Raw genomic sequence first — 57,671 nt, 5'->3', positions numbered from 1 at the left:
CGCTGGCCCCGACGCCGCGAGGATCCCAGCTCACCAGGTCGTACCGCTCGTGCAGGGTGGAGACCGTGCTCGCGAACGACGGCATCATGGACACCCCGGAGCCGCCCGGACCGCCGAAGTTGAAGAGCAGTGAGCCGATCCGGTTGCCTCCGTCGGCCCGGGACCTGATCAGGGCCAGGCCGATCGTCTCACCGTCCGGCTTCGCCCAGTCCAGCGGTGCCTTCAGCGTGGCGCACTGCCAGTCGCCGCTCGGCGCCGACGCGCCCTTGCAGCGGCCCCAGTCGAGCTTCTGCGAGGTGAGCGAGGAGGGCAGCCCGGACGTCCCGCCTCCGCCGGACGAAGCGCCACCGCAGCCGGCCACCAGCAGCGCGGCGGCGATCGCGGCCGTCCACCGTGGGAAACGTGACATCTGTGCACCCCCTCATCCGCTCCCCGCTCGATGCCGCGGAAAGCAATGAGGCCATCGTAGGCGGGTCGAGGGGAGCTCGCGCCAGCCTGTGGATAACCATCTGACCTGGGGATTTCCGTAATGCGGGTGGGATTTCCGCCTGGGGGGCGGGATTCGGGTGGCTCGGGTGCAGGAGCGGTCGGGAGCAGGAGCGTCGGTCAGGTGCACACGGTGCCGGCCGCGGGGACCTTTCCGTTCAGCAGGTAGCCGTTCACGACGCTCTGCACGCACTTGTTCTTGCTGTCGTAGGCGCCGTGCCCCTGACCTTTGTACGTCAGCTCCACGCCGACGCCCTTGCCCAGCGCCTCCGCCATCCTCTTGGCGCCCTCGTAGGGGGTGGCCGGGTCGCCGGTGTTGCCGATCACGAGGATCGGCGGGGCGCCGGGCGCGCTCACGTTCGGATGGCTGACGGCTCCCGCCACCGGCCAGCCCGTGCAGCTGAGCATGCCCCAGGCCAGGAAGTCGCCGAACACCGGGGAGACGGCCCGGAACTGCGGCAGTTTGGCCTTCACGTCGGCAGGCGTGTACCGCGGCTTCTCGTCAACGCAGTTGATGGCGACGTTCGCGGGGATGAGGTTGCTGTAGTGGCCGTTCTCGTCGCGCCCGTTCATCGCGTCCGAGAGCACCATCAGCACCTCCCCGTCGCCCGCGTAGGCCCGCTGCAGCCCTTCGGTGAGATAGCCCCAGAAGTCCTTGGAGTACAGCGCCTCCGCGATGCCGTTGGTCGCGGCGGTCTGGGTCAGCCGGCGGGGGAAGATCCCGGGGATCGGCTTGGTGTCGAGTCTCTTCAGCAGGGCGACGATCCGGTTCTCGACATCCTGCGGGGTGCGGCCGACCGGGCATCCGGTGCTCTTGGAGGTGCAGTCCCGGGCGTAGTTGTCGAGCGCGAGCTGGAAGCCCTTGGCCTGGGCGAGCGCGCTCTGTTCCGGGTTCTGCGTCGGGTCGACGACCCCGTCCAACACGGCCCCCCCGACCTTCTTGGGGAACAAGTGTGCGTAGACACCGCCGAGTTCGGTGCCGTACGAGATGCCGAAGTAGTGCAGTTTCTTGTCGCCGAGCACCTGGCGCAGCAGGTCCATGTCGCGTGCCGCGTCGGTGGTGCGCACATAGGGCAGCACCCTGCCGGAGTGCTTCTGGCAGGCGTTGTTGAACTGCTTGGTGCTGTTCAGGAAGGCCGTCAGCTCGGTCGCGTTGTCGGGTGTCTCGTCCTGCTGGAAGAAAGCGTCGAGCTGCTGGTCGTCCTCGCACTTCACGCCCGCGCTCCGGCCGACCCCGCGTGGGTCGAAACTCACCAGGTCATAGCGGGTGCGCAGGGTCTCGTAGTCTTGCGCGAAGGCGGGCAGCGCGCTGACACCGGAGCCGCCCGGGCCGCCGAAGTTGAAGACCAGGGAACCGATCCGCTTGCTCGGGGGGCCGCTGGCCTTCACCCTGATCAGCGCGATGTCGATGGTGCCGCTCGTGGGGTCGTCCCAGTTCAGGGGCGCCTTCATGGTCGCGCACTGCCACCGTCCACCGTTCGGCAGCGGCGAGGGGGCGGTGCCGCCGCCCTCCGACGCGGACGGCGCCGGGCAGTTGTTCCAGATCAGCTTCTGACTCGACAGCTCCCCGTCCACGAAGCCGCTGGCGCAGCCCGTCAGAAGGGAGGACACAAGCACGGCGGCGGCGGCCACGGCGGCGGCGCGCTTCGAGAGACGGTTCGGCATGTCCCCATCGTGCGACCGCACGGCCCGGGGCGCTCGGGACGCGGTCCGTGCGGGTGACTCCCGGCCGCCGTCACCGCGTGGCGCCTGTGCCCAAGCTCCGGTGAGTGCGCCCCGGTGTGCCTGCGAGCTCCCACGCGCGCGTGCCGTACGCGGCAGTCCTAGAGCGCGTCCTTGCGCGTCAGATGGTTGAAGAACAGCCATCCGGGCAGCACCGGCAGCCATAGCGTCAGCAGCCGGTACAGCAGCACCGCGGGAGCCGCGACCTCCTTGGGGAGGCCGACCGCGATCAGACCGACCGTCAGGGTCGCCTCGACCGCGCCCACACCGCCCGGGGTCGGGGCGGCCGAGCCGAGGGCGTTGCCGGCGAGGAAGACCACCGCGACGCTGGCCAGGCTCAGCGTGGTCCTCTCCTCGTGCCCGAACGCCCGGATCGAGGCGTCCAGGCACATCACGAAGCACGCGGTCAGCAACAGCATGCCGCCGATGCCCGTGACCAGCTTCTGCGGCCGCTGCAGCACGTCCAGCATGCGCGGGACGACGCCCGCGAACAGCGACCGCACGCGCGTGACGACGAATTTGCGCAGGAACGGCACGGACGTGACCACCAGGACGAGCACCGCGACCGTCAGCAGACCCGCGATGACCGTGCGGGACGGGGACAGGGAGGGCGTCTTCTCGGTGCCCGTGAGATAGCCGAAGGACAGCAGCATCAGGATGTGACAGCCCAGCCCGAACAGCTGCGAGGCGCCCACGCTCGCCACCGCGAGCCCCGGCCGCACCCCCGCGCGCTGGAGGAACCGCGTGTTGAGCGCGACGCCCCCGACCGCGGCGGGCGCCACGATCTTCACGAACGACCCGGCGACCTGCGCGGCCACGGCCCGCAGGAACGGCACCCGCTCCGGCACGAAGCCCAGCAGCGCCATCGCCGCCGCGACGTAGCTCAGTGCGGAGAAGAACACGGCCGCCGCCACCCAGCCCCACTCGGCGTTGGCGAAGAGCGTGCCGAACTGGATGTGGGTGAGCTGCGTCAGCAGGAAGTACGCGCCGATGGCGCCCGCCATGAAGCTGATCAGTGTGCGCGGCCGGACCCGCTCCAGACGGGCCGGCTCCACCGGCGCCTGCGGCCGGATACGCAGCACCTGGTGGCGGATCTGGGTGAGCAGGTCCTCCTCACGGGCTTCCTCCAGCGCCTCGTCGATCGCCCGCTTCTCGGCCCGCTGCTCGGCGCGTACCGCCTTCTTGTCGGGCTTGTCGAGGACGACCCCGGAGCCGTCGTGGGTCTCCTCCCCACGGGCCGCTTTGGCCTGCCGGGACGCCTCGAGGACTGCTTCCCGCTCGCGCTGGGCCCGTTCCCTGGCCAGCCGCCGGAGCGTCGCGCGCGTGGAGCGGGTCAGCGCGATGGGCTGCAGCATGGGCAGACAGTCGGCGACCGCGTCCGGGCCGAGCACGTCGACCGCCGATGCCACCGACCGCTCGGCGCCGACCCGGAGCCCGAGGGTGGTCAGCAGCTGCGCGATGTCCATGCGCAGCACCAGGTCACCGGCCGCGATCTCGCCACCGCGCAGATCCGTGAGGATGACGGTGCCGGAACGATCCACCACGAGGGCGTCACCAGCGAGCCGCCGATGCGCGATGCGCCGCGACTGCAGCGCCCGCACCTGCTGCCAGGTGTCGTGGAGCAGTTCGTCGGTGATCTCCTGGTCGGCCAGCTGGTCCAGGGTGCGGCCGCCGGTGTGCTCGTAGACGAGCATCACGGCGTCGGGGCCGAGCTCGGAGGTCGCGATCAGCTTGGGCGCGTTGGCGCCGGCCGCGATGGCCGCGTAGGCGAGGAGCGCCTCCTGTTCCAGGGCCTGCCGCAGCGACTGCAGGCTGCGCCGGGTGGTGATCCCGCGCAGCGTCAGCCGCCGCCACACGCGGTAGAAGAAACCCTGTGCCTGCTGCTCGCGGTCGACGACGGTGACGTCAAGGGGCGGGCCGTCCTCCAGAGTGACGAAGTAGCGGCGGCCGCGGTCGCCGTTGTCCGCCGTGTCGTGCAGCTCCTCGCGCGCCGCGCTCACGGGGCGGAAGCCGACGGTGCGCAGCCCCGCCATCAGGGTCCGCCCGGTGGGCCGTACGTTCGGCGAGCCCACCGCGTACAGCGTTCCGGCCGCCACGCTCCAGCCGATCAGCACCGTCAGGATGATCGAGAACGGTGTCGTGTAGCCGGTGACCAGCATCGAGAAGGCGTCGAGCAGCAACACCACCCACAGCACGGCACGCCAACGGGGCCTGCGCGACATGCCCACGGCCGTCATATAGGCGATGACGGGCGCGAGATAGCCGTGCACCGGGTCGGTCAGGGCATGGATGTCGCCGGGGGAGGGCTGGGTGAGCGCTTCCTGGATGGAGGGCGGGGCGGCCCGGGCGACCCACAGGTCCGTGGCGAGTGTCACTCCGTGGGCGAGGACGGCCGCGAGGACGCCGTCGGCGATGCGCACCCCGTCCCGCTTGATCAGCCGTTCGATCGCGAAGGCGACCGGTACCAGCAGGATCGCGATGCTCGACGCCAGACCCGCGATCTTGATCAGCAGATCGGGTGCCTGCCCCGTGCCCCTGTTGATGTCCTGCTCGAGCCCCGACGTGGTGCCGTGCGCGAACGCGGCGACCGCGAGCAGCACCACGATCCCGAGCACGCCCACCAGAAGCCGCATCAGGTCCGAGGGACGGTGCACGCGCGCGGGGAGCAGCGGTTCGTCGCCCTCCACTTCGTCGTTGTGGGCGTCGGTGCCCTCCTCGTCCCGCCGCGGTCCCGGATGGGCAGCCGCTGACCGCGGCGTGTCGTCGTCGGGCGCCTGGGCGGGTCCGGGTTCGTCGTCGGGCGCCTGGGCGGGTCCGGGTTCGTCGTCGGGCGCCTGGGCGGGTCCGGGTTCGTCGTCGTGCGCCTTCTCGCCGTGGCTGTCGTGCGCCGTCTCGCGCGTGAGGCCGTCGGCGCGCCTCTCCTTGCTCGCTTCTTCGTTCGCCTCTTCGCCGGCGTGATGGCCCGCGGCGGCGGTGTCAGGGCGCGACGAACCCCCAGGGGTGCCCTCCGCGCCGTCGGGGTGCACGCCCTGTTGCTTCATCGTCTCTTCTTGGTCTCGTATCACCAGTCACCGCCCGCACGATGGTGGCATGCCCACCCGACACACGGGGGCATCAGGGTGCAAATGCGGGGGCGCACAGTCTGCCCGAAGCGCTGCGCCGGGGCGAGGGTCACGCTCGGCCGCTCTCTCATCACATTGTCGGTGGGGTGGGGCAGGATGGGGCGGATGAGCGAGGAGAACCTTGCGGCAGACGCCCTGCCCGAGTACGCGGAACGGGTCCTTGACGTGGCCGAACGCATTCCGCCGGGACGCGTGATGACGTACGGGGATGTCGCCGAGTGGCTGGAGGACGGAGGCCCGCGCCAGGTGGGTCGTGTGATGGCTCTCTACGGCGGAGCGGTCCCCTGGTGGCGCGTCATCCGCGCGGACGGCGCACTGCTCCCGGGCCACGAGTTGGAGGCGCTCGGCCACTACCGGGCGGAGGGCACCCCACTGCGGGAGGCCGGCCGCGCCTCGGAGGGGCATCTGCCGCGGGTCGACATGAGGCGGGCGCGCTGGGACGGCGTCGAACGCGCGGAGGGTCACGTCTGACAGCTTCCGGCATCGGACGGGCCGAATGGGCGCGTGTCGCTCGTACGGGTGAAGTAGGGCACAAGCGTGGCATGCCGTACGTTCGTGGATTGGGCCACCGCAGTGACAGGAGTGACAAGAGGGGCCTGCGGGAGATCCGTGAAGCCCTGCTTCCGCGGACCGGGCGGGCGTAGCGTCGAGGGCGCGCGTTCCCCTCATCCCGCGACCACCGCCCGCCACGCGCGGCAGCCCTGCCGGCCGCCGCCCGACCACCATCCCTCGACGACGGCGTTCCGCGCCTGCAGTGACCAGCACGAGTACGACCACCAGGACCGGCGAACCACGTGAGCTCCTCTTCCTCCACCAGGCGCCTGCCGCACCCCCGGGTGCGGGAGGGGAGCCGTGGCGCTTACCGACTGGTGCGTACCCCGCCCGTCCGGGTGGATCCCCCTCGACTGGACGCGAGCCAGCGCGCGGTGGTTGAGCACGAGTCCGGCCCCCTGCTCGTTCTCGCAGGCCCGGGCACCGGTAAGACCACCACGCTCGTGGAGTCCATCGCCGCCCGAATCGCCCGCGGCGGTGACCCGGACCGCATCCTGGTGCTCACGTTCAGCCGCAAGGCCGCCGTCGACCTGCGTGACCGGATGGCGCTGCGCACCGGCGCGGCGCACGCCCCGCAGGCCACCACGTTCCACTCGTTCTGCTACGCCCTGGTCCGCGCCCACCAGGACAGCGGCCTCTTCGCCGAGCCCCTGCGGCTGCTGTCCGGCCCCGAGCAGGACGTGGCCGTGCGCGAGCTGCTCGCCGGCCAGCCGGATCTGGAGCGCCTCGGCCTCGCACACGTGCGCTGGCCCGACGAACTGCGCGCCTGCCTGACCACGCGTGGCTTCGCCGACGAGGTCCGCGCCGTGCTGGCCCGCAGCCGGGAACTCGGCCTCGGCCCGGACGCCCTGCGCCGCTTCGCCGAGCGGACGGGCCGCCCCGACTGGCAGGCGGCTTCCGCCTTCCTCGCCGAGTACCTGGACGTCCTCGACCTCCAGGGAGTGATCGACTACGCGGAGCTGGTCCACCGCGCGGTCCTGCTGGCCCGCCGCCCCGGCGTCGCCGAGCGCCTGGCCGGCCAGTACGACGCGGTCTACGTCGACGAGTACCAGGACACCGACCCCGCTCAGGTACGGCTCCTACAGGCGCTCGCGGGCGACGGCCGCACCCTGGTGGCCTTCGGCGACCCCGACCAGTCGATCTACGCGTTCCGGGGCGCCGACGTGAACGGCATCCTGGACTTCCCCCACGCCTTCCCGCGCACCGACGGCGCACCCGCGCCCGTCGAGGTCCTCAGGACGTCCCGCCGCTCCGGAGCCGCCCTCCTCGCCGCGACCCGGCTGCTGACCCAGCGCATGCCGCTGACCCGGCTCCCGGCGGAGAAGGTACGCGCCCACCGGGAACTCGCCCCCGTACGGGACGGTGGCCAGGTCGAGGTCTACACGTACCCCACCCCCGGCACGGAACTGGACAACATCGCCGACATCCTGCGCCGGGCACACCTGGAGGACGGCGTTCCATGGGGCGAGATGGCCGTCCTCGTGCGCGCCGGAGCCCGCGCGATCCCGACGGTCCGCCGTGCCCTGACGGCCGCGGGAGTCCCCCTGGACATCGACGGCGACGACCTGCCGCTGCGCCATGAACCGGCGGTGACCCCGCTGCTGACGGCGCTGCGGGCGGTGGCGCGGGCGGAGGCGTCGCGAACAGGATCGGAGGAAGCCCGGCAGGAGGGGGCGGAACCGGAACCCTGGCTGGACACCGAGACCGCGCTCACCCTCCTCGCCTCTCCGCTCGCCGGCATGGACACCGCGGACCTGCGCCGCCTCGGCCGTGCCCTGCGCGAGGAGGAACGGGCGGCCGGCAACCCCGTACCCCCGCCCTCCGACGACCTGCTCGCCCGGGCGCTGGCCGAACCCGAACGCCTGGTGACGCACGACCCGGCGTACGCGCGCGGAGCCCAACGCCTCGGTGCGCTGCTCAGGAAGGCCCGCGAGCGGCTCGCGGACGGCGGCACCGCAGAGGACGCCCTGTGGGTGCTGTGGGACGGCACGCCGTGGCCCAGGCGTCTGGAGAACGCTTCCCGGCGCGGCGGCGCGGCCGGGCGCAACGCCGACCGTGACCTGGATGCCGTGTGCGCCCTGTTCGCGACCGCCGCGCGCGCGGAGGAGCGCACCGGCGGCCGGGGCGCCCTGAACTTCCTGGAGGAGATCGAGGCCCAGGACATAGCCGCCGACACGCTCACCCGCCGCGCCGTGCGTCCTGACGCCGTCCGCTTGATGACCGCACACCGCTCCAAGGGACTGCAGTGGCGTCTGGTCGTCGTCGCCGGTGTCCAGGAGGGCCTGTGGCCCGATCTGCGCCGCCGAGGCTCCCTCCTGGAGGCCGACCGCATCGGCCGTGACGGGCTCGCCGAACCCCTCACCCCGGGCGCGCTGCTCGCCGAGGAGCGCCGCCTGTTCTACGTCGCCTGCACGCGCGCGCGTGAACGGCTGGTCGTCACCGCCGTGAAGGCCCCCGCCGACGACGGCGACCAGCCTTCCCGCTTCCTCGCTGAACTCGGTGTCGAACCCAGGGACGTCACCGGCCGCCCACGCCGTCCCCTGTCCGTCGCCGCCCTGGTCGCCGAACTGCGCGCCACGACCGTCGACCCGCGCGTCTCCGACGCCCTCCGTGCGGCCGCCGCCCGTCGGCTGGCCCGGCTCGCCGCCGTCACCGACGAGGACGGACGGCCCCTGGTGCCGTCCGCCCACCCGTACCGCTGGTGGGGCATGTGGGACCCGACCGAGAGCAAGGTGCCGCTGCGCGACCGCGACCAGCCCGTCGTGCTCTCCGGAAGCGCCCTCGACCAGCTCGCGAACACCTGTGCCCTGCAGTGGTTCCTGGGCCGTGAGGTGAAGGCCGACACGCCGGCGACCGCCGCCCAGGGGTTCGGAAATGTGGTGCACGTCCTCGCCGACGAGGTCGCCTCCGGTCGCACCCCCGCCGACCTGGACGTGCTCATGGAACGCCTGGACTCGGTGTGGAACGCGCTCGCCTTCGACGCGCCGTGGAAGTCCGCCCAGGAGAAGGACAACGCGCGCGCGGCACTCGAACGCTTCCTGAAGTGGCACGTCGACTCGGGTGGCGCCCGTGCCGGGCGCCACCCGGTGGCGAGCGAGCACGACTTCGACGTCACCCTCGAAGCGGGCGACTACCAGGTGCGCATCCGCGGCTCCATGGACCGGGTGGAGTCCGACGGCGAGGGCCGCGCCTACGTGGTCGACTTCAAGACCGGCAAGCAGGCGCCCAGCGCCGCCGAGGTGGACCGTCATCCGCAGCTCGCGGTGTACCAGCTGGCCGTGCGCGAGGGCGCCGTCGACGAGGCGTTCGGCGGCCGGCGTCCCGAGCCGGGCGGCGCGGAACTGGTCCACCTGCGGCAGGGCGCCGTCAGGAAGGACGGCGGTGAGACGCTGCCCAAGGTGCAGGCGCAACACCACCTGGAAGGGGAGTGGGCCGGGGAGCTGCTGGCCACCGCCGCCGGCAAGGTCCTCGACGAGCGTTTCTCGCCGACCACCGGGCAGCACTGCACCCACTGCGCTTTCCGGGCGTCGTGCAGCGCGCGGCCGGAGGGCCGGCAGGTCGTGGACTGACAGCACGGGTGTGACCAGTCGCACCACCCGTGCCGACCAGCGCATCGGCGGGCGCGGCAGGCGGCTGGGCACCCGCTGTCAGTGGCCACCGATAGCCTCTCCGTCGTGCCCGCCTGTATCACTGACCCCGAGCAGCTCAAGGAGCTCCTCGGCATCCCGTTCACCCCGGAGCAGACGGCCTGCATCACCGCGCCGCCCGCCCCGCAGGTGATCGTGGCCGGAGCCGGGTCGGGCAAGACCACGGTGATGGCGGCCCGCGTGGTGTGGCTCGTCGGCACCGGCCAGGTCGCCCCGGAGCAGGTCCTCGGCCTCACCTTCACCAACAAGGCAGCCGGTGAACTCGCCGAGCGTGTCCGCAAGGCGCTGATCAAGGCGGGCGTCACAGACCCGGACGTGATCGACCCGGACAACCCGCCGGGCGAGCCGGTGATCTCCACGTACCACGCCTTCGCGGGCAGGCTCCTCACCGACCACGGCCTGCGCATCGGGCTGGAACCCACAGCACGCCTGCTCGCCGACGCCACCCGCTACCAGCTCGCCGCGCGCGTGCTGCGTGAGGCACCGGGCCCCTATCCGGCGCTGACCCGGTCCTTCCCGGACCTCGTCGGCGACCTCCTCACGCTCGACGCCGAACTGGCCGAGCACCTCGTGACTCCCGAGGACCTGCGCGCTCACGACGCCGAGCTGCTACGCATACTGGAAGGCGTCCGGCTCACCAACGCCGACCTGCGCAAGGTTCCCGAGACGGCCGCCGCCCGCCGGGAACTCGCAGAGCTGGTGATCCGCTACCGGGCGGCCAAGCGTGAGCGGGACCTGCTCGACTTCGGCGACCAGATCGCCCTCTCCGCCCAGCTCGCGGGCCTCCCCGAGGTGGGCCGCATCCTGCGGGACGAGTTCCGCGTGGTCCTGCTCGACGAGTACCAGGACACATCGGTGGCCCAGCGGGTCCTGCTCGCCGGACTGTTCGGCGGCGGCAGCGGCCACCCCGTGACCGCCGTCGGCGACCCCTGCCAGGCCATCTACGGCTGGCGCGGGGCCTCCGTCGCCAACCTCGACGACTTCCCCGAGCACTTCCCCCAAGCCGACGGCCGCCCCGCGACCCGCCAGGCCCTCAGCGAGAACCGCCGCAGCGGCGGCCGCCTCCTTGATCTCGCCAACGGCCTCGCGGCGCCCCTGCGCGCGATGCACGCGGGTGTCGAGGCCCTGCGCCCCGCCCCGGGCGCCGAGCGTGACGGCCTGGTGCGCTGTGCCCTGCTGCGCACCCACTCCGAGGAGATCGACTGGATCGCCGACTCCCTCGCCCACCTGGTGCGCACCGGCACCGCTCCCGGCGAGATCGCCGTCCTGTGCCGCACCGCCACCGACTTCGCGGAGATTCAGGGCGCCCTGGTCGCACGCGACATCCCGGTCGAGGTCGTGGGCCTGTCCGGACTGCTGCACCTGCCCGAGGTCGCCGACCTCGTCGCCGTCTGCGAGGTCCTGCAGGACCCCGGGGCCAACGCCTCCCTGGTCCGCCTCCTCACCGGGCCGCGCTGGCGCATCGGCCCCCGCGACCTCGCGCTCCTGGGCCGGCGTGCCCGTCTTCTCGTGTCGCACGCGCGGGTGGACGGCGACGAGGACCCGGACCGCAGGCTCGCCGCCGCCGTCGAGGGCGTCGACCCGTCAGAGGTGATCTCGCTCGCGGACGCCCTCGACACCTTCCTCGAACTGCCCATGGAGGCCGAGCGGGAGGACGACGGGCTGCCGTTCTCGCCCGACGCGCGCGTACGGTTCGCACGGCTGGCCGCCGAACTGCGCGACCTGCGCCGCTCCCTCGCCGACCCGCTGATGGACGTCCTGCACCGCGTGCTGGCCGTCACCGGACTGGAAGTCGAGCTGTCCGCGTCCCCGCACGCGCTGGCCGCACGCCGCCGCGAGACCCTCTCGAACTTCCTGGACATCGCCGCGTCCTTCGCCGCCAACGAACCGGACGCCAGTCTTCTCGCGTTCCTGGGCTTCCTGCGCACCGCCGCCCAGTACGAGAAGGGCCTGGACAACGCCCTCCCCGGTGGCGAGAACACCGTCAAGGTGCTCACCGCGCACAAGTCCAAGGGGCTGGAGTGGGACGTCGTCGCCGTCCCCGGGCTGGTCAAGGGCACCTTCCCGAGCGCCCAGGGCCGCGAGAAGTGGACCGCCCAGGGCAAGGTGCTGCCGCACGCGCTGCGCGGCGACACCGACACCCTGCCCGAAGTCGAGACCTGGGACTCCCGCGGCCTGAAGGCCTTCCACGAGGCCATGAAGGAGCACCAGCACACCGAGGAGCTGCGCCTCGGCTACGTCACCTTCACCCGTCCCCGCTCCCTGCTGCTCGGCTCCGGCCACTGGTGGGGCCCCGCCCAGAAGCGCCCCCGAGGTCCCTCGGACTTCCTCCAGGCCCTCTACGAGCACTGCGAGGCCGGGTACGGCGAGATCGAGGTGTGGGCCGACCCGCCCGCCGAGGACGAGGAGAACCCGGCGCTCCACGAGGCCGCCACCGACCACGCCTGGCCGCTCCCGCTGGACGAGGCGGCCCTGGCCCGCCGCCGCGCCGCCGCCGCGACCGTACTCGCCCACCTGGAGCAGGTCGCCTCACACGAAGGCGTCCACCCGGCAGCCGACCACGACCCCTCCGTGTATGACGACCCGGAATGGCCGCCACCGCCGGACGACGAGGACCTCTACGACGACTCCGACGGGGAGGAAGCCGCCCACGGCGCGTTGCCGCCCGCCGAGGAGGAAGCCGCCTGGGAGGACCACCCCGAAGAGGACGCCTCCGACTGGGACTCCTGGACGACCCACCATCCCACGTCCCCTTCCGCCGCCCCCCACGCGCGCATAGCCGAGGGCGACGGCACCCCCACCGTCCCGCACGCCCGGCGGCACCCGTCCAAGGCCGCCTTCGCGCTCACCCCGGAGGAGGCCCGCACCGTCGCCTCCTGGGACCGCGATCTGGACGCCCTCACCGGAGAGCTGCTGCGCGCCCGCGCGGCCGTCACGGACGTGCCGCTACCGCCGTCGCTGACCGCCTCCCAGGTGCTGCGCCTGGCCGCCGACCCGGACGGGCTCGCACAGGAACTCGCACGCCCCATGCCCCGCCCCCCGCAACCGGCGGCGCGCCGGGGCACCCGATTCCACGCCTGGGTGGAGGCACGCTTCGAGGAACTGCGGCTGCCCATGCTGGAGCCGGACGAGCTACCCGGCAGCGACGCGGAGATCGCCGACGAGCGCGACCTGGAGGCACTCAAGGACGCCTTCGAACACACCCCGTACGCCCACCGCACCCCGTACCGCGTCGAGGCACCCTTCCAGCTCGCCATCGCCGGCCGCGTGGTGCGCGGCCGCATCGACGCCGTCTACCGCGTGGACGGCGAGGACGGCGAGGACGGCACGCAGTACGAGATCGTCGACTGGAAGACCAGCCGCGCCCGCACCGCCGACCCGCTCCAGCTCGCCCTGTACCGGCTCGCCTGGGCCGAGCAGCAGGGCGTGCCCCTGGACGCCGTCAGGGCCGCGTTCCTGTACGTCCGCAGTGGCGAGGTCGTACGCCCCGAGGGACTCCCGGACCGGGCCGCTCTCGAGCGGCTGTTGCTGGCCGGTCCCGCCGGTGGGGAACCGGCCGACCAGGATGTCGGCGCGGGCCGATAGGCTCGTGACCATGAGCGAGACCCCGGACAGTGCCGTCCGTACGTACATCGACACCCACCGCGCCGCCTTCCTCGACGACCTCGCGGAGTGGCTGCGCATCCCGTCGGTGTCCGCCCAGCCCGAGCGCGCGGCGGACGTGCGGCGCAGTGCCGACTGGCTCGCCACCAAGCTCCGGGAGACCGGCTTCCCCACCGCCGAGGTGTGGCCGACTGCCGGAGCTCCCGCAGTCTTCGCCGAGTGGCCCTGCGACGACCCGCAGGCACCCACGGTCCTCGTCTACGGCCACCACGACGTCCAGCCCGCCGCCCGCGAGGACGGCTGGGACAGCGACCCCTTCGAACCGGTGATCCGCGACGGCTGCCTGTACGCGCGCGGGGCCGCCGACGACAAGGGCCAGGTGTTCTTCCACACACTCGGCGTCCGCGCCCACCTCGCCGCCACCGGGCGCACCGCCCCGGCCGTCCACCTGAAGCTGCTGATCGAGGGGGAGGAGGAATCCGGCTCCCCGAACTTCCGCACCCTCGTCGAACAGCACGCCGAGCGGCTCATCTCCGACACGGTGATCGTCTCGGACACCGGCATGTGGTCCGCGGACACCCCCACCGTCTGCACCGGCATGCGTGGCCTCGCCGAATGCGAGATCACGGTGTACGGACCCGAGCAGGACATCCACTCCGGGTCCTTCGGCGGCGCCGTCCCCAACCCGGCCACCGCGGCAGGCCGCATGGTCGCCGCCCTGCACGACGAGCACGCGCGCGTGGCGATACCGGGCTTCTACGACGGCGTCGTCGACCTCGCCGACCGCGAACGCGAACTGTTCGCCGAACTGCCCTTCGACGAGGAGGAGTGGCTGCGTACCGCCCGGTCGAGTGCCACGTACGGCGAGGCGGGGCACACCACGCTTGAGCGCATCTGGGCCCGCCCCACCGCCGAGGTCAACGGCATCGGCGGCGGCTATCAGGGCCCCGGCAGCAAGACGATCGTCCCGTCCTCCGCCATGGTCAAGCTCTCCTTCCGGCTGGTCGCGGGGCAGGACCCCGACCACATCGAGAAGGTGGTGCGCGCCTGGGCGGCGGATGCGCTGCCCGCCGGGATCCGGCACGAGATCACGTTCGGCTCGGCCACCCGCCCCTGCCTGACACCCCTCGACCACCCCGCCCTGCAGTCCGTCGTACGCGCCATGGGCCGCGCCTTCCAGCAGCCCGTCCGCTTCACCCGCGAGGGCGGATCCGGACCCGCCGCCGACCTCCAGGAGGTCCTCGGCGCACCCGTCCTGTTCCTCGGTATCTCCATCCCCTCCGACGGCTGGCACGCCCCGAACGAGAAGGTGGAACTCGATCTGCTCCTCAAAGGCGTCGAAACCGCCGCATACCTGTGGGACGACCTGGGGAAGAACCGGCGCGATGTCGACTGACGAAGGCGCGGGGCACAGGGTCGCCCGGGCGGACCGCCCGGCGCGGCACACTGGAAGGGCCGCCCCGCCCGCCTGACCCGGTCCCCGCCCGACCTACGCCTCGCTGAACCGCCCGCCGAAACCACCGTTGCACCGGGGGAGTTGGAAGCACTCGTGACCACCTGGACCGACCACACCGCCGACCGGCCCATCTCGCTCACCGCGCCGAGCGGCATCGACCGGGCCGCCCACCACCGGCTCGACGAGGCATGGCTCGCCGCGGCATGGAGCCACCCCTCGACTCGTTGCTTCGTGGTCTCCGGCGGCCAGGCCCTCATCGACGAGACGCCGGACGGCCGGACCGAACTCGTCATGACCCCCTCCTTCGAGGCGCCGCTCACCGAGGCCCACCGCTACTTCCTGGGCACCGACGCGGACGGCGTCAGCTACTTCGCCCTCCAGAAGGACGCACTTCCCGGCCGTATGGACCAGTCGGCGCGCCCGGCCGGCCTGCGCGAGGCCGGACTGCTGCTGTCGCCACGCGATGCGGGCCTGATGGTGCACGCGGTCGCCCTGGAGAACTGGCAGCGCCTGCACCGCTTCTGCTCACGCTGCGGTGAGCGCACCGTCATCGCGGCCGCCGGTCACATTCGCCGATGCCCCGCCTGTGGCGCCGAGCACTACCCGCGCACCGACCCGGCTGTGATCATGGCGGTCACGGACGACGACGATCGCATCCTGCTCGGCCGCCAGGTGCACTGGCCCGAGGGCCGCTTCTCGACCCTCGCCGGCTTCGTCGAACCGGGGGAGTCCATCGAGCAGTCGGTGCGGCGCGAGGTGTTCGAAGAGGTCGGCATCACCATCGGCGAGGTCCAGTACATCGCCAGTCAGCCCTGGCCCTTCCCGTCCAGCCTGATGCTCGGCTTCCTCGCGCACGCCACCACGACCGACATCGACGTCGACGGGGACGAGATCCACGAGGCCCGCTGGTTCTCCCGGGAGGAGCTGCACTCCGCGTTCGAGACCGGAGAGGTCCTGCCGCCGTACGGCATCTCCATCGCGGCGCGTCTGATCGAGCTCTGGTACGGCAAGCCGCTGCCGACGCGGAGCGTCTGACCTGGTGCCGGCGCGCACGAACGACCCGTACTGGAACCACAACGTCCACTACCACCCCGCTGTCCTCGCCGCTGTCCCCGACGACTGCGGCGCGGCTCTGGACGTCGGCTGCGGCGACGGCCTGCTCGCCCGGAAGCTCGCGTCGAGGGTGGGATCCGTCACGGGCGTGGACCGCTCGCCGGACATGATCCGGCTGGCGCGCCGGGACGTGCCCCCGAACGTCACGTTCCGCGAATCGGACTACCTCGATGACGCCTCCCTGCCGGAAGGCGGATACGACTTTGTCAGCGCGGTCGCCGTCGTCCACCACACGGTCTTCGAGGAGGCGGTGGGGCGCCTGGTGCGGCTCACGGCGCCCGGCGGCCGACTGATGATCGTCGGGCTGGCATACAACCGGACGTCCCTGGACTGGGCGATCAGCGGCTGCGGCGTGCCGGCGAGCCGGCTTCACGCGCTGTTGCGGGGAGGCAAGCGCGGCCCGGCCGGCATGCCGATCGAGGACTCGACCATGCACTGGGGCGAGGTCCGCATGGCCGCCCGGCACCTGCTGCCCGGCTGCCGGTTCCGGCGCCGGCTCCTGTGGCGGTACACGCTGATATGGGACAAACCACAAGAAGGCGGTCCCTGAGGCCCCTCAGGGACCGCCTTACGTGCAGGGAGAGACGCTGCGGCCGTTACGCGCCGATCTTCTGCTTGACCTGCGCCAGAGACGGGTTCGTCAGCGTCGTGCCGTCCGCAAACAGCACGGTCGGAACCGTCTGGTTTCCGCCGTTCGCCTTCTCCACGAACGCGGCCGACTCCGGGTCCTGCTCGATGTTGATCTCGTTGTACCCGATGCCCTCACGGTCCAGCTGGCTCTTCAGTCGGCGGCAGTAGCCACACCACGAAGTGCTGTACATCGTCACAGTGCCCGACATGTCGGTCGCGCTCCTTTACGGCTAGGGTGCGTGGTCGCTGAGACGGCAACGTTTGTGAAGGTTCCACCATTCCCCGCCCCCACCGACGTGACGCCTGCCGCATTAGTACGACCGCAGCCGTCCCCCTGTGGACAACCGCCCGCACCCGCCTCCGCCGACCTGGCAGCATGGCGGGGTGACAGCAGCAAGGCATTCCACCCTCTTCTCCCGGGTTCCCGGCAGTACCTCGTACTCGGCTCCGCCGAGCGGGGCGGACGCCGTGCTCGAGGGGCTCGACCCCGAGCAGCGCGAGGTGGCGACCGCCCTGCACGGCCCGGTGTGTGTGCTGGCAGGCGCCGGCACCGGCAAGACACGGGCCATCACGCACCGCATCGCCTACGGAGTCCGGGCCGGCATCCTCCAGCCCTCCAGCGTGCTCGCTGTCACTTTCACCAACCGCGCCGCGGGCGAGATGCGCGGGCGCCTCCGACAGCTCGGCGCCGCCGGCGTCCAGGCCCGCACCTTCCATTCCGCCGCCCTGCGCCAGCTCCAGTACTTCTGGCCGAAAGCGATCGGCGGCAGCCTCCCGAAGATCGTCGACCGCAAGGTCCAACTCGTCGCGGACGCGGCCGCCGCCTGCCGCATCCGCCTCGACCGCAACGAGCTACGGGACGTCACGGCGGAAATCGAATGGTCCAAGGTCACCCAGACCGTCCCCGCCGACTACGCCGCCGCGGCCGCCAAGACCGGCCGCGAAGCGCCCCGTGACCCCGCCGAGATCGCCCAGCTCTATGCCGCCTACGAAGACCTCAAGCGGGAGCGCGGCGTCATCGACTTCGAGGACGTCCTCCTCCTCACCGTCGGCATCCTCCAGGACCGGCATGACATCGCGGAGGAGGTCCGTGCGCAGTACCAGCACTTCGTCGTCGACGAGTACCAGGACGTCAGCCCGTTGCAGCAGCGTCTGCTGGAGTTGTGGCTCGGCGACCGCGACAATCTGTGCGTGGTCGGCGACGCCAGCCAGACGATCTACTCCTTCACCGGCGCCACGCCCGACCACCTGCTCGACTTCCGTATCCGGTACCCGGGAGCCACGGTCGTCAAGCTGGTCCGGGACTACCGCTCCACCCCGCAGGTCGTCCACCTCGCCAACGGCCTGCTCGCCCAGGCCCGGGGCCGTGCCGCCGAGCACCGCCTCGAACTCGTCTCGCAGCGCGACCCCGGCCCCGAACCCGTCTACACCGAGTACGCCGACGAGCCCGCCGAGGCGGAGGGCGCCGCCCGCCGCATCCGCGACCTTCTCGCCGAGGGTGTGCCCGCTTCCGAGATCGCCATCCTGTTCCGCACCAACTCCCAGTCCGAGATCTACGAACAGGCCCTCGCGGACGCCGGAGTGCCCTATCAGCTCCGCGGCGCCGAACGGTTCTTCGACCGTCCCGAGGTGCGGAAGGCGGGCGTCGCCCTGCGCGGCGCGGCCCGCTTCGGTGCGAACGACTCCCTCCTCGACGACGCCGTCGACCTGCCCTCCCAGGTGCGTGCCGTCCTTGCGGGCGAAGGGTGGACATCCGTGCCGCCCGCGGGCTCCGGAGCCGTCAGAGAGCGGTGGGAGTCGCTGGCCGCGCTTGTGAATCTGGCCCAGGACTTCGCCGCGGCCAAACCCGACGCCACGCTCGGCGACCTGGTGGCGGAACTCGACGAGCGGGCGAACGCCCAGCACGCCCCGACCGTGCAGGGCGTCACCCTCGCCTCCCTGCACTCCGCCAAGGGTCTGGAATGGGACGCCGTCTTCGTGGTCGGGGTCGCCGAGGGCATGATGCCCATCACCTACGCGAGGACCGACGAGCAGATCGAGGAGGAGCGCCGCCTCCTCTACGTCGGCGTCACCCGCGCGAGGGAACGCCTCCACCTCTCCTGGTCCCTGTCCCGCTCACCGGGTGGCCGCCCCGTCCGACGGCCGAGCCGCTTCCTCGACGGACTGCGTTCGGGCTCCTCCGGCACCACCGGCCGTACCTCCATCGGGGGCGCCGGAGGCATCGAACGAGGCGTCAGAGCCTTCAGCACGGCCGCCACGGCCCTCACCCCACGCCGTACCAGCAGAACTCCGGCCCGCTGTCGGGTCTGCGGGCGCACGCTGTCCGACGCGGGGGAGATGAAGCTGATGCGCTGTGACGACTGCCCCTCCGACATGGACGAGGGCCTGTACGAACGGCTGCGTGAGTGGCGGGCGGCGCAGGCGCAGCGCAGTGGGCAGCCCGCGTTCTGCGTCTTCACCGACAGGACGCTGATCGCGATCGCCGAGGCGGTGCCCGCCGATGAACGTGAACTGGCCCGCATCCCAGGGGTCGGAGCGCGCAAACTGGGCCGCTACGGAGCCGATGTTCTGGCCCTCTGCGCAGGTCGCGATGTCGGGGAACAGGACAACGGTGACTGATACCAACTCGTCGAAAAAATAGTTTGCGTAGGCCCCAGCGATCCCCATAGGTTCTTATCCACGGGGACAGCGGCCTTCTCGGAGGCCCTGATTCCGTGTTGTACTTGCATATCCGTCGGACTGGCTCACCCCAGTCCCCCGAGACGCCGAGAGGAGGCGATTGAAGTGATCAGCATCAACACCAGCTCCACCCGCACCGCCAAACTGACCGATCACTCGGTCGTCTCCACGTGCATGCTCGGCGCCTCCGACCTGGGCACCGGTCTGTCCGGCATTCGTGCCGTTCGTCCGGCGTCCTCCCTGTCTCTCGCGGGTCTTCCCATCCGCGAGCGCAATGAGCGACCGACCAAGGCACTGGAAGCGGTAGTGGCACAGGCCGAGGCCTATGCCTTTGCGGCTGCCGGTGCCGGATTCCGGAAGCAGACGACGCAGCACCACCTGATGTGGGCCTTCCGTGGGCCAGAACCCTGGAGTGATCCAGCCTGATCGACGATCAGGTCGGCGCCTTCAGGGCCGCGGAACCCCATCCGGGATCCGCGGCCCTTCTGTTTTCCCCGAACGGGGACGGCAGAGCGAAGGGGCCTCGGGACAAGAAAAGAACCCGGTACCAGCCGATACCCGGTCCGATCGGACCGGAACGACCAGACGAGGAAGACGAACCGTGCAACTCGAAGCGCACGCCCCGTCCGTACCGCCTTCCGAAACGATCCCCCCGCCCGGCCTCACGGAGGACTCCACCTTGACCCCGCTCACCGCGCTGACCCCGCTCACCGCGCTGACCCCGCTCACCGCGCTGACCGCGCTCGACGACGCCATCGAGAACCTCGGCGTACCCGTCCCGTGCCGCTCGTACGACCCGGAGGTCTTCTTCGCCGAGTCGCCGGCCGACGTCGAGTACGCCAAGTCCCTCTGCCGCACCTGCCCGCTGATCGAGGCCTGCCTCGCCGGCGCCAAGGAGCGGCGTGAGCCCTGGGGCGTCTGGGGTGGCGAGCTCTTCGTCCAGGGTGTCGTCGTCGCCCGGAAGCGGCCGCGTGGCCGCCCGCGCAAGAACCCGGTCACGGCATGAACACCGCAGGAACGATCGACCGTCCCCTCACGCACGACCCCAAGAAGCAGGCCCCGATGAAGCCGTCCACGAGTGAGCCCATGGGCTCCGCGATCCCAGACGTCACCACCACCGGCGCGAACGCCTCGCGTCAGAACAGGACCCGAGAGATGCAACTCATCCCAGAAGCCCTGGCTCGTGCGCATATGCACGAGCGGCTGCACGAGGCCGAGCGGGAACGCCAGGCGGTGCGTCTGGCGGTGGCCCGCCGGATGCAGCGCCGGGCCGAGCGGGCCTCGCTGCGCGCCCGTCGCGCGCTCGCCATGGCAGTGATGCAGTAGCCGACCACCGTCGGCAGCAGGACAACCACGCAGGGGCCGGCCCGAAGGGGTCGGCCCCTGCGACGCGTGGGAGATCCGGGCCGAACCGGTCACCCGTGGGCAGCCAGGTCCGGCGCGGGTCCAGGCCGGTCAGGCCTCCGCCGCCGGTGCCTCCTCCGGTGCCTCTTCCGGCAGGAAGCCCGGCAGCCACTCCTCCAGTTCGTCACGCAGGCGGACTGTTGCGCCCAGTTGGCACAGCACGCCGATCGTGCTCAGGGTCACGCGGTGGATGAGGAGATAGGCCGGAGGAAGGTTGAGCTGCTTGCCCAGCTGGTGGGCGGGGGAGCGCGGGTCGGCGATACGGGCCGCCTGGCTGCGCATCCAGCCGCGAGTGAAGGTGAATTCGTCCGCCTGCGCCGGTTCGATGATCGGGAGGAGGTAGTCGAGGACCGCGTCGGGGTCGAGTGCGATGGACTCCTTGACGAAGCCTTCCTCGCACAGCAGTTCGTAGACCGACTGAGCGTCGCCCTCCAGGGTCATGCGCAGGGACTGCCCGATCGGGGTGGGCAGGCCACCCGGCAGGCGGTCGACCGTGCCGAAGTCCAGGACGCCGAGGCGCCAGCCGTCCTTCCCGTCACCGCGGCGGGGGCCGGGCAGGAGACGGAAGTTGCCCGGATGCGGGTCCGCGTGGAGCAGGCCCGTACGGGCCGGGCCGGAGAAGAGGAAGCGGGCCAGCAGCTGCCCGGCGCGATCCCGCTGCTCCGGGGTGCCGTCGGCGATCACCTCCGACAGCGGTATGCCGTCGATCCACTCGGTCACCAGAACCTGCTCGCACTGGTGCACAACCGCCGGTACCGTGACGTCGGGATCGCCCGCGAACTCCTCCGCGTGGGCCCGCTGAGCCTGCGCCTCCAGTCCGTAGTCCAGCTCCTCCGAAACCCGGTCGCGCAGCTCCGCGATCAGCGGCTTGATGTCCATGCCCGGGATCAGGGGGCCCAGCAGACGGGCGAAACGGCTGAGTTGGTTCAGGTCGGAGAGTAGGGCGTCGCCCGCGCCCGGGTACTGGACCTTGACCGCGACCTCACGGCCGTCGTGCCACACCCCGCGGTGCACCTGCCCGATCGAGGCCGCCGCCGACGGCTTGTCCTCGAATTCCAGGAACAGCTCCTGCCAGTCCGCGCCGAGCCTCTCCTCTAGGACTCCGTGCACTGTGCGGGTCGGCATCGGCGGGGCCGCCTCCTGGAGCTTGGTCAGGGCCGCGCGGTAGGGGCCGGCGACTTCTTCGGGGAGCGCCGACTCGAAGACGGACAGGGCCTGCCCGAACTTCATCGCGCCGCCCTTGAGCTCACCGAGCACCTTGAACAGTTGTTCGGCCGTGCGCTGTTGGAGTTCGCGGCCGACCATCTCCGCGGACTCACCGACGATCCGTTTGCCGAGTCCCCAAGTCGCCCGCCCGGCGAAGCCGAGCGGGAGCGCGGCGAGCTTGGCGGTCCGGGTGACCGCCTTCCGGGGAAGATCAGACATGCGCCCTCCAAGTCCCAGACAGCCGTGCCGCGTGTGCCTTGCGGGAGAGGTTCCTCGACGGCCGTTGCTCCGCCATTGTCTCGCGCGGCTCCTCGTCCTCCGAGGTGTGTCCCTCCTTACCTTTCTCCGCCGCGCCGCACCCGCATGCGGGATGCGCCCACACCGGCCGAGCGTGCCAGTCGAACCGGGGCACGGACGCCTCCCAGCGTGCGCCTGAGCTGGCGGGCTCGGAGCCGTCCAGGAAGGCGAGCGCGTGCCCGGCGGCGACTCCCGCGACGGCGGCCGCCAACGCCAGGTCGCACGCCTGGACCTGGGGCCGGCGCCCCGAGCGCCACTGGGCGACCAGACGCGGCCAGGTCTCGTCCCGGTCGGCGCGCCCCCGGTCGAGGCAGCCGGCACAGCTCGTCTCACCGGGCAGGACGAACGGGCCGACGATGCCCGTGCCTTCCGCGACACCCGCGTACAGATGGGGTGTTCCCGAGGTGATCAGCGGTTCCGCGCTGAGCGGGTCGGGAGCGTGCACGTCGACGCCGTCGCGGGGGGCGAGGATCACCAGCGAGAAGCCGGGGTCCGGGTCGTCGTGGAGAGGGCGGCGCGCGGCGGCGTCCCGTCGCCGGGACCGGTCGGGGGTGGCCGCGCGGACCGCGCGGCGGGCCGCCTCCTGTCTGCGCTCGCCGATCGCGTCCGCCGGCAGGCCACCCGGGGCCACATCCCACGGCTCGACGCAGCCCGTGTCGCGGACGTCGACCTCGCCGACGCCGGTGCCCGCGAGAAGCGAGGCGAGAAGGACACCCACACGGCCCGCGCCGCGGACCTGGACGCGGAGGGAGCGGCGGGCGGCCAGACGCCGGGCGGCCTCGCCGGGTGAGCGGGCGACCAGGGACAGGGATGCCAGATCGGCACGGAGGCGGTCGAGGACGGTCGCCTTGGCGCGCAGGATGTCGGCCTGCGGGCCACCGCCGGTGGCATCGTCGAGCAGGCCCGCGCCCGACAGGTTGCCCACCAGCGCGTCGACGTGTCCGTCCGGCAGGCCCATGCGCCGGGCCTCCTCGCGGAGCAGCGGCAGCCCTCGGGTGCCGTCGAGCAGGGTGAGGAAGCTGCCCGTCGCGGTGTCCACCGGGCCCAGCACCATCGCGTGCGCGGGTGCCATCCCGAACTGGACGGTGTTCAGATCGCGCCAGCCGCGCCGCAGCGCGGGCTTCACCATCGGATGCATGACCGGCCCCCGTAGTCCGTAATGCGTCGATACGTCGTCATGTACGGCGGATGTATCGGTCCGCCGACGCATGCCAGCATGCCTGGACCCGACGGAGCGTGCCGAAAGTTGTCCACAGGCGGGGGCGTTCATCACATGAATCAAGTGCGCGGGGGTGGGGATCAGCGCGGAACCGCGTCGGAGGCGGGACTTCCCCCGTGTGCAGCGGGTAACGTCGGGGCGTGCCCGCCGACCCACCGCACCGTGCCGGAAAGCCACAGCGCAGCACGACGAGCGAGCCGCCGAGCGGCTCGGGGACGAGCGCGATCGAGGTTCGCAGAAGCGCGCGACGCCGCAGAACGGTGTCCGCCTACCGCGAGGGTGATCGCACCGTCGTGCTCATCCCCGCCCGGATGTCCAAGGCGGAGGAGCAGCGCTGGGTGACCGTCATGCTCGACAAGCTGGCCGCCCAGGAGAGCCGCCGGGTGATCGGCGACGCCGATCTGGCCGAGCGTGCCGAGCGGCTCTCGCTGCAGTACCTGGACGGCCGGGCGCGGCCCGCCTCGGTCCGCTGGGTGACCAACCAGAACACCCGCTGGGGCTCGTGCACCCCGTCCGAGGGCAGCATCCGTCTGTCCCACCGGCTGCAGGGCATGCCCGAGTACGTCATCGACTACGTCCTGCTGCACGAACTCGCACATCTGCTCGTACCGGGACACGGGCCGCGTTTCTGGCCGTTGCTGGAGGCGTATCCGCGCACCGAGCGCGCCCGCGGTTATCTCGAAGGGGTGGTCGCGGCCGACCGGCTGCCGTACCAGCCGGCGCAGGACGAGGAGTAGAGGCGCCCCACCCACACCCCTCTCAGCTGTCGTACGGGTCATCTCCGCACTGCGCCCACACGCCGCAGACACGCCGAGAAGCAGCCGGATCCTCGCGACGATGCGGTTGTGTACCGGGTCTGTACCGGCTCCCTCGGCTCCGTGTGTTTGCCGTTAACCTGGCGCGACGCACTCACATTCGGGATGGGGGACGGTCGTTACGCATGGCCAGGGAATTCCAACGCGGCCACAAGGCCAGGATCAGTGACCTCACGGCCGGCACGGACCTGTACGTAGGCGTGCAGATCTCCGCGCCCGGACTGAGCTTCGACATCAGCTGCTTCGGGCTGGACGCCGACGAACGGCTCTCGGACGACCGGTACTTCGTCTTCTTCAACCAGCCGAAGACGCCGGAGGAGGCCATTCAGCTCCTCGGTCCGCAGGCGGGGGACACGGAGTCCTTCCGGGTCACGCTCGACAAGATCCCGCCGCGCATCCACAAGCTGTCCTTCACGGCGACGATCGACGGGGCCGGGCAGATGTCGCAGATCGGCCCCGGATACCTGCGTATCGTCGCGGGCGGCGAGGAAGTGGCCCGCTACCCCTTCAGCGGCTCGGAGTTCACCACCGAACGCGCCGTCATGCTGGGCGACTTCTACCTCAAGGACGTCTGGCGGTTCGCCGCGGTCGGGCAGGGTTTCGACGGCGGCCTCGAGGCACTGCTGAAGAACTTCGGCGGGGAGCTCCTCGAGGAGGAGCAGACGCCCGCCTCGCAACAGCCGCAGACCGGCGCCGCCCCGGGGTTCGCCCCGCCGGCGTTCGCCGCCCCGGCCGCACCTGCGCCGGCGCCCGCACCTCCGGCACCCGCTCCCGCGCCGATGCCGCAGCAGCCGCAGCCCGCCCCCCAGGGCTACGCGCCGCCCCAGGGAGCCACTCCGCACGCCCCGGCGCCCGCGCCCTCGGTGCACGCCGCGCCCACCATCGTCGCGCCCCTGAACACGCCTGCCGCCGCAGCCGTGCCGCCGCCGGGCCCGGCGCCGCACGCCCAGCCGCCCGCTCCGCCCGGCCCCCCGCCCGGATACGGACAGCAACCGGCCGCGTCGATGCCCCCCGGATACGCACAGCAGCCGCCGTACGGCCAGGCTCCCGGCCAGTACCCGGCCCCGCCCGGCGCCCCCTCCCCGTACGGCGCTTCCCCGGCCGCTGCGCAGGGCGCCCCCCAGGCCGCCGGTGTGGCCGCCGCGTTGCAGGCCTTCAAGGAGACGCCCACCGGGCAGCGGTGGACGCAGCAGAACAAGAAGCTCGTCCGCGTGGACCTCGGCATCGGCGGCCAGTCCGTACTGGCCCGCCAGGGCAGCATGGTGCTCTACCAGGGCAAGGTCGACTTCGGCTACAAGGGCGCCGGCTTCGCCGGGCGGATCGTGGGCAACGCCACCGGCCAAGAGATGCAGCTCATGCGCTGCACGGGCCAGGGGCAGGTGTTCCTCGCGGAGAGCGCCACCGATCTGCACCCGATCGAGCTCCAGGGGGACGCGATCTGTGTCTCCGCGGAGAACGTCCTCGCCTTCGACGAATCCCTCCAGCACGAGGTGCGGCGCATCGAGGGGCACGGCATCCCCGGGGGCGCCCTGTTCACCATGCAGTTCCAGGGGACCGGCACCATCGTCGTCAAGACGCACGGCGCACCCGTGGTGCTGCCCGTCACCCCCACGACGTTCGTGGACTCCAACGCCGTCGTCGCCTGGTCGGCCGCCGCCCAGGTGATCGTCTCCAGCCAGGTGCGCATGCGCCGCAACGCCTATCCGGGCCACACCGGAGAGGGCGTGAACCTGCAGTTCCGCGCCGCGCCCGGCAATTTCGTCGTCGTCCAGCCGTACGAGGTCTGAGGGAGCCCGTCATGAACCAGCCGCTCGCGGGCTACGCCCCCGCACCCGTCACCGCCCGCATGGAGAACCACGGCAGCCACATGCTGAAGGTCGCCATGCAGACCGGAAACGACCTCCTCGCGCGCGTGGGCTCGATGGTCGCCTACGAAGGGTTCATCCAGTACGAGCCCAACCCGCCCGCCGTGCGCCAGATCGCGCGGGACTGGATGACCGGTGAGGGTGCGCCCCTGATGAAGTGCTCCGGCGACGGTCTGCTCTACCTCGCCGACTACGGGGCGAACGTCGTCGTCATCAACCTGGGTGGCGATGCGATCTCCGTCAACGCCACCAACCTGCTCGCCTTCGACGCCCACTTGCAGTGGGGCGTAGAACGCGTCAAGGGACTCGCCAAGTTCGCCGGACAGGGCCTGTGGAACACGAAGATCTCCGGGCAGGGCTGGGTGGCCCTGACCTCCCGGGGCACCCCGATCGTGGTCGACTGCGGCGGAGGCGAGGACGAGACGTACGTCGACCCGGACGCCCTCGTCGCCTGGTCCCCGAACCTCAAGGTGAAGGGCAAGCGCAGCTTCAAGGCGCAGTCGCTCATCGGGCGCGGCAGCGGCGAGGCCTACCAGATGGCTTTCTCCGGGCAGGGCATCGTGGTCGTCCAGCCCAGCGAGGACAGCACCGACCGCCTCCGGTTCCGGGGCTGAGGGGGAAACGCACACCATGCAGAGCTCGCTTTTCGCCTACAACGAGCAGCAGACCCAGGAGCGGTACAGCCTGCAGAACCCGCAGATGCTGCGCGTCCTGCTGGAGGGCCACGACGACATCCTGGCGCGCAAGGGCGCCATGGTCGCCTACCAGGGGCTCATCGAGTTCGACGCCGAGTACCAGAGCGGCGGTCAGCGGCGCGCGCGTGCACACACCGGCGAGGGCCTGGACCTGATGCGCTGCCACGGACAGGGCACCGTCTACCTCGCCAATCTCGCCCAACACGTGCACATCATGGACGTCGAGCAGGACGGGCTGACCGTCGACAGCAGTTACGTCCTCGCGATGGACTCCTCGCTGCACCACGAGGTCATCGCCGTCGACAGCCTGTACGGGATCTCCGGCTCCGGCAAGTACCAGCTCAACATCACCGGCCGCGGCAAGGTCGCGCTGATGACGTCGGGTGCGCCGCTGCTGATGCGGGTCACGCCCGAAAAGTACGTCAACTGCGACGCCGACGCGATCGTCGCCTGGTCCACCGGCCTGCGGGTGCAGATGCAGGCGCAGACGCACTCCTCCGGGGTGTGGCGGCGCCGCGGCAACACCGGTGAGGGCTGGGAGCTCAGTTTCATGGGCAACGGCTTCGCGCTGGTGCAGCCCAGCGAGCTGCTGCCGCCGCAGAACGCCCAGATCGGGCAGGGGCTGGCCGCGCAGTTCGGCATGGGGCAGCACGGGGCACGGGGGCAGAACCAGGGCAACGTCTGGAGCTGAGCCTGGGTGAGGGGTGACCGCAGTGGCGGTCACCCCTTGCCCGTTCACACCTTCACAGCCTGGTGCGCGTCGCCTCCAGCAGCCGTACGACGGACTCGTCCGCCACGTCCGCCACCTCGGCGTACGGGAACCAGCGCAGGTCCAGGGACTCGTCGCTGATCGCCTCCACGGCCCCGGCCGGGGCGAGCGCCGCGTACTGGACGTCGAGGTGCCAGGCGCACGGCGTGTGATGCCGGTCCAGGCGCACCGGCCCGCCGGGCAGCAGGATCAGTCCCTCGATGCCCGACTCCTCGGTCGCCTCGCGGCGTGCGGCGTCCGCCAGCGTCGTGTCGTCCGGCTCGCAGTGGCCGCCCATCTGCAGCCACATCCGGATCTTCTTGTGGAGGGTCAGGAGTACCCGGCCGTGCTCGGGGTCGATCACCAGTGCGCTCGCGGTGATGTGCCCGTCCCCACAGGACTTCCACATGCCGTCCGGGTGCGTCTGGAGGTGGTCCAGATACGCCTGGCGCAGCTCTTCCTGGTCCTCGTAGGACTTGAGCACGAGGACGGCGTCGTCGTAGAGGCTCACTCTGCGTCGTCGCCCTCGGCTTCGCCGTCGTCCTTCTTCTTCAGGTCCGGCTTCGGAGCGGAGCCGTCCGCCGCCTCGCCGAGCATCTTGTCCAGCTCGGAGAAGTCGAGCTGCTCGCGGTGCACGAAGCCGTCCGGGTCGTCCAGGTCGGACGCCGTCGGCAGCATGTCCGGGTGGGCCCACAGGCCGTCCCGGCCGTCCACACCGCGCGCGTCGGTGAGCGACGCCCATAGACGGGAGGCGTCCCGCAGTCGGCGCGGGCGCAGCTCCAGGCCGATCAGCGTGGCGAACGTCTGCTCGGCCGGGCCGCCGGAGGCGCGACGGCGGCGCAGGGTTTCGCGCAGCGCGTCCGCGGACGCCAGGCGCGGCTTCGCCGCCGCGTGCACCACCGCGTCCACCCAGCCCTCGACGAGCGCCAGTGCCGTCTCCAGACGGGCCAGGGCCGTCTTCTGCTCCGGTGTGTCCTCCGGCTGGAACATGCCCTGCTGGAGCGCCTGCTGCAGCTCCTCCGGGTTCTGCGGGTCGAACTGGCCGACCACGTCCTCCAGCTTCGCCGTGTCGACCTTGATGCCGCGGGCGTAGCCCTCGACGGCGCCGAACAGGTGCGAGCGCAGCCACGGCACGTGCGCGAACAGGCGCTGGTGGGCGGCCTCGCGCAGCGCGAGGTAGAGCCGCACCTCCTCCTTGGGCACGCCCAGGTCCTTGCCGAACACCTCGATGTTCAGCGGCAGCAACGCGGCCTTCCCGGCCGGACCGAGCGGCAGACCGATGTCGGTGGAACCGACGACTTCGCCGGCGAGCACGCCGACGGCCTGTCCGATCTGCGTGCCGAACATGGCGCCGCCCATGGAGCGCATCATGCCGATCAGGGGGCCCGCCATGGCCTGCATCTCCTCCGGCAGGACATCACCCATGGCCGCGCCGACGCGCTCGGCGACCGGGTCGACGAGCTCCTTCCACACCGGCAGGGTCGCCTCGACCCACTCCGCGCGGCTCCAGGCCACCGCGGAGCCCGAGCCGGAGGGCAGCGACGTCGCGTCGTCGAGCCACAGGTCGGCCAGGCGGACGGCCTCCTCCACGGCGGAACGCTCGCCGGGGCTCAAGCTCTGGTCCTTGGTGCCGTCGGGGGTGCCCTGGGAGACCGTCTGGCGGGCGATCTGCTTGGCCATGTCCCAGTTCACCGGGCCGCCCTCGTAGGAGAGCATCTGGCCCAGCTGCTGGAAGGCGGCGCCCAGGTCGGTGGGGTCCAGGGAACCGAACATCGCTGCGAGCGGGTTGTCGGCGCCGGCGCCGCCGGCTCCGGGCAGCCCGAAACCGAACGGGTTGGCCGGTCCCTGACCACCGCCGCTCTCCTGGTCCTTCTTCTTGCCCTCGTCGCCGTTCTCCGGCTCCTCCGGCGGAAGGCCGAATCCGAATGGGGTGTCACTCACGGGATTCCTCGGCTGGTAAGGCCACCGGTTCCTTCCGGCGGCTGGCTGCCCGACAACACCACCCAGCGTAGACACCTTGACCCGATCGGGCCTGGGTGCTTCGCCGACTCGTGGCCTGGGGCAGGATGGATGCCACCTGGTACGCACGCGTGCTTTGCGTCCGTATGGAAGACAACCGCTGGAGACGCCCGGTGAGTTCCCCAGATCCGCAGGTTCGCGCAGCGCGAAACCATTCAGCCCACCCGTCGCCCGACCACCGCCCCTCAAGGACGGCGCTTCACGCCGGCGAGTCGACCGCCACTCGCGGGCCCGTCGTCGCGGTCACCGGCGCCGCGTCCGGGGTCGGCGCGCTGCTCACCGAGCGGCTCGCCGCGTGCGAGGAGATCAGGCAGGTCGTCGCCATCGACGAGCGGCGCGGGGAGTGCGGGGCGGCGCGGTGGCACATCCTGGACGTGCGGGACCCGGCGATCGCGGACAAGCTGCGGGGCGCGGACGTGGTGGTGCACCTGGCACTCGACCTGGACCTGGAGACGGACCCGGCGGCGCGCACGGCGTACAACGTGCGCGGAACCCAGACCGTGCTGACCGCGGCGGCGGCCGCCGGGGTGCACCGGGTGGTGCTGTGCACCTCCGCGATGGTCTACGGGGCGCTGCCGGACAACGAGCTGCCGCTGTCGGAGGATGCCGAGCTGCGGGCGACGGCGGAGGCGACCGGGGTGGGGGACCTGCTGGAGATCGAGCGGCTCGCGCGGCGCGCGCCCCGGGCGCATCCGGGGCTCAATGTCACCGTCGTACGGCCCGCTGTGCTGGTCGGGGGCACGGACACGGCGCTGACCAGGTATTTCGAGTCGCCTCGGCTGCTGGTGGTGGCAGGGTCGCGGCCGGCATGGCAGTTCTGCCACGTCGAGGATCTGTGCAGTGCCCTGGAGTACGCCGTTCTGGAGAAGGTGGAGGGGGAGCTGGCCGTCGGGTGCGAGGGGTGGCTGGAGCAGGAGGAGGTCGAGGAGCTGAGCGGGATCCGTCGGATGGAGCTGCCGTCCGCGGTCGCGCTGGGCGCGGCGGCCCGGCTGCACCGCATCGGGCTGACGCCCTCGCCGGCCGGGGACCTCGCGTACACGATGTACCCGTGGGTCGTGAGCGGGAGCCGGCTGCACGACGCCGGGTGGCGGCCGAAGTGGACGAACGAGGAGGTGCTGGCCGAGCTGCTGGATGAGGTGGCCGGGCGGCACACCGTGGTGGGGCGGCGGTTGGGACGCAAGGACGCCACGGCGGCGGGGGCCGCGGGGGCGACGGTCGCTCTGCTGGGCGCGGCGGCGGTGGTGCGGAGGGCACGGAAGGCGCGGCGGCGGGCCTGAGGGGCACGGCCTCCCCCTCATCCGTCCTCCTCGTACGTCCTCACAGTGCGGACCGGCGGGTGTGGCGCGCCGCCCGTACCGTGACGCTTCGCAGCCCCACGCGCGCGTGCCTCCTGAAGCGTCTGTTCCTCCTTCTTGGAGGTGTACGGCACGATGGGGGCATGGCACCCAACAGTGATCACCCCGGTGAGCAGGTGGCGGACGAGCCCATCAAGCTGCTGGCCATTCAGGACACCCCGCTCTCCGTCGACGAGGTCTTCCGGGCCGTGGGGGACGCCGCCGCCGGAGGGATCGCGCTGTTCGTCGGGACCGTGCGGAACCATGACGGCGGGGCCGATGTCGACGCGCTCGGATACTCGTGCCATCCGACCGCCGAGGCCGAGATGCGACGCATCGCCGAGAAGGTCGTCGCCGAGTACCCCGTGCGGGCGCTCGCGGCGGTGCACCGCGTGGGGGACCTGCGCGTCGGTGATCTCGCCGTCGTCGTCGCCGTGGCGTGTCCCCACCGGGGCGAGGCCTTCGAGGCCTGCCGCAAGCTCATCGACGACCTCAAGCACGAAGTGCCCATCTGGAAGCACCAGAGGTTCTCCGACGGCACCGATGAATGGGTCGGCGCGTAGCGCCGTCGTTGAGGGGTGGTGGTCGGGCGACGGGAGGGCGGGTGGGTGCCTGCTGAGCGGGCGAGCGTATACCTCTCCTGGGGTTAACCAACCTCTCACCCGGGCTCCGGTTGCGTAACCGTACCCCTCGCGTGAGCGTTGACACTGCGGATGATTAATCTGCTGATCAGTCAGTTGCGGTCGCTCATCGGGGTTGGGAGGTCGGCATGGCGGCGCTCGCCTGGTTGCTGATTCCGCTTATGGCTGCGATCGGTGCAGGAGTGTGGGGCAGTTGGGCCAGTCGGAACCGCAAGGCCGCGGGCGACGGCTCCGAGCTCGCCGGGTACGCGCGTTTCCGCGAGGCGATGGAGAGGTCCCACTCGGGCGGCTGAGGGCGCCGAGGATCCAGGGGCCGCCCGTGCTCGTACGGACGGCCCTGACGGTCCGCTGACAGCACCGTCCCGTACTGTCGTTCCATGCCACGCCGCACTGCGACGATGCTCGCCTCCACCTTGATGCTGATCGCGCTCCTGTGTGCGGGAGTGTTCATCAAAGTGCCGTACTCGGAGATGTCCCCGGGGCCGACGGTGAACACCCTGGACGAGCACGACGGCCAGCCGGTGCTGCAGATCTCCGGGCGCAGGACCTACCCGACGACCGGACACCTGAACATGACGACCGTGCGGGTCACCAGCGCCGAATACAACATGAATCTGGTGGAGGCCGTCTACGGCTGGCTGGCGCACGACATCAAGGTGGTCCCGCACGACACGCTCTACCCGGACGGCAAGACCGAACAGCAGTCCACGCAGGAGAACGCCGAGGAGTTCAGCCAGTCCCAGGAGAGCGCCAAGGTCGCCGCCCTGAAGGAACTGGGCGTCCCGGTGAAGTCCTGGGTGATCGTCTCCACCGTGCTCAAGGGGGCGCCCGCCGAGGGCAAGCTGCACGCCGGTGATGTCATCAAGGCCGTCGACGGCAGTGCCGTGAAGGTGCCCGAGGACGTCGCCAAGCTGGTCACCAAGCACAAGCCCGGCGAGAATGTCGTGTTCACGATCGTGCCCGCCAAGGTGCAGGCCGCCGCCGAGAAGGCGCACAAGACGGCCACCGAAACCCGGGATGTGACGATCACCACGACGAAGTCCCACGACACCGCCAGGGAGCGCGCCATCGTCGGGATCTCCGCCGGGACCGATCACACCTTCCCGTTCACCGTCGACATCAAGCTCGCCGACGTGGGCGGCCCGAGCGCCGGGCTGATGTTCGCCCTCGGCATCTACGACAAGCTCACCCCGGGCAGCCTCACCGGCGGCAAGTTCGTCGCCGGCACCGGCACCATCGACGACGACGGCCAGGTCGGACCGATCGGCGGTGTGGAGATGAAGACCGTCGGCGCGCGCAGCAAGGGCGCCCAGTACTTCCTCACCCCCAAGGACAACTGCGCTTCCGCCGCCAAGGACACCCCCAAGGGGCTCACCCTGGTCAAGGTCAACACCATCGCGGACGCCCTGAACGCCCTCAAGGACATCCGCACCGGCAAGACCGCCGATCTGCCGAAGTGCACCACCAAGGGCTGACGGCGGTGCCTTCACATGAGTGGGCGGGTGCCCGGAAGCCTCCGGGCGCCCCCGCCCCCGTTGTGCGGAGCGCTCAGTCCTCGAACGTGGCCGCCAGTGCCTCCGCAAGGCCCGGCACCAGGTCCGGACCCGTCAGCACCTCCGTCGGCGAGTCCTTCTCGCGCAGCCGCAGCGCCGACTCCCGCGCGCCGTCCCGCAGCACCGCCACTGTCATCCGCACCTCCTGGCGCTCCGGGTGCTCGGCGACCCACGCGGCCAGCTTCTTCTCGCTCAGTCCCTGGGGGACCTGGGACTCCGCGGACGGCGGCAGCATCAGCCGCTCCACCGTGAGCGCACAGCCGGCCACCGCGTCGGGCCAGGCGATGGTGCCGAGGAACTCGTCCAGCGGTCGGCCGGCCGGGATCTCGTCCTGCTCGATCGGGGTGAGACCCGCGGGCTCGGGCTCGTCCTCCAGACCGAGCTGGGTCGCGAGCGCGGGCTCCTCGGTCCGCAGGCGCGCGGTGTCGACGAGGGCGAAGAGGCGAGCGGGCTGGTCCCAGCCGAGGCCGGAGGCGTACTCGTCGATCTCGAGCACGGTCCGGGTGAGCGGGTTCGCTGCCATGGGAGTGTTGGACATGGTCACAATCCTGCCTCGTTCGCACCCCGAAGCGGGAACCGAGTAAAGCGCCAGTAAGTTGCATAGGTGAGGCTCCGCGATCGTGGAGCCTCATCCATGGTCCGCGTTCACGGGGGCCTGACGGATCAACTCGGATCAACAGCGAACTTCGAGGTGCGCACCTTGGCTTTCCAGATGCCCGACCGCGGCGGAGGCCCGACGGGGCCACGGATCAGAGTGGGCCGCCCGTCCGGGCGGGCCCGGACCCTGCTCATGACGCTCGGGGTCCTCGCCGTTCTCGGTATGGCGTTCGTCATGTTCGCCGGTTTCTGGACGGACTGGCTCTGGTACCGGTCGGTGAAGTACTCGTCCGTCTTCACCACCACCCTGTGGACCAAGATCGGACTCTTCTTCGTCTTCGGTCTGCTGATGGCGGCAGCGGTCGGCGTCAACATCTGGCTCGCGCACCGGCTGCGTCCGCCGCTGAGCGCCATGTCCATGGAGCAGCAGAGCCTCGACCGCTACCGGATGGGGATCGCGCCGTACAAGACGTGGCTGCTGCTCGGGATCACCGCCCTGGTGGGCCTGGTCGCGGGTGCGTCCGCGTCCAGCCAGTGGCGGACCTGGCTGATGTGGGTGAACGGCGTGCCATTCCACCAGGAGGACCCCCAGTTCCACCTGGACGTCTCCTTCTACGCCTTCGACCTGCCCTGGTACCGCTTCCTGCTCGGTTTCGGCTTCGCCGCGACGGTCCTGTCGCTGATCGCCGCCGCGCTCACCCACTACCTGTACGGCGGGCTGCGGATCACCTCCCCGGGAGCGCGCGCCACGGCCGCCGCCACCGGGCACCTGTCCGTGCTGCTGGGTGTCTTCGTCGCCCTGAAGGCGGTGGCCTACTGGCTCGACCGGTACGGACTCGCGGTCAAGTCCAGCGACTTCAAGGCGACCGGCGACTGGACGGGCCTGAGGTACGTCGACGCGAACGCCTACCTGCCGGCCAAGACGATCCTGTTCTGCATCGCGGTCATCTGCGCGCTGCTGTTCTTCGCCACCCTGTGGCGGCGCACCTGGCAGCTGCCCGTGATCGGCTTCGGCCTGATGGTGCTCTCGGCGATCCTCATCGGCGGGCTGTACCCGGCGATCGTCCAGAAGTTCCAGGTCCAGCCGAACGAGCAGGCCAAGGAGGCGCCGTACGTCGACAAGAACCTCAAGGCGACCCGCGAGGCCTACGGCATCGACGACGCCCAGGTCAGCGAGTACGCCGGGACGAGCAGCACCAAGGACAAGAGCACGCTGCGCGACGACGCGGACGCCACGGCGAGCATCCGCCTGCTGGACCCGAACATCGTCTCGCCGACGTTCCAGCAGCTCCAGCAGATGAAGAACTACTACGCGTTCCCGACCAACCTGGACGTCGACCGGTACACGAAGGACGGCAAGGACCAGGACACGGTCATCGGTCTGCGTGAGCTGAACCTGAACGGCATTCCGAAGAACAACTGGATCAACGACCACTTCCGCTACACCCACGGCTACGGTGTGGTCGCCGCCAAGGGCACCACCGCCGACGCCAACGGCCAGCCCGTCTTCACCGAGTCCGACCTGCCGTCGACCGGTGACCTCGGGACGTACGAACAGCGGATCTACTACGGCGAGAAGACCACCACGTACTCGATCGTCGGCGGCCCCCAGAAGGAGATCGACTACTCCGACGACAACGGCGAGAAGACCACCAGCTACCGGGGCAAGAGCGGGGTCAGCCTCTCCAACCCGATCAACCGGGCCGCGTACGCGGTGGCGTTCAGTGAGCCGCAGATCCTCTACTCCGGCGCCATAGGCGACGGCTCGAGGATCGTGTACAACCGCACGCCCAAGGAGCGTGTCGAGGCGGTCGCGCCGTGGCTGACCATCGACGGTGACGCCTACCCCGCGGTCGTCGACGGCCGCATCCAGTGGATCGTCGACGCCTACACGACGTCGAACGGCTATCCGTACTCCTCCCGTACGACGTTGGGCGACACGACGGCCGACTCGCTGACCGCGGGCAACACCCAGCGCGCGGTGATGGCCCAGCAGAACCAGGTCAACTACATCCGCAACTCGGTGAAGGCGACCGTCGACGCGTACACGGGCGAGGTCAAGCTCTACCAGTGGGACACCGAGGACCCCGTCCTGAAGACCTGGATGAAGGCGTTCCCGGGCACGGTGAAGCCGCGGAGCGACATCTCGTCGTCGCTGATGTCCCATCTGCGCTACCCGCAGGACCTGTTCAAGGTCCAGCGCGAGCTGCTGACCCGCTACCACGTCAAGGACGCGCAGACGTTCCTCAGCGGCAGCGAGGTCTGGCAGGTGCCCGACGACCCGACGAACAAGACGGGCAACGCGGTGCCGCCGTACTACCTGAGCATGAAGATGCCCGACCAGCAGGCGCAGGCGTTCTCCCTGACGACGACCTTCACGCCGAACGGCCGTGACAACCTGAGCGCCTTCATGGCGGTCGACTCCGAGGCGGGCACACCCGACTACGGCAGGATCAGGATTCTGAAGCTGCCGACGAGCAGAACGGTCGACGGGCCGAAGCAGGTCCAGAGCCAGTTCAACTCCGAGCAGAGCATCGCCGAGTCGATCAGGCTGCTGAAGGGCGGCGACTCCGACATCGAGTACGGCAACCTGCTGACCGTGCCGCTCGACGGGGGGCTGCTGTACCTGGAACCCGTCTACGTCCGTGGCGGCGGGCTCAAGTACCCGCTGCTGCGGAAGGTGTTGGTGACCTACGGCGGCAACACCGCGTTCGAGGACACGCTCGACGAGGCGCTCAACAAGGTCTTCGGCGTCCAGGGTTCCACCCCGCCGCCGGACACCGGGACCGGCAAACCGCCGACGCCCGGCAACCCGACCGTCCAACAGGCGCTCCAGGACGCCCAGAAGGCCTTCGACGCCGGCCAGGAAGCCCTCAAGAAGGGCGACTGGGAAGCGTACGGGCGGGCGCAGAAGGACCTGCAGGACGCGCTGAAGCGGGCCGAGGAGGCCCAGACCAAGGCCGGGAAGACCAGTGGCGGTGGCGGCGGAGCGAGCGGCAGCAGTACCTCCGCCACCCCCGGCAGCTCGCCGAGCGGCACCCCGAGCGGTTCGCCCAGCAGTTCACCGAGCGCTTCCGGCGGGGGCTGAACCAGGGCCCCTCCCGCGCCGTGATACGGTGGAGGAACAACGGCGCGGGGTGGAGCAGCTCGGTAGCTCGCTGGGCTCATAACCCAGAGGTCGCAGGTTCAAATCCTGTCCCCGCTACTGAAGTCGAGGGCCCGGATCCTGATCTTGGATCCGGGCCTTCGGCGTGTGTGCGACACGACGGGGAGTACGGCGTGACCAGGCGACTTGCCTGAAATGTGGCTGTTTGTGGGGGCAGTTGGCCACTTCTGTGTTTGACTTGTCTCTCTGTGGGCATGTCGACAAAACGCTGAAGTGACCTCACTGGCTGCGGTATACCAGGTGTACCCAGGTTGCAGGTGGTGCGACGATGGACGTTATGGGGGAGAAGGCAACTCTGTTCGGGACGGGCCGATTTGGGCGGTCCGCCGACCGGCTCGTGGACCGGTCGGCCGAGCAGTCCGCCGACATGTCCGCCCACGGGCTCGCCCACCAGTCCGTCGATCACTCTGCCGATTCCTCCGTCGACCCCTCCGTTGACCAGGCTGTCGAGCAGGCCGTCGAGCAGGCCGTCGAGCGGGACGAGGCCGGTGAGGCGGCCGAGGAGGCGCGGCAGCGGCTCGCCGCCGAGGCCGGCGACGTCCAGGCGATGAGCGTCCTCGGCGCCATGCTGCTGCGCCGAGGCGATCTCGACGGAGCCGAGCCCCAGCTGCGCGCCGCCACCGCCGCGGGTGACCGCGCCGCCGCCAACAACCTGGGTGTCCTTCTGCACCAGCGCGGATACGCCGAGGAGGCGGCCGGCTGGTGGCGCATCGCCGCCGTCGCCGGGTCCGCCGCGGCCGCGCACGCGCTCGGACGGCACCACCGTGAGCGTGGCGACGAGCCGGCCGCCGAGTACTGGCTGCGCCAGGCGGCCGAGCAGGGGCATGTTCTGGGCGCGTACGCGCTCGCCGATCTGCTGGAGCACCGCGGTGACGACAGCGCCGAGCAGTGGATGCGGGCCGCCGCGGAGCGCGGGCACCGTGAGGCCGCGTACCGGCTGGCGAGAACGCTCGACCGCAGGGCGCTGGGTGAGCAGGAGGCCGACGCTGACAACGGTGTCGAGCCGTCCGTGCTCGAGGAGGCGGAGCAGTGGTACCGGCAGGCCGCCGCGCGCGGGCACCGGCGCGCGGCGCTGCACCTCGGGGTGATCCTGGAGCGGCGGGGCGATCTGAAGGAGGCCGGTCGCTGGTACCTGACGAGCGCGAAGGACGGCGAGGCGCGGGCCGCCTGCGCGCTCGGCTTCCTGCTGCGGGACGCGGGGGACACCGAGAGCGCCGCGGTGTGGTGGCTCAGAGCCGCCCAGGAGGGCGACGGCAACGCGGCGAACGCCCTGGGCGCGCTGCACGCCGAGCGTGGGGAGACACAGACCGCCGAGCGGTGGTACCGGGCGGCGATGGACGCGGGCGACGTCAACGGCGCGTACAACCTGGGGCTGCTCTGTGCCGAGCAGGGGCGGACCGCGCAGGCCGAGCAGTGGTACCGGCGTGCGGCGTACGCCGGGCATCGTGAGGCGGCGAACGCGCTTGCCATCCTGCTGCTGCAGTGCGGGGACACGACGGGGGCGGAACCGTGGTTCTCCAAGGCGGCGGAGGCCGGGAGCGTGGACGCCGCGTTCAACCTGGGGATCCTCTACGCCGGCCGGGGCGAGGACGACACGGCCCTCGGATGGTACGAGCGGGCGGCTGCCGCGGGGCACACCGAGGCAGCACTCCAGGTCGGGATCGCCCGACTGCGTCAGGGGGACGAGCGGACGGCCGAACGGCATCTGCGCTGCGCCGCGGGGGGCGGCAGCGCGGAGGCGGCGTACCGGCTTGCCACGCTCCTGGACGCGCGGCGGCCCCCGGCGCCCGAGCACGAGCTGGGGGAGCCGTCGCACGAGAAGAGCGAGTGCGAGGAGTGGTACGAGCGGGCGGCCTCGCAGGGGCACCGCCGGGCGCAGGTACGGGTCGGGATGCTGGCCGCCGCGCGGGGGGACGTCGTGGAGGCGGCGCGGTGGTACCGGCAGGCGGCGGAGGGCGGGTCGCGGAACGGCGCCTTCAATCTGGGGCTGCTGCTGGCGCGGGAGGGCAGCGAGCCGGAGGCCGCGCTGTGGTGGACCCGGGCGGCCGACGCCGGGCATGGGCGCGCGGCGTTGCGGCTGGCGCTGGTCTACGCGCGTCGGGGGGAGCTGGCGGAGGGGCAGCGGTGGGCCGACCGAGCGGTGTCGCTGGGACCGGCGGAGGTGGCGGAGCGGGCGGCGCGGTTGCGGGACGCTCTGCGGGAGGAGCTGTCGGCGTGACGGAGAGCGGCTCCGGGCGCCGGAGGAGCGGGGCCGCTGAAGCGATTTGCCTCTGTCCGTGTCGTTGACGTAATGTTGCGTTCATCGACGCGGGGTGGAGCAGCTCGGTAGCTCGCTGGGCTCATAACCCAGAGGTCGCAGGTTCAAATCCTGTCCCCGCTACTGAAAGACCGAGGCCGGAATCCAAATGGGTTCCGGCCTCGGTCTGTTGCTGCGTTGACGCGTCCCTGTGACGCTGGTGACGCTGTGATGCGCCCCTTGCGAGGCGGACGCACAGCCGACGAAGCGCCGCTACGCCGCCGCGCAGTTCGGGCACAGGCCGCGGTACGTCACCTCTACGTCCGACACTGTGAAGCCGAAGCGCTCCGAGGCGGGGAGGTCCGCCAGCGGGTTGCCCATCGGGTGGACGTCGCGGATCGTGCCGCAGTTGGCGCACACCAGGTGGTGGTGCGGCCGGTGCGCGTTCGGGTCGTAACGCTTGGCGCGCTTGTCCGTGGTGACCTCGAGCACCTCGCCAAGGGACACCAGCTCACCCAGCGTGTTGTAGACGGTTGCCCGGGAGATCTCCGGCAGCTTCGCGACGGCACGCGCGTGCACCTCGTCGGCCGTCAGGTGGACGTGCTCGCCGTCGAGGACCTCGGCCACGACGCGCCGCTGCGCGGTCATCCGCCATCCACGTCCGCGCAGCCGTTCCAACAGGTCACTCATGCCCACCAGCCTAACAGCTGGGGACCAGATTCCGAACAGGTGTGACTTTAGATGACTGCTTGACTTGGACTTAGTCCAATATAGGATCGAGTTCTATGCTGGTCGGGTGACCGGGCTGGACAGAAGACGAGGCAGTGGCAGTGACTGAGGAGGCTCAGGTGACGCAGGGACGGCTCACGACGGAGGCCGGTGCTCCGGTGGCCGACAACCAGAACAGCGAGACGGCAGGCGTCGGCGGCCCCGTTCTCGTTCAGGACCAGCTGCTGCTGGAGAAGCTCGCCCGCTTCAACCGGGAGCGGATCCCGGAGCGAGTGGTGCACGCCCGTGGCGCGGGTGCCTACGGCACCTTCACGGTCACCGCCGACGTCACCCCGTACACGCGTGCCGCCTTCCTCTCCGAGGTCGGCAAGCAGACCGAGGTCTTCCTGCGCTTCTCGACCGTGGCCGGCAACCTCGGCGCCGCGGACGCCGTCCGCGACCCGCGCGGTTTCGCGCTGAAGTTCTACACCGAAGAGGGCAACTACGACCTCGTCGGCAACAACACCCCAGTGTTCTTCATCAAGGACGCCATCAAGTTCCCCGACTTCATCCACACCCAGAAGCGCGACCCCTACACGGGCAGCCAGGAGGCGGACAACGTCTGGGACTTCTGGAGCCTCAGCCCGGAGAGCACCCACCAGGTGACCTGGCTCTTCGGCGACCGCGGTATCCCGGCGTCCTACCGCCACACGGACGGCTTCGGTTCGCACACCTTCCAGTGGAACAACGAGGCCGGCGAGGTCTTCTGGGTCAAGTACCACTTCAAGACCGACCAGGGGATCAGGAACCTGACCGCCGAGGAGGCCGAGATCCTCGCGGGCAAGGATTCCGACTCCCACCAGCGTGACCTGCGCGAGGCCATCGAGCGGGGCGAGTACCCGACCTGGACCGTCTCCGTCCAGATCATGCCCGCGGCCGAGGCGGCGAGCTACCGCTTCAACCCGTTCGACTTGACCAAGGTGTGGCCGCACGGCGACTACCCGCTGATCGAGATCGGGAAGCTCGAGCTCAACCGCAATCCGGAGAACATCTTCGCCGAGGTCGAGCAGTCGATCTTCAGCCCCGCCCACTTCGTGCCCGGTATCGGTCCCTCCCCGGACAAGATGCTCCAGGGTCGCCTGTTCGCCTATGGCGACGCGCACCGCTACCGCGTCGGCATCAATGCCGACCAGCTGCCGGTGAACCGCCCGCACGCCGCCGGGGCGCGTACCCACGGCCGGGACGGCTTCCTGTACGACGGCCGTCACAAGGGCGCCAGGAACTACGAGCCGAACAGCTTCGGCGGACCGTTCCAGACCGACCGGCCACTGTGGCAGCCGGTCCCGGTGCAGGGCGCCACGGGCAACCACGAGGCCCCGGTGCACGCGGAGGACAACGACTTCGTGCAGGCGGGCAACCTGTACCGCCTGATGTCCGAGGACGAGAGGGAGCGCCTGATCGGCAACCTCGCGGGCTCCCTCTCGCAGGTCTCGCGCGACGACATCGTCGAGCGCGCGATCGAGAACTTCCGTAGGGCCGACGGCGACTTCGGCAAGCGCCTGGAGGTCGCGGTGCAGGCCCTGCGCCCCGTTCGCGGCTGAACCGGCGCCGCTCACGCCGTCCGGGTCGCCCGTATGTCGGGCAGCTCGGTCGATGGTCGCGGTCGAGTGCGGTGCCTGTGCGGATCCTGTCCGTACAGGCACCGTCCTGCATCAGCTCACCGCGGCCGGCCGGCGGGTCGGGGCCCAGCAGCGGATGATGTCGCGGACCGAGACGACGCCGACCGGTTCGTCGTCGTCCAGGACGATCAGATGCCGGAAACCGCCGTGGGCCATGGCCCGCGCGGCCTCCTCGAGGGTCCAGGACGGCGCGGCGAACACGACGTCCATGGTGGTGTGGGCCTGGGCCCGTTCGATGTCCGGGCTCTGGCCCAGGCCGACGGAGTTGAGGATGTCGCGCTCGGTGAGGATGCCGGGGCCGCCGGCGTCCGGATCGAGGACCACCGCCGCGCCGACCCGGCGGGCGGACATCAGGGCTGCTGCCTGGCGGAGAGTGTGTGCGGGGCCGATGGTGAGGACCACGGTGCTCATGGCGTCGCGGACGAGCATGGGGCGGAGCCACCTCCTACGAGTGCGCTGGAGCTACGAGTGCGCTGGACGGAACCCACTCGACCGCACTGGCTCGGGGCTCCGGAACCGTAGGATGCAGCTCGCCGGGAGCGCCCACCCCAGGCTTCACAAATTCACAAGTGGGTGATGCCCAGGTTCCCAGGCAAAGGGCCGGTCAACAAGAGGGCGCGCGACGTGAGTTCTGGGGCGCTCGCGGTGCACAGAAGCACCCTTGTGCACCCCTGGTGTCTCGTACCGTCCGGTAGGGGGTCGTACCGGTGGGGCTAGTACCGGTCGTTCAGATAGTCGAGCAGGGTGTCGTGGAGCAGACCGTTTGACGCGGCCGCGTTGCCGCTGTGCGGGCCCGGGCGGCCGTCGAGGCCCGTGAAGGAGCCGCCGGCCTCGGTCACGATGATCGCGTTCGCCGCCATGTCCCACAACGACAGTTCCGGCTCCGCGCAGATGTCCACCGACCCCTCCGCGACCATCATGTACGGCCAGAAGTCGCCGTAGCCACGGGTGCGCCACACCGCGCGCGTCAGGTCGAGGAAGCCGTTCAGCCGGCCCTGCTCCTCCCAGCCGGACAACGAGGAGTACGCGAAGGACGCGTCCGACAGCCTTGCGACGCGCGAGACGTGCAGCCGCGACGCCGAGGACAGACTGCGCCCCGTGAACGCGCCATGCCCCTTCGCCGCCCACCAACGCCGACCCAGCGCGGGCGCCGAGACGACACCGACGACGGGCTGGTAGCCCCCTTCGCCCGCCTCCATCAACGAGATCAGCGTGGCCCACACCGGCACGCCGCGCACGTAGTTCTTGGTGCCGTCGATCGGGTCGATCACCCAGCGGCGCGGGCCCGTGCCCTCGACGCCGTACTCCTCGCCGAGGATCGCGTCACGCGGCCGGGCGCGCTGGAGCTGGCCGCGGATCAGCTCCTCGGCGGCCTTGTCGGCCTCGCTCACGGGTGTCATGTCCGGTTTGGTCTCGACCTTGAGGTCAAGGGCCTTGAACCGGCCCGTGGTCGCGGCGTCGGCCGCGTCCGCGAGCACATGGGCGAGCCGCAGGTCATCGAGATAGTCGGGCATGACCGAACCGTATCTGCCCCTTCGCCGGACCGGCCACACGGGACGGGGGATCTTCCTGGGGCGCCTCCGCGGGCGGCCCCGCGCTGCCGTGCGATCGCGGCGTGTGACGGCCGGTGCGCGCCCTTCAATGCCGCCGAGAACCCTTGACACTGTTGGTGCACGCGTCAACCCTGTGCGTCAGAGCCGCTGGTCCCGAGGGAGGCGATGATGCCTGCAGCGCGGGAATCCCTGCTGGACGCCGCCTACACGGCGCTCCTGCGCCGTCCGTGGTCCGCCGTGCGCATGGTGGACGTGGCCGCGGCGGCCGGTGTCTCCCGCCAGACGCTGTACAACGAGTTCGGCAGCAAGGACGGGCTCGCCCGCGCCCTGGTGCGCCGGGAGGCGGACGGGTACCTCGCCGGTGTCGAGAAGGCTCTCGCCGTACCCGGCGGCGTCGGCGAGCGACTGGCTTCGGCCGCGGAGTGGACCGTCTCGGCGGCCCGCGAGAACGCCCTCGTCCGCGCCCTGCTCACCGGATGCTGGAGCGAGTCGTTGCCGTCGCCGTCGCTCGCGGCCGTGCCGTCCGGCTCCGCCGTACCGGCACAGCGGCGGGCCGATGGGCCACTGCCCTCACCGTCGGATCTGGTGGGGCTGGTCCTTGATCGCGCGGTGGCGGCGGTGGCCCTGCCCGGCAAGGGCAACGGCGATGCCGCGGAGTTGGCCCGTGCCTGTGAGGTGGTCGTCCGGTTGTCGCTGTCGTGTGTGGCGGCTCCGCCGGGGGAGAGCGGGGTCGCGGAACTGGTGCGGGCCGCTCTGCCGCAGCAGGCTCGGTGACGGTGCGCCCCGAGCCCCGTCTCTTACGGGGCGTGCCCCTCAGGCTCAGTGAGCCGAGCCCGAGAGCTGCAAGCCGATCACGCCCACGATCACGAAGGTGATGGAGACGATCTTCAGCGTGGACACGAGGTCACCCAGGAACACCATCCCGTAGATGGCCGTCCCCGCCGCCCCGATCCCCGTCCACACCGCGTACGCCGGACCCACGTCCAGCTTCCTCAAGGACAGCGTGAGGAGGCCGAAGCTGCCCAGTGCGAAACAGCAGAACGCGATGGTCGGCCAGAGCCTGGTGAAACCGTGGGAGAGCTTGAGGCAGACGGCGAAACCGGTCTCGAGAAGTCCGGCCACGATGACCAGCAGCCACGCCATGTGTCGTCCTCCACGTCCCCACGCCGACTGCACAGGCCCTGTCGGATCTCGGTGCGTGTAAGCCTTTACCTGCGTGTGAGGGACCCAAACACCGGCGAGGTCAGTCCCCTTCCCTGGGTTCCCGCGTGGCGAGCAGCCTGCGCAGGGAGTACAGCCGGGCCGGATCCGCGTGCCCCTCGGCGACCCATGCGTCGAGCGCGCAGTCCGGTTCGTCGTGGCTGCACGCCCGCGGGCAGCCCTCGGTGCCGGGCTCGAGGTCCGGGAAGGCGTGGATGACGCGGGACGGGTCGATGTGCGCCAGGCCGAACGACCGTACGCCCGGGGTGTCGACGACCCAGCCGTCCGCCTCCTGCAGCGGCAGCGCCAGCGCCGAGGTCGTGGTGTGCCGGCCGCGGCCCGTGACCGCGTTGACATGCCCGGTCATGCGGCGCCGGTCCTCCGGAACCAGCGCGTTGACCAGGGTCGTCTTGCCCACACCGGAATGCCCGACGAAGGCGGTGACCTTGCCGTCGAGGTGCGCGCGCACCCGGTCCGCGGCATCGCCGGTCTCCAGTTCCTCACGGCTGGTGACGACGTAGGGGATGTCCAGGTCGCCGTACAGCTCCAGGAGCTTCTCGGGCGGGGCGAGGTCCGACTTGGTCAGCACCAGCAGCGGGTCCAGGCCACCGTCGTAGGCCGCGACCAGGCAGCGGTCGATCAGGCGCGGGCGGGGCTCGGGGTCCGCGAGGGCGGTGACGATGGCCAGCTGATCGGCGTTGGCGACGACCACGCGCTCATAGGGATCGTCGTCGTCGGCGGTGCGGCGCAGCACCGACGTGCGCTCCTGGATGCGGACGATCCGCGCGAGGGTGTCCTTCGCGCCGGACAGGTCACCGACCAGGAACACGCGGTCACCGACCACCGCGGCCTTGCGGCCCAGTTCCCGGGCTTTCATCGCCATGACCGTACGGCCGTCGACGAGGCAGGTCAGCCGGCCGCGGTCGACGGTGAGGACCATGCCCTCCGCCGCGTCCTCGTGCTTCGGCCGGATGTTCGTCCGCGGCCGGTTGCCCCTGCGGTTGGGACGCGTGCGGATGTCGTCCTCGTCGGTGTGCTTGCCGTAGCGGCGCATGGTCGTCAGTCCGCCCGTCAGTTCCCCAGCATCCCGGTCCACAGGTCGGGGAAGTCCGGCAGCGTCTTGGCCGTGGTGGCCACATTCTCGATCCGCACGCCCTCGACCGCGAGGCCGATGACGGCGCCCGCGGTGGCCATGCGGTGGTCGTCGTAGGTGTGGAAGACCCCGCCGTGCAGGGGGCGCGGGCGGATGTGGAGACCGTCGGCGGTCTCGGTGACGTCACCGCCCAGCTCGTTGATCTCCTTGGTCAGGGCGGCCAGGCGGTCCGTCTCGTGCAGCCGCAGATGGGCCACGCCGCGCAGGGTGGACGGGGAGTCCGCCAGGGCCGCGACCGCCGCGATGCCCGGGGTCAGCTCGCCGACCTCGCCCAGGTCCACGTCGATGCCGTGGATGGCACCGGAGCCGGTGAAGACCAGGCCCCGTTCGGTCAGTTCGCAGGAGCCGCCCATCTCGGTGAAGATCTCACGCAGGCGGTCGCCGGGCTGCGTCGTGCGGGCCGGCCAGTCCGGAATGACGACCTTGCCGCCGGTGACCAGGGCGGCGGCGAGGAACGGCTGGGCGTTGGACAGGTCGGGCTCGACGGTCAGGTCACGGCCGAGCAGGGCGCCCGGGGTGACCCGCCAGACATTGGGCTCGCCACCCGACTCCGGGGTGTCCACCTGGGCGCCGATCGCGCGCAGCATGTCGACCGTCATGCGGATGTGCGGCAGGGAGGGCAGCGTCGCACCGGTGTGGCGGACCTCGACGCCCTGGTTGAAGCGGGGGGCGGACAGCAGCAGGGCGCTGACGAACTGGGAGGACGAGGACGCGTCGACCGACACCGGTCCGCCGTCCAGCGCGCCGCCGCCGTGGACGGTCAGCGGCAGCGCGCCGCGGCCGTCGTCGTCGATACGGGCGCCGAGGGCGCGCAGGGCGTCGATCACGCCGTTCAGGGGACGTTCGTACGAGCGCGGGTCGCCGTCGAAGCGGACCGGGCCGTCGGCGAGCGCGGCCACCGGGGGCAGGAAGCGCATCACGGTGCCGGCGTTGCCGACGTCGACCGTGGCCGGGCCGTGCAGTACGGCGGGGATGACGCGCCAGGTCTCGCCGGAGCCGTCCGGGCCGACCCCCTCCTCGATGCCGACGCCCATCGCGCGCAGGGCCGCGGCCATCAGCAGGGTGTCGCGGGAGCGCAGCGGGCGGCGCAGCCAGCCCGGCTCGGAGGCGAGGGCGGCGAGCACGAGGGCGCGGTTGGTGACCGACTTGGACCCGGGCACGTGAACCGTCGCGTCGACGGCTCCGCTCGCGTGCGGGGCGGGCCAGAGGGCGGTGTGCGGGGCGTTCGGGGCCATGGCCCCACTCTATAAGGGCGCTGTTGGGGGGAGCATCGTTCGGGAGCGGCGCCGTCATGGTCGGTCGCTGTCCCCAAGCTCCCGGTTCCGTTCGAACAGGTGACCTCCGTCGCGGCGGGGCCGCACATCGACACGGTGGCGCCCCCGCGGCGGGGCCGCACATCGACACGGTGGCGCCCCGTTCTGCGTCAGATCTCCAGCAGCCAGCGTCCGCCGCCCATCAGGGAGCACAGCGACACCGTGTGGAACAGGAACAGCCACAGTCCGGCGGGCACGTTCGTCAGTCGGGCGAGCTGGTCGGCGTCCGAGTCCCGGGCGCCCGCGCGGGACCGCTTGGCCTGCAGCTCGAAGGCGGGCCGTACGCCGCCGAGGAGCAGGAACCACACCGCCGCGTAGGCGAACGCCGCCTGCACCTGCGGGCCGGTCAGCCAGGACACCGCCAGGAACGTGCCGCCGGTCAGCAGCACGGTCAGCGCCCCGTAGACGTTGCGGATCATCACCAGCATCGACACGAGCAGCGCGGTCGCCAGCCACAGCAGCGCGGTGATGTGCCCGGCGGCGAGCAGCGCCGCGCCGCCGAGGCCGAGGAGCGGGGGAGCGGTGTACCCCGCGGCGGCGGTGAGGATCATGCCGAGCCCGTAGGGCTTGCCACGGCTGACCGTGAGGCCGCTGGTGTCCGAGTGGAGCCGGATTCCGGTGAGCGTGCGACCGGTGAGCAGCGCGACCAGGCCGTGGCCGCCCTCGTGCGCGATGGTGATCGCGTTACGGGATATCCGCCACAGGCTGTGCGGGACGACCACGGCGAGCGCCGCGACCATGGTGGCGATCACCACCCACAGAGCGGGGTCCGGTTGGCTGCCGAAGACCTCGTCCCAGAGATCGGGCAGCGAACTCAGCGAGGTCGAGGCGAGGCTGTCCATTGCGGTGAGTGGCTCCAGGGTCGTCGGCGGATCTGGCAGTGTGGCACGCATGTGCGGACGGTACGCAGCGAGTCGCAGGCCCGAGGATCTCGCAGGAATCTTTGAAATCGAGATGGGGGTCCCCCCTGCTCGAGCGGAGTCGAGAGCTGGGGGGAGGGAACCGGAGGAGTCTCTGGCGCCCGACTACAACGTGGCTCCGACCAAGGAGGTCTACGCCGTCCTGGACCGTCCTGTGAAGGACGCCGACGACACGCGCCCGGTTCGCCAGCTGCGCAGGCTCAAGTGGGGCCTCGTCCCCTCCTGGGCCAAGTCGCCCGAGGGCGGCGCCCGCATGATCAACGCGCGTGCCGAGACCGTGCACGAGAAACCGTCGTACCGCCGGGCCTTCGCCACCCGGCGCTGCATCCTGCCCGCCGACGGCTACTACGAGTGGGTCACCGGCAAGGACGAGCGCGACCTGGAGGTCGAGGGCAGGCGCAAGCGCCCGCGCAAGCAGCCGTACTTCGTGCTGCCCGCCGACGGCACGGTCTTCGCGATGGCCGGGCTGTACGAGTTCTGGCGGGACAGGACCCTGCCCGACGACCACCCGCAGGCCTGGTGGGCGACCTGCTCGGTGATCACCACGGAGGCGGAGACGACACCGCTGGCCGTGGCCCCGGCCGGGGGCCCGCGCACCCTGGCCGACATCCACCCCCGGATGCCGCTGATGCTCACCCCGGACCGCTGGGACGCGTGGCTCGACCCCTCCCGCACGGACCCCGACGACCTGCGCTCGCTGCTGGACCCGCCACCCCCGGGGCTGATGCGCGCCTATCCGGTCTCCACGGCGGTCAGCAACGTCCGCAACAACGGCCCGGAACTGCTGAAGGAGCTGGCGGGGCCCGAAGAGGGCACACTGTTCTGACGTGACCGATGTGACACAGAGCGTCGAGACGGACGCCGGTACGGCCCGCGTCACCTGGCACCGGGCGAAGCAGGCGAGGCTGGTCCTGGCCGTGAGTCACGGTGCCGGCGGCGGCATCGAGGCACGCGACCTCCAGGCACTCGCCCGGGTCCTGCCCGCGCACGGCGTGAGCGTCGCGCTCGTGGAGCAGCCCTGGCGAGTCACCGGCAAGAAGGTGGCGCCCGCGCCCAAGACGCTGGATCTGGGCTGGCGCGGGGTGTGGCCCGCGCTCGCCGCCCCCGGGCTGCCGGTGATCTCGGGCGGACGCAGCGCAGGGGCCCGGGTCGCCTGCCGCACCGCCGCCGAGCTGGGCGCGCACGCGGTCCTCGCCCTGAGCTTCCCGCTGCATCCGCCGGGCAAGCCGGAGAGGTCGCGGGCGGACGAACTGCTGGGCGCGGGCGTGCCCACACTGGTGGTGCAGGGCGACAACGACCCGTTCGGCAGGCCGGAGGAGTTCCCCCGGGGCTCCTACGAGATCGTCGAGGTGCCCTGTGGCGACCACGGCTTCGCGGTGCCCAAGCGCGCGGACATCACCCAGGAACAGGCCCTGGAGACCCTCACCGACGCCGTGGTGAAGTGGGCCACGTCACTCGGGTGACGCCGGGAATGTTGCGAGGCGGACCACTGTTGTCGGGACCAGACAGCACCGGGCGTGCTGTACGCGCCGACGAGAGGAAGTTCGCCGCATGGGTTCGACCATCTGCCCACCCGTCGCCCACCACCACCCCGTGGACGGACTGCGCCCGGCGGAGCTTGATTCGAGCCGCAGCAGCAGCGCTGACCTGGACTGGACGGTGCTGCGCGCGGCGAAGACCGCTCCGATTCGAGCGGCGGCGGGCAACGATGTTCGTCTATCCTCCGATTCGAGTGGGATCGGTTTCGGTCCTGCCATGTCGCTGGAGGAGGTGGGTCCGGTCACCGGTACCGACGCAGGGACCGACTACGGCCAGGCGGAGCAGCCCGAGGGCCGGGGCACGGGCATGGAGTCGTCCGCCGAGCGCAGTGCGCGCTTCGAGCGGGACGCGCTCGAATTCCTCGACCAGATGTACTCGGCCGCGCTGCGCATGACGCGCAACCCGGCCGACGCCGAGGACCTGGTGCAGGAGACGTACGCGAAGGCGTACGCGTCCTTCCACCAGTTCCGCGAGGGCACCAACCTCAAGGCCTGGCTGTACCGGATCCTGACCAACACGTTCATCAACTCGTACCGCAAGAAGCAGCGCGAACCCCAGCGCAGCGCGGCCGAGGAGATCGAGGACTGGCAGCTGGCACGCGCCGAGTCGCACATGTCGACCGGTCTGCGCTCGGCGGAGTCGCAGGCGCTCGACCACCTTCCCGACTCGGACGTCAAGGAAGCGCTCCAGGCGATCCCCGAGGAATTCCGCATCGCCGTCTACCTCGCGGACGTAGAGGGCTTTGCCTACAAGGAGATCGCCGACATCATGGGGACACCCATCGGCACGGTGATGTCCCGGCTGCACCGGGGCCGCCGTCAACTGCGCGGCATGCTCGAGGACTACGCCCGCGAGCGCGGGCTGGTCCCGGCCGGCGCCGGAGAGTCGAACGAGAAAGGCTCGGGCTCATGAGCTGCGGAGAGCCGCACGAGACGGACTGCAGTGAGGTCCTGGACCACCTCTACGAGTTCCTCGACAGTGAGATGCCGGACGTAGACCGCACCAAGTTCCAGCAGCACTTCAAGGAGTGCTCTCCCTGCCTGGAGAAGTACGGGCTGGAGCAGGCCGTGAAGAAGCTGGTCAAGCGGTGCTGCGGCCATGACGACGTGCCGAGGGACCTGCGGGCGAAGGTCATGGGCCGCATCGAGCTGATCCGCTCCGGCCAGGCGGTCCCCGAGCACGATGTGACCGCGACTCCGCAGGAGTCCTGAACTCCAGTTCGGACGCTGGGTCAATCCTCGACAGTTCATCACTCGAATGTGCTAATCCACGGGCCGGAGGCCCATGGATTGGGCCAATGCCACCCCGGTACGCCACCTGCCCCTCTAGGCTCCCGAGCCTGAATGGGGCATGACCGGGCCCGCCCGGTTCCAGGCCGGGCGCCGGTCGGCGGGAGGTGGCGTCGTGGGACCGGTTCGGTCGTGGGGCTACGTGTACGTGGGCTGTGCCGCCCTGGCCGCCCTGCTCTGCGTGGCTCCCGTGCCGGGGCTGCCCGTCCCCTGGTGGGCGGTCGCCCTGCTCGCCGTGCTCTACGCCGGCTGCGAGCAGGTCCCCCGGTGCTCCCTCGTGGGCCGCCACGCACCCGACGGCATGGGCACGTTCTTCCCCGTCCTGCTCGCCGGCGCCTTCCTGCTGCCGCCCGCGGCCGCCGCGCTCGTGCCGCTGCCGGGAGCCCTGCTCGCCCGGGTCGACGGGCGGCCGGCCTGGCTGCGCCGGACCTGGCGGGCCGCACAGCTCGCCCTGGCCGTGTGGGCGGCCTCCCGGGTGCACTGGTCGCTCGGCGGCCACGACGCGGTCGTCGGCCCCCGCTTCCCGTACGCGCTCCTGCCCGCGGGCGCCGCCGTCGTGGCGTTCTGCCTGGCGCTCACCTGCCTCGACGGCGGGATCCTGGCGCTCGCCGAGGGCGTACCGACGCACACCGCCTGGCGTGGCCTGTTCCTGCGCTCCCTCGCGCCCGTCACCGTGCACGGCCTGGCCGGACTGATGATGGCCGTGCTGTGGCGCAGCACGTATGGGCCGGTCGCGGCTCTGCTCGTGCTGCTGCCCATGCACGTGTCCTGCTGGGTCTTTGCCCAGTACCACCGCGAGCGGGCGGCCCATCAGGCCACGATCCGGGCGCTCGTCCAGGCGGTCGACATCAAGGACGGCTACACCCGCGGGCACAGCGAACGCGTCGGACAGGCCTCGATGATGATCGCCCGCGAACTCGGCATGGACGACGAACGTGTCGAGGTGCTGCGGTTCGCCGGGATCCTGCACGACGTGGGCAAACTCGGCGTGCCCACCCGGCTGCTGCGCAAGGACGGGCCGCTCACCCCCGAGGAGCGGCGGATCATCGAACTGCACCCCGAGTACGGCCACGAGATGGTCCGCGGCATCGGGTTCCTCGACGAGGCGCGGTCCGCGATCCTCCACCACCACGAGCGCCTCGACGGCAGCGGGTATCCGTACGGGCTGACGGGCGACCGGATCCCCGAGTGCGCCCGCGTGGTCGCCGTCGCCGACGCCTTCGACGCCATGACCTCCACCCGCTCCTACCGGCGGGCCCGCCCCGTCGCCGCGGCCCTGACCGAACTCCAGCGGTGCGCGGGGTCGCAGTTCGACCCGGCGATGGTACGGGCGTTCGTCCGGGCCCTGGCACGGCACGGCTGGCACCCGGTGGTGACCGCGGACGAGGAGCGGCACGAGGAGGCCCGGGGAGCCCGGGCGCGCGGAAACGTACCGCCTCCGGCCCTGCCCGTGGTCGGCCGTCCGGCCGGGCGGGGACCCGGTGGGGGCGGTGCATGACCGCCGGCCGTCTCCCCCTGTTCCTCGCCCACGTCGCGGCCGGGCTCCTCGGCGCCGGCTGTCTCGCCCGGACTCTCTGGCACGGCATCGAGGAACCCGGTGCCGCCCTCGCCTTCGGGGTGCTCGTCGGCGTCGGCGAGCTCGGCCGGTGGAGCGGCAGCGGCGAACGGGAGCCCGCACCCCTCGGGGCGGCCGGGGCGCTCGCCTACGCCCTCCTCGGGGAGACCGCCGGCCGGCCCACCCATCACGGGGTGCCCCAGGTCGTCGCGGTGGTGCTCGCGGCGTCCCTCGCCGGCTGCGTGCCGCACGTGGCCCGCGGGCGCGGCCCCACCACCGACCACCTCACCCGCCGCCTGCTCACCGTCGGCTTCGCCGCCGTCTGCTTCCAGCCCCTCTACCATCACGGCGGACCGCAGCACCGGAGCGGACCCGCGTACGCGCTGATCGTCGTCGCCCTGCTCGTCCTGACCACCCTCTGCGACGCCGTGCTCGCCGCCGTGCTCGCCCACTGCCGGACCCGCTGGCCGTTCGGGCCGCTGCTGCGCGACGAGCTGCGCGGCAGGCGCGGCATCGGCTCCGCGGTGTGCGCCACGGGAGCCGTGATGTCCCTGGCCGTCGCGGTCGTCGGTCTGTGGGCGCTGCCCGTCTTCTCGCTGCCGCTGCTGCTCACCCAGCTCTCCTACCGGCGCTACGCGGCCGTGCGCACCACCTACCGGCAGACCATCGCCTCCCTGGCCCGTGCCACCGAGATCGCGGGGTACACGCCCCCCGGACACGCCCGTCGCGTGGCCGAGCTCAGCCGGGCCGTCGGCCGTGAGATGGGCCTCACCGAGCCCGAGCTGACCGTCCTGGAGTACGCGGCCCTCATGCACGACATCGGGCAGCTCAGCCTGGTCGACCCCGTCCCCGCCGGGGCCACCGCCCGGCTGCCCGCCGAGGAGCAGCGGCGCATCGCCCTGCTCGGCGGCGCCGTGGTGCGTCAGACCGGCGTGGACGCCGAGGTGGCCGTCGTCGTGGAACGGCAGGCCGACCCCTACCGGGAACAGCCGGTGAGCGCCAGAATCGTCCGGGCGGTCAACGCGTACGAGGAGATGACGAGGGAAGACACGGGACTGGGGGCACCGCTCAGCGCGCTGGAGCGGCTGCGGCTCGCCTGCGCCCGCGACTACCAGCCGGAGGTCGTGGAATCACTCGCACGAGTGCTGCAGCGAGACGGTCTGAGGGCCCCAGCGGTGGGGTAACCCATGGGTAATGAGCGCCCGTCCGGCCGTACGTGGTTGGATGCGAGGAGAGGGTGTTCGGGGGCACAGCTCGGTCCGTGGCCCCCGCAGACGGCAGGAATCCGGCAGGCGGGAATCGCAAGGGACTGGCAGGCGGAATCGTGAGGATCTTCGGGAAGGGACGGCACCGGCCCTCCGCCTCCTGGCGGCAGGCCACCGACCGCGCGTTCACCCTGATCGGTGACGGCCGGTACGAGGACGCGGGAGCGCTGTTGACCCGTGCCGCGGATCTGGAGCCCTGGCTTTCGGAGTCCTGGTTCAACCTGGCGCTGCTGCACAAGTTCCGCCACGACTGGGAGCAGGCCCGCACTGCCGGGCTGCGCGCGGTCGCGTTGCTCGAGAAGGAGACCGGGGCGCCCGACTGGTGGAACGTGGGCATCGCCGCCACCGCCCTGCAGGACTGGCCGCTGGCCCGCCGCGCCTGGCAGGCGTACGGGCTGAAGGTGCCGGGGGGTGCCGCGGTCTCCTCGGAGCCCACCGGGATGGAGCTGGGCAGCGCGGCGGTGCGGTTGTCGCCGGAGGGCGAGGCCGAGGTGGTCTGGGGCCGGCGGCTGGACCCCGCCCGTATCGAGGTGCTCTCCATCCCGCTGCCGTCCTCCGGGCGCCGCTGGGGCGAGGTCGTGCTGCACGACGGGGTACCGCACGGGGAGCGCACGACGGCCGCCGGGCACACCTACCCCGTCTTCGACGAGATCGAGCTGTGGGCGCCCTCGCCGGTGCCCACCTGGGTGGTCCTGCTGGAGGCCGCCACGGAGGCCGACCGGGACGCGCTGGAGCAGCTGGCCGCGGACGCCGGGTTCGCCGCGGAGGACTGGTCCTCGTCCGTGCGGCTGCTGTGCCGTATGTGCTCCGAGTCCCGGATGCCGGCCGACGAGGGTGACGGCGAGCACCTCGATCCGCACGACCACAGCGAGCCCGGCCACCCGGGGCCGCTGGGGCACCGCACGGACGGGCAGCTGTGGGTGCCCGAGCGGGAGTGCGGGGTGGCCGCGCCGGCATCGCTCGTTCGGGGGCTGCTGGACGGGTGGGTCGCGGACAGTCCTGATTCCCGGGACTGGCGGGACCTCGAAGAGGTGTGTTGACCGGGCCTGCACCGGTCGTCCCGGGGAAGTCACCCGACCACGCCCCGTAGGCTGTACTCGCAGATTTCCCATGGTTGCAGGAAGGCGTACGTCGGTCATGGCGCAGCAGGACACCGATCAGCAGCACGCGGGCGTGCTCCCCGTCGACGAAGAGGGCTTCGTCGTCGACACGGAGGACTGCGAGGAGCGCGAGACGGCCTGGCGGGAGCGTGGCACCTCGCGGCCGATCACGGTCGTCGGAAACCCGGTGCTGCACAAGGAGTGCAAGGACGTCACCGAGTTCGGCGAGGAGCTCGAGCAGCTGGTCGCGGACATGTTCGCCAGCCAGCGCACCGCGGAGGGCGTGGGCCTGGCCGCCAACCAGATCGGTGTCGATCTGAAGGTCTTCGTCTACGACTGCCAGGACGACGAGGGTGTGCGCCACGTGGGCGTGGTCTGCAACCCCAAGCTGGTCGACCTGCCCGCCGACAAGCGCCGTCTGGACGACAGCAACGAGGGCTGCCTGTCCGTGCCGACCGCCTACGCACCGCTCGCCCGCCCCGACTACGCCGAGGTGACCGGGCAGGACGAGAAGGGCAACCCGATCAAGGTGCGTGGCACCGGCTACTTCGCGCGGTGTTTGCAGCACGAGACGGACCATCTGTACGGCTACCTCTACATCGACCGGCTCTCCAAGCGTGAACGCAAGGAGGCCCTGCGGCAGATGGCCGAGAACGAGCCCCGTTACCCCGTGGTGGCCAACGACTGAGCCCCGGGGGGTGTCTCTTACCCCCGGGCACTCCCTCGTCGACGGCGCCGGGCAGGGCACTCCGCTCTGTCCGGCGCCGTTCGCGTAGGTGTCGCGTTCATGTGTGTGTCGCACATTCGATCCCTTGTACGCGTGAACTCATCCTTAATCAGTCACACAAGGGGAGAATCTCGGCACAGTAAGGGAGTGAGTGGAGCAAATCCGTTCCCATGCCGGTCAGTTGTAGTGCTGAATGGAATGCGCGGGACAACGCGACGGCGGTGCGCCCGGCACGACGGAGGGGGCGCGCCGCCAACCGGCGGCTGAGAGGGGTTTGTTCGTGCCAGCTTTCCCACACAGCACTTCACCGACGGCGACCGCGGTCGCGGTTCCACCGGCGCTCCGACTGCCGGTGATCGAGGCCGCGTTTCCCCGTCGACTGCACCCGTATTGGCCCCGCCTGCAGGAGAAGACACGTTCCTGGCTGCTGGAAAAGCGGCTCATGCCGGCGGACAAGGTCGAGGAATATGCCGACGGACTGTGCTACACCGACCTCATGGCGGGCTACTACATCGGGGCCCCCGATGAGGTCCTGCAGGCGATAGCCGACTACAGCGCGTGGTTCTTCGTCTGGGACGACCGCCACGACCGGGACATCGTGCACCGCCGGCCCGCTGCCTGGGGGAGGCTGAGGTCGCGACTGCACAAGGCCCTGGACTCTCCCGCGGACCATCTGCACCATCAGGATCCCCTGGTGGCCGGGTTCGCGGACAGCGTGCTGCGGTTGTACTCGTTCCTCGGCCCCACGTGGAACGCGCGCTTCGCTCGGCACTTCCACGCGGTGATCGAGGCGTACGACCGGGAGTTCCGCAACCGCACCCTGGGGCGCGTCCCGACGGTGGACGCCTACCTCGAACTGCGCCGGCTCACCTTCGCGCACTGGATCTGGACGGATCTGCTGGAGTTGAGTGCCGAATGCGAACTGCCGGAGCACGTCAGGAAACACCCCGCATACCGGCGGGCGGCCCTGCTGAGCCAGGAGTTCGCCGCCTGGTACAACGACCTGTGTTCGCTCCCAAAGGAAATAGCGGGGGATGAGGTCCACAATCTCGGAATCAGTCTCATCCATCATGAGGGGCTGACGCTCGAAGAGGCGGTCAGGGAAATGCGGCGACGGGTCGGGCAATGCGTCACAGATTTCGTCACCGCCGAAAAGGAGGCACTGCGGTTCGCCGACACCCTCGCGGACGGAACGGTGCGGGAAAAAGAACTGGGCATCGCGGTCAGGGCGATCGTCGCAAACATGCGGAACTGGTTCAGCACCGTGTACTGGTTCCATCACGAGTCCGGCCGGTACCGGGTGGACAGCTGGGACGACCGGTCGACACCCCCGTACGTCGACAACGAAGCGGCAGGTGAGAAATGACTCTGGAATCGGTCAGGACCCAGGCGCCCATGGAGCCGTCTGTTCCGCCACTCGCCGCGGGCGGCGTCCCCGGTCTCGGACACGGCTGGAAACTGGCCCGCGACCCGCTCGGCTTCCTCACCCGGCTGCGGGACGACGGCGACGTCGTACGGCTGAGGATCGGCCCGAAGACGCTGTACGCGGTCACCAGTCCGGAACTCGCCGGCGCCCTCGCCCTCAGCACCGACTTCCAGATCGGCGGGGCGCTGTGGGAGTCCCTCGAGGACCTGCTCGGCAAGCAGGGCGTGGCCACCAGCAACGGGCCGCTGCACAGGCGCCAGAGGCGGGCCATCCAGCCCGCCTTCCGGCTCGAGGCCATCCCCGCCTACGGCCCGATCATGGCGGAGGAGGCGCACGCGCTCGTGGAACGCTGGCGCTCCGGCGCCACCCTCGACGCCACCACGGAGGCATTCCGCGTGGCCGTCCGCGTCGCCACCCGCTGCCTGATGCGCGGCAGTTACATGGACGCCCGGGCCGAGCGGATCTGTGCGGCGCTCACCACACTGTTCAGCGGTATGTACCAGCGCATGGTCCTGCCCCTGGGGCCGCTTTATCGCCTGCCGTTTCCGGCCAACCGCGAATTCAACCGGGCATTGGCCGATCTGCATCTCCTGGTCGACGAGATCGTCGCCGACCGCCGGGCATCCGGTCAAAAGCCGGACGATTTGCTGACGGCTTTGCTGACGGCGAAGGACGAGAATGGCGAGGCCATCGGGGAACAGGAGATCCACGACCAGGTCGTCGCCATCATCACCGCCGGAAGCGAAACCGTCGGTTCCATGGTCATGTCGCTCCTGAAGGTCCTCGCCGAGCACCCGGATCAGGGCGACAAGGTCCACGACGAGGTGAAAACCGTCGTGGGTGACCGGCCGGTCGCATTCGAGGACGTCCGGAAGCTGACGTACACCGCGCACGTCATCGTCGAGACAATGCGTTTGCATCCGGCCGTATGGATATTGACGCGGCGGGCGGTGGCCGACACACAGCTCGGCGGGTACCGCATTCCGGTCGGGGCCGACGTCGTCTACAGCCCGTACGCGATCCAGCGTGATCCGCGTTCCTACGGGCGGCACCTGGAGTTCGACCCCGACCGGTGGCTTCCGGAGCGGGCCAAGGAGGTCCCCAAGCACGCGATGACCCCGTTCGGCGTCGGCAACCGCAAGTGCCCGGGCGACCACTTCTCGATGGCCGAACTCACGCTCCTCACCGCGGCGATGGCCTCCGCCTACCACTTCGAACAGGCACCCGGGTCCGAGCCCGCGCCCCGCATCGGCATCACGCTCCGCCCGCGCCGGCTGCTGCTGCGGGCCCTGCCCCGCTGACCACTCGCACCGGGCGCAGGTTCGGGGGGGGCGGGGGGCGGCCGAAACCTCGCCCCGTGCGAGGGGTTCGCGGGGGAGGGGACGCAGGAACCACCCATGCGGGGGGGGGGAGAGGGTGACGGGGGGGGTGGGCTTTGG

48 protein-coding genes and 2 tRNA genes (1 of these 50 running past the window's edge) are annotated in these 57,671 nt (G+C 71.1%); 34 read left to right on the top strand and 16 right to left on the bottom strand.

The genetic code is table 11. The features are described from left to right. The 3 genes from ACZ7L1_RS05095 to ACZ7L1_RS05085 form a co-directional block, all read right to left on the bottom strand. Positions 1-409, bottom strand: partial view of an alpha/beta hydrolase gene (locus tag ACZ7L1_RS05095; RefSeq protein ID WP_471434298.1) — the beginning only. It extends 1,076 nt beyond the left edge of the window; the window shows 409 of its 1,485 coding nt (coding positions 1-409); its start codon is at positions 407-409; its stop codon lies off the left edge, out of view. Between the two features lie 197 nt (positions 410-606). Then, positions 607-2,151 (bottom strand): alpha/beta hydrolase, encoded by a 1,545-nt coding sequence (locus ACZ7L1_RS05090; protein ID WP_471434296.1) that lies wholly within the window; start codon positions 2,149-2,151, stop codon positions 607-609. A 158-nt stretch (positions 2,152-2,309) separates the two neighbouring features. Next, positions 2,310-5,249, bottom strand: a complete 2,940-nt coding sequence (locus ACZ7L1_RS05085) for a lysylphosphatidylglycerol synthase transmembrane domain-containing protein (protein ID WP_471434295.1) — start codon at positions 5,247-5,249, stop codon at positions 2,310-2,312. Between the two features lie 186 nt (positions 5,250-5,435). Between ACZ7L1_RS05085 and ACZ7L1_RS05080 the strand changes: the two genes are divergently transcribed. From ACZ7L1_RS05080 to ACZ7L1_RS05055, 6 genes are all read left to right on the top strand, one after another. Continuing rightward, positions 5,436-5,801 carry an MGMT family protein gene (locus ACZ7L1_RS05080; RefSeq protein ID WP_471434294.1) on the top strand — a complete coding sequence of 122 codons (366 nt, stop codon included), beginning with the start codon at positions 5,436-5,438 and terminating at the stop codon, positions 5,799-5,801. Between the two features lie 323 nt (positions 5,802-6,124). Beyond that, positions 6,125-9,451 carry an ATP-dependent helicase gene (locus tag ACZ7L1_RS05075; protein WP_471434292.1) on the top strand — a complete coding sequence of 1,109 codons (3,327 nt, stop codon included), beginning with the start codon at positions 6,125-6,127 and terminating at the stop codon, positions 9,449-9,451. 105 nt (positions 9,452-9,556) lie between these two features. After that, a complete protein-coding gene (locus ACZ7L1_RS05070) occupies positions 9,557-13,114 on the top strand; it encodes a UvrD-helicase domain-containing protein (protein WP_471434290.1) in 3,558 nt (1,185 codons plus the stop codon). 10 nt (positions 13,115-13,124) lie between these two features. Then, positions 13,125-14,528 carry a dipeptidase gene (locus ACZ7L1_RS05065; protein WP_471434289.1) on the top strand — a complete coding sequence of 468 codons (1,404 nt, stop codon included), beginning with the start codon at positions 13,125-13,127 and terminating at the stop codon, positions 14,526-14,528. A gap of 153 nt (positions 14,529-14,681) precedes the next feature. Continuing rightward, a complete protein-coding gene (nudC, locus tag ACZ7L1_RS05060) occupies positions 14,682-15,623 on the top strand; it encodes an NAD(+) diphosphatase (protein WP_471434287.1) in 942 nt (313 codons plus the stop codon). 4 nt (positions 15,624-15,627) lie between these two features. Continuing rightward, the gene (locus ACZ7L1_RS05055; RefSeq protein WP_471434285.1) at positions 15,628-16,251 is read left to right on the top strand and encodes a class I SAM-dependent methyltransferase; all 624 of its coding nucleotides are present in this window, start codon (positions 15,628-15,630) and stop codon (positions 16,249-16,251) included. A 46-nt stretch (positions 16,252-16,297) separates the two neighbouring features. On the opposite strand, the gene ACZ7L1_RS05050 is transcribed toward ACZ7L1_RS05055, so the two are convergent. Beyond that, entirely contained in the window at positions 16,298-16,540 is a 243-nt protein-coding gene (locus tag ACZ7L1_RS05050) for a mycoredoxin (protein WP_471434283.1), read from the bottom strand. Positions 16,541-16,715: 175 nt separating this feature from the next. Between ACZ7L1_RS05050 and ACZ7L1_RS05045 the strand changes: the two genes are divergently transcribed. The 4 genes from ACZ7L1_RS05045 (at position 16,716) to ACZ7L1_RS05030 (ending at position 20,336) form a co-directional block, all read left to right on the top strand. Continuing rightward, entirely contained in the window at positions 16,716-18,950 is a 2,235-nt protein-coding gene (locus ACZ7L1_RS05045; RefSeq protein ID WP_471434281.1) for an ATP-dependent DNA helicase UvrD2, read from the top strand. Between the two features lie 165 nt (positions 18,951-19,115). Further along, positions 19,116-19,436, top strand: a complete 321-nt coding sequence (locus ACZ7L1_RS05040; protein WP_471434280.1) for a hypothetical protein — start codon at positions 19,116-19,118, stop codon at positions 19,434-19,436. A 175-nt stretch (positions 19,437-19,611) separates the two neighbouring features. Next, on the top strand, positions 19,612-20,016 hold the full coding sequence (locus ACZ7L1_RS05035; protein ID WP_471434278.1) for a WhiB family transcriptional regulator: 405 nt from the start codon (positions 19,612-19,614) through the stop codon (positions 20,014-20,016). Continuing rightward, entirely contained in the window at positions 20,013-20,336 is a 324-nt protein-coding gene (locus ACZ7L1_RS05030) for a hypothetical protein (protein WP_471434276.1), read from the top strand. The genes ACZ7L1_RS05035 and ACZ7L1_RS05030 overlap by 4 nt, the downstream gene beginning before the upstream one ends. Positions 20,337-20,465: 129 nt before the next feature. Here the strand turns inward: ACZ7L1_RS05030 and ACZ7L1_RS05025 are convergent, their stop codons facing one another. Both ACZ7L1_RS05025 and ACZ7L1_RS05020 read right to left on the bottom strand, forming a co-directional pair. Continuing rightward, the gene (locus ACZ7L1_RS05025; protein ID WP_471434275.1) at positions 20,466-21,839 is read right to left on the bottom strand and encodes an ABC1 kinase family protein; all 1,374 of its coding nucleotides are present in this window, start codon (positions 21,837-21,839) and stop codon (positions 20,466-20,468) included. After that, positions 21,832-23,055, bottom strand: a complete 1,224-nt coding sequence (locus ACZ7L1_RS05020) for a TOMM precursor leader peptide-binding protein (protein WP_471434273.1) — start codon at positions 23,053-23,055, stop codon at positions 21,832-21,834. Before ACZ7L1_RS05020 ends, ACZ7L1_RS05025 begins: the two co-directional genes overlap by 8 nt. 221 nt (positions 23,056-23,276) lie before the next feature. On the opposite strand from ACZ7L1_RS05020, the gene ACZ7L1_RS05015 reads away from it, so the two are divergent. The 4 genes from ACZ7L1_RS05015 to ACZ7L1_RS05000 all read left to right on the top strand — a co-directional run bounded on the left by ACZ7L1_RS05015 (position 23,277) and on the right by ACZ7L1_RS05000 (position 27,202). After that, positions 23,277-23,873 carry a M48 metallopeptidase family protein gene (locus tag ACZ7L1_RS05015; protein ID WP_471434272.1) on the top strand — a complete coding sequence of 199 codons (597 nt, stop codon included), beginning with the start codon at positions 23,277-23,279 and terminating at the stop codon, positions 23,871-23,873. A 203-nt stretch (positions 23,874-24,076) separates the two neighbouring features. After that, a complete protein-coding gene (locus tag ACZ7L1_RS05010) occupies positions 24,077-25,738 on the top strand; it encodes a TerD family protein (RefSeq protein ID WP_471434270.1) in 1,662 nt (553 codons plus the stop codon). An 11-nt stretch (positions 25,739-25,749) separates the two neighbouring features. Further along, positions 25,750-26,430 (top strand): AIM24 family protein, encoded by a 681-nt coding sequence (locus tag ACZ7L1_RS05005; RefSeq protein ID WP_471434268.1) that lies wholly within the window; start codon positions 25,750-25,752, stop codon positions 26,428-26,430. 16 nt (positions 26,431-26,446) lie between these two features. Next, positions 26,447-27,202, top strand: coding sequence for an AIM24 family protein (locus tag ACZ7L1_RS05000; protein WP_471434267.1), 756 nt, complete (start codon positions 26,447-26,449; stop codon positions 27,200-27,202). 52 nt (positions 27,203-27,254) lie between these two features. On the opposite strand, the gene ACZ7L1_RS04995 is transcribed toward ACZ7L1_RS05000, so the two are convergent. Both ACZ7L1_RS04995 and ACZ7L1_RS04990 read right to left on the bottom strand, forming a co-directional pair. Continuing rightward, on the bottom strand, positions 27,255-27,770 hold the full coding sequence (locus tag ACZ7L1_RS04995; RefSeq protein WP_471434265.1) for an NUDIX hydrolase: 516 nt from the start codon (positions 27,768-27,770) through the stop codon (positions 27,255-27,257). After that, a complete protein-coding gene (locus ACZ7L1_RS04990) occupies positions 27,767-29,200 on the bottom strand; it encodes a zinc-dependent metalloprotease (protein ID WP_471434264.1) in 1,434 nt (477 codons plus the stop codon). Before ACZ7L1_RS04990 ends, ACZ7L1_RS04995 begins: the two co-directional genes overlap by 4 nt. A gap of 191 nt (positions 29,201-29,391) precedes the next feature. Between ACZ7L1_RS04990 and ACZ7L1_RS04985 the strand changes: the two genes are divergently transcribed. The 4 genes from ACZ7L1_RS04985 to ACZ7L1_RS04970 all read left to right on the top strand — a co-directional run bounded on the left by ACZ7L1_RS04985 (position 29,392) and on the right by ACZ7L1_RS04970 (position 32,728). After that, a complete protein-coding gene (locus ACZ7L1_RS04985) occupies positions 29,392-30,555 on the top strand; it encodes an SDR family oxidoreductase (protein WP_471434262.1) in 1,164 nt (387 codons plus the stop codon). Between the two features lie 161 nt (positions 30,556-30,716). Further along, the gene (locus ACZ7L1_RS04980) at positions 30,717-31,175 is read left to right on the top strand and encodes a molybdenum cofactor biosynthesis protein MoaE (protein ID WP_471434261.1); all 459 of its coding nucleotides are present in this window, start codon (positions 30,717-30,719) and stop codon (positions 31,173-31,175) included. A gap of 239 nt (positions 31,176-31,414) precedes the next feature. Beyond that, positions 31,415-31,546 (top strand): hypothetical protein, encoded by a 132-nt coding sequence (locus ACZ7L1_RS04975; protein ID WP_388568619.1) that lies wholly within the window; start codon positions 31,415-31,417, stop codon positions 31,544-31,546. 84 nt (positions 31,547-31,630) lie between these two features. Next, positions 31,631-32,728 carry a YlbL family protein gene (locus tag ACZ7L1_RS04970; RefSeq protein ID WP_471434259.1) on the top strand — a complete coding sequence of 366 codons (1,098 nt, stop codon included), beginning with the start codon at positions 31,631-31,633 and terminating at the stop codon, positions 32,726-32,728. Positions 32,729-32,801: 73 nt separating this feature from the next. Here ACZ7L1_RS04970 and ACZ7L1_RS04965 read toward each other — a convergent pair whose 3' ends face one another. Then, positions 32,802-33,344: a PPA1309 family protein gene (locus ACZ7L1_RS04965; RefSeq protein ID WP_471434257.1), complete on the bottom strand. Its 543-nt coding sequence runs from the start codon at positions 33,342-33,344 to the stop codon at positions 32,802-32,804. A 174-nt stretch (positions 33,345-33,518) separates the two neighbouring features. Between ACZ7L1_RS04965 and ACZ7L1_RS04960 the strand changes: the two genes are divergently transcribed. From ACZ7L1_RS04960 to ACZ7L1_RS04945, 4 genes are all read left to right on the top strand, one after another. Next, positions 33,519-36,491 carry a UPF0182 family membrane protein gene (locus ACZ7L1_RS04960; RefSeq protein WP_471434862.1) on the top strand — a complete coding sequence of 991 codons (2,973 nt, stop codon included), beginning with the start codon at positions 33,519-33,521 and terminating at the stop codon, positions 36,489-36,491. A 43-nt stretch (positions 36,492-36,534) separates the two neighbouring features. Then, positions 36,535-36,608, top strand: a tRNA-Met gene (locus ACZ7L1_RS04955). 229 nt (positions 36,609-36,837) lie between these two features. Further along, complete coding sequence (locus ACZ7L1_RS04950; protein ID WP_471434256.1) at positions 36,838-38,787, top strand: tetratricopeptide repeat protein; 1,950 nt, start codon at positions 36,838-36,840, stop codon at positions 38,785-38,787. Positions 38,788-38,875: 88 nt separating this feature from the next. After that, positions 38,876-38,949, top strand: a tRNA-Met gene (locus tag ACZ7L1_RS04945). A gap of 129 nt (positions 38,950-39,078) precedes the next feature. Here the strand turns inward: ACZ7L1_RS04945 and ACZ7L1_RS04940 are convergent. Beyond that, on the bottom strand, positions 39,079-39,495 hold the full coding sequence (locus tag ACZ7L1_RS04940; RefSeq protein WP_471434254.1) for a Fur family transcriptional regulator: 417 nt from the start codon (positions 39,493-39,495) through the stop codon (positions 39,079-39,081). Between the two features lie 158 nt (positions 39,496-39,653). On the opposite strand from ACZ7L1_RS04940, the gene ACZ7L1_RS04935 reads away from it, so the two are divergent. Further along, positions 39,654-41,114 carry a catalase gene (locus ACZ7L1_RS04935; RefSeq protein WP_471434253.1) on the top strand — a complete coding sequence of 487 codons (1,461 nt, stop codon included), beginning with the start codon at positions 39,654-39,656 and terminating at the stop codon, positions 41,112-41,114. 111 nt (positions 41,115-41,225) lie between these two features. On the opposite strand, the gene ACZ7L1_RS04930 is transcribed toward ACZ7L1_RS04935, so the two are convergent. Next, the gene (locus ACZ7L1_RS04930; protein WP_471434252.1) at positions 41,226-41,621 is read right to left on the bottom strand and encodes a CBS domain-containing protein; all 396 of its coding nucleotides are present in this window, start codon (positions 41,619-41,621) and stop codon (positions 41,226-41,228) included. Positions 41,622-41,905: 284 nt separating this feature from the next. Beyond that, entirely contained in the window at positions 41,906-42,706 is an 801-nt protein-coding gene (gene hisN / locus ACZ7L1_RS04925; RefSeq protein WP_471434251.1) for a histidinol-phosphatase, read from the bottom strand. A gap of 204 nt (positions 42,707-42,910) precedes the next feature. On the opposite strand from hisN, the gene ACZ7L1_RS04920 reads away from it, so the two are divergent. Beyond that, positions 42,911-43,519 (top strand): TetR/AcrR family transcriptional regulator, encoded by a 609-nt coding sequence (locus ACZ7L1_RS04920; RefSeq protein ID WP_471434250.1) that lies wholly within the window; start codon positions 42,911-42,913, stop codon positions 43,517-43,519. A 45-nt stretch (positions 43,520-43,564) separates the two neighbouring features. On the opposite strand, the gene ACZ7L1_RS04915 is transcribed toward ACZ7L1_RS04920, so the two are convergent. The 4 genes from ACZ7L1_RS04915 to ACZ7L1_RS04900 all read right to left on the bottom strand — a co-directional run bounded on the left by ACZ7L1_RS04915 (position 43,565) and on the right by ACZ7L1_RS04900 (position 47,253). Next, positions 43,565-43,888, bottom strand: a complete 324-nt coding sequence (locus ACZ7L1_RS04915) for a DMT family transporter (RefSeq protein WP_103839322.1) — start codon at positions 43,886-43,888, stop codon at positions 43,565-43,567. Positions 43,889-43,988: 100 nt separating this feature from the next. Continuing rightward, positions 43,989-44,999, bottom strand: a complete 1,011-nt coding sequence (gene rsgA / locus ACZ7L1_RS04910; RefSeq protein ID WP_471434861.1) for a ribosome small subunit-dependent GTPase A — start codon at positions 44,997-44,999, stop codon at positions 43,989-43,991. Positions 45,000-45,016: 17 nt separating this feature from the next. Next, positions 45,017-46,333, bottom strand: a complete 1,317-nt coding sequence (gene aroA / locus ACZ7L1_RS04905; protein ID WP_471434249.1) for a 3-phosphoshikimate 1-carboxyvinyltransferase — start codon at positions 46,331-46,333, stop codon at positions 45,017-45,019. Between the two features lie 188 nt (positions 46,334-46,521). After that, a complete protein-coding gene (locus ACZ7L1_RS04900; protein ID WP_471434859.1) occupies positions 46,522-47,253 on the bottom strand; it encodes a M50 family metallopeptidase in 732 nt (243 codons plus the stop codon). Between the two features lie 49 nt (positions 47,254-47,302). Here ACZ7L1_RS04900 and ACZ7L1_RS04895 point away from each other — a divergent pair, with 49 nt between their 5' ends. From ACZ7L1_RS04895 to ACZ7L1_RS04850, 10 genes are all read left to right on the top strand, one after another. Further along, positions 47,303-48,157, top strand: coding sequence for an SOS response-associated peptidase (locus tag ACZ7L1_RS04895; RefSeq protein ID WP_471434248.1), 855 nt, complete (start codon positions 47,303-47,305; stop codon positions 48,155-48,157). Positions 48,158-48,167: 10 nt separating this feature from the next. Next, entirely contained in the window at positions 48,168-48,794 is a 627-nt protein-coding gene (locus tag ACZ7L1_RS04890) for an alpha/beta hydrolase family protein (protein WP_471434857.1), read from the top strand. 307 nt (positions 48,795-49,101) lie between these two features. Then, complete coding sequence (gene sigR / locus ACZ7L1_RS04885; protein ID WP_219822307.1) at positions 49,102-49,782, top strand: RNA polymerase sigma factor SigR; 681 nt, start codon at positions 49,102-49,104, stop codon at positions 49,780-49,782. Further along, complete coding sequence (gene rsrA, locus ACZ7L1_RS04880; protein WP_471434247.1) at positions 49,779-50,081, top strand: mycothiol system anti-sigma-R factor; 303 nt, start codon at positions 49,779-49,781, stop codon at positions 50,079-50,081. Before sigR ends, rsrA begins: the two co-directional genes overlap by 4 nt. Before the next feature lie 193 nt (positions 50,082-50,274). Next, a complete protein-coding gene (locus ACZ7L1_RS04875) occupies positions 50,275-51,657 on the top strand; it encodes an HD-GYP domain-containing protein (protein ID WP_471434246.1) in 1,383 nt (460 codons plus the stop codon). After that, complete coding sequence (locus tag ACZ7L1_RS04870) at positions 51,654-52,898, top strand: HD-GYP domain-containing protein (RefSeq protein WP_471434245.1); 1,245 nt, start codon at positions 51,654-51,656, stop codon at positions 52,896-52,898. Before ACZ7L1_RS04875 ends, ACZ7L1_RS04870 begins: the two co-directional genes overlap by 4 nt. Positions 52,899-53,038: 140 nt before the next feature. Continuing rightward, positions 53,039-54,019 (top strand): tetratricopeptide repeat protein, encoded by a 981-nt coding sequence (locus ACZ7L1_RS04865; RefSeq protein WP_471434244.1) that lies wholly within the window; start codon positions 53,039-53,041, stop codon positions 54,017-54,019. A gap of 97 nt (positions 54,020-54,116) precedes the next feature. After that, on the top strand, positions 54,117-54,767 hold the full coding sequence (gene def, locus ACZ7L1_RS04860; protein WP_471434243.1) for a peptide deformylase: 651 nt from the start codon (positions 54,117-54,119) through the stop codon (positions 54,765-54,767). A 319-nt stretch (positions 54,768-55,086) separates the two neighbouring features. After that, positions 55,087-56,172, top strand: coding sequence for an epi-isozizaene synthase (gene cyc1 / locus ACZ7L1_RS04855; protein ID WP_471434242.1), 1,086 nt, complete (start codon positions 55,087-55,089; stop codon positions 56,170-56,172). Beyond that, entirely contained in the window at positions 56,169-57,533 is a 1,365-nt protein-coding gene (locus ACZ7L1_RS04850) for a bifunctional albaflavenone monooxygenase/terpene synthase (RefSeq protein WP_471434241.1), read from the top strand. The genes cyc1 and ACZ7L1_RS04850 overlap by 4 nt, the downstream gene beginning before the upstream one ends. The last annotated feature ends 138 nt before the right edge of the window (positions 57,534-57,671 follow it).

This window comes from Streptomyces sp. NPDC107546 (assembly GCF_055639175.1).
The sequence above is the reverse complement of the archived record's forward strand: the minus strand, read 5'-3'. Positions and strand labels throughout refer to the sequence as shown.

What these genes read in the sequence shown, in the direction of transcription:
- ACZ7L1_RS05090 (WP_471434296.1), bottom strand. Translation starts at nt 2,151, where the DNA reads ATGCCGAACCGTCTCTCGAAGCGCGCCGCCGCCGTGGCCGCCGCCGCC.
- ACZ7L1_RS05085 (WP_471434295.1), bottom strand. Translation starts at nt 5,249, where the DNA reads ATGAAGCAACAGGGCGTGCACCCCGACGGCGCGGAGGGCACCCCTGGG.
- ACZ7L1_RS05080 (WP_471434294.1), top strand. Translation starts at nt 5,436, where the DNA reads ATGAGCGAGGAGAACCTTGCGGCAGACGCCCTGCCCGAGTACGCGGAA.
- ACZ7L1_RS05065 (WP_471434289.1), top strand. Translation starts at nt 13,125, where the DNA reads ATGAGCGAGACCCCGGACAGTGCCGTCCGTACGTACATCGACACCCAC.
- ACZ7L1_RS05050 (WP_471434283.1), bottom strand. Translation starts at nt 16,540, where the DNA reads ATGTCGGGCACTGTGACGATGTACAGCACTTCGTGGTGTGGCTACTGC.
- ACZ7L1_RS05030 (WP_471434276.1), top strand. Translation starts at nt 20,013, where the DNA reads ATGAACACCGCAGGAACGATCGACCGTCCCCTCACGCACGACCCCAAG.
- ACZ7L1_RS05025 (WP_471434275.1), bottom strand. Translation starts at nt 21,839, where the DNA reads ATGTCTGATCTTCCCCGGAAGGCGGTCACCCGGACCGCCAAGCTCGCC.
- ACZ7L1_RS05020 (WP_471434273.1), bottom strand. Translation starts at nt 23,055, where the DNA reads ATGCATCCGATGGTGAAGCCCGCGCTGCGGCGCGGCTGGCGCGATCTG.
- ACZ7L1_RS05010 (WP_471434270.1), top strand. Translation starts at nt 24,077, where the DNA reads ATGGCCAGGGAATTCCAACGCGGCCACAAGGCCAGGATCAGTGACCTC.
- ACZ7L1_RS05005 (WP_471434268.1), top strand. Translation starts at nt 25,750, where the DNA reads ATGAACCAGCCGCTCGCGGGCTACGCCCCCGCACCCGTCACCGCCCGC.
- ACZ7L1_RS05000 (WP_471434267.1), top strand. Translation starts at nt 26,447, where the DNA reads ATGCAGAGCTCGCTTTTCGCCTACAACGAGCAGCAGACCCAGGAGCGG.
- ACZ7L1_RS04980 (WP_471434261.1), top strand. Translation starts at nt 30,717, where the DNA reads ATGGCACCCAACAGTGATCACCCCGGTGAGCAGGTGGCGGACGAGCCC.
- ACZ7L1_RS04975 (WP_388568619.1), top strand. Translation starts at nt 31,415, where the DNA reads ATGGCTGCGATCGGTGCAGGAGTGTGGGGCAGTTGGGCCAGTCGGAAC.
- ACZ7L1_RS04970 (WP_471434259.1), top strand. Translation starts at nt 31,631, where the DNA reads ATGCCACGCCGCACTGCGACGATGCTCGCCTCCACCTTGATGCTGATC.
- ACZ7L1_RS04965 (WP_471434257.1), bottom strand. Translation starts at nt 33,344, where the DNA reads ATGTCCAACACTCCCATGGCAGCGAACCCGCTCACCCGGACCGTGCTC.
- ACZ7L1_RS04960 (WP_471434862.1), top strand. Translation starts at nt 33,519, where the DNA reads ATGCCCGACCGCGGCGGAGGCCCGACGGGGCCACGGATCAGAGTGGGC.
- ACZ7L1_RS04950 (WP_471434256.1), top strand. Translation starts at nt 36,838, where the DNA reads ATGGACGTTATGGGGGAGAAGGCAACTCTGTTCGGGACGGGCCGATTT.
- ACZ7L1_RS04940 (WP_471434254.1), bottom strand. Translation starts at nt 39,495, where the DNA reads ATGAGTGACCTGTTGGAACGGCTGCGCGGACGTGGATGGCGGATGACC.
- ACZ7L1_RS04930 (WP_471434252.1), bottom strand. Translation starts at nt 41,621, where the DNA reads ATGCTCGTCCGCGACGCCATGAGCACCGTGGTCCTCACCATCGGCCCC.
- hisN (WP_471434251.1), bottom strand. Translation starts at nt 42,706, where the DNA reads ATGCCCGACTATCTCGATGACCTGCGGCTCGCCCATGTGCTCGCGGAC.
- ACZ7L1_RS04920 (WP_471434250.1), top strand. Translation starts at nt 42,911, where the DNA reads ATGATGCCTGCAGCGCGGGAATCCCTGCTGGACGCCGCCTACACGGCG.
- ACZ7L1_RS04915 (WP_103839322.1), bottom strand. Translation starts at nt 43,888, where the DNA reads ATGGCGTGGCTGCTGGTCATCGTGGCCGGACTTCTCGAGACCGGTTTC.
- rsgA (WP_471434861.1), bottom strand. Translation starts at nt 44,999, where the DNA reads ATGCGCCGCTACGGCAAGCACACCGACGAGGACGACATCCGCACGCGT.
- aroA (WP_471434249.1), bottom strand. Translation starts at nt 46,333, where the DNA reads ATGGCCCCGAACGCCCCGCACACCGCCCTCTGGCCCGCCCCGCACGCG.
- ACZ7L1_RS04900 (WP_471434859.1), bottom strand. Translation starts at nt 47,253, where the DNA reads ATGGACAGCCTCGCCTCGACCTCGCTGAGTTCGCTGCCCGATCTCTGG.
- ACZ7L1_RS04895 (WP_471434248.1), top strand. Translation starts at nt 47,303, where the DNA reads ATGTGCGGACGGTACGCAGCGAGTCGCAGGCCCGAGGATCTCGCAGGA.
- rsrA (WP_471434247.1), top strand. Translation starts at nt 49,779, where the DNA reads ATGAGCTGCGGAGAGCCGCACGAGACGGACTGCAGTGAGGTCCTGGAC.
- ACZ7L1_RS04870 (WP_471434245.1), top strand. Translation starts at nt 51,654, where the DNA reads ATGACCGCCGGCCGTCTCCCCCTGTTCCTCGCCCACGTCGCGGCCGGG.
- def (WP_471434243.1), top strand. Translation starts at nt 54,117, where the DNA reads ATGGCGCAGCAGGACACCGATCAGCAGCACGCGGGCGTGCTCCCCGTC.
- ACZ7L1_RS04850 (WP_471434241.1), top strand. Translation starts at nt 56,169, where the DNA reads ATGACTCTGGAATCGGTCAGGACCCAGGCGCCCATGGAGCCGTCTGTT.